The organism is Bacillus sp. 2205SS5-2 (assembly GCF_037024155.1).
Taxonomy (GTDB): domain Bacteria; phylum Bacillota; class Bacilli; order Bacillales; family Bacillaceae_K; genus Bacillus_CI.
The window spans coordinates 1-57671 of sequence record NZ_JAYKTS010000020.1 but is presented as its reverse complement, the minus strand read 5'-3'; the positions used below and the strand labels follow the sequence as shown (position 1 = coordinate 57671).

The following is a 57671-nucleotide window of genomic DNA, read 5'->3' as shown; positions in this document are numbered from 1 at the left end:
TTCGTTAATGTACGTTCATCTCCACCAAGAGGAGCACCATGAACACCAGAAGTACCAGCGCGATTAGGAGACCCAAAACCGATTACTGTTTTAACCTCAATAAGGGTAGGACGGTCTAAGTCAAGACGAGCTTCTTCAATCGCTTTAGAAATTTCATCTAGATCCGTGCCATTTTCAACACGTAAATATTGCCAACCGTATGCCTTAAAACGACCTTCAATACTTTCAGAGAATGAGCGATCTAGATCTCCATCTAATGAAATGTCATTTGAATCATACAGGACGATTAAACGACCAAGCTTTAAGTGAGCTGCTAATGATGAAGCTTCAGCTGACACTCCTTCCATTAGGTCACCATCGCCACAAATCGAATATGTATAATGGTCGACAAGGTTAAATTGATCTTTATTATAAACACCTGCTAGATGACGCTCAGCCATAGCCATCCCAACAGCCATTGCAATTCCTTGCCCAAGTGGTCCTGTTGTTGCTTCCACTCCTACAGTATGACCATATTCTGGGTGTCCAGGTGTTTTGCTTCCCCATTGGCGAAAGTTTTTGATTTCTTCCATTGGCAAGCCATAGCCAGACAAGTGCAGCATACTATATAAAAGCATAGATCCATGTCCCGCAGATAAAACGAAGCGGTCCCGATTAAACCATTCAGGATTTTTTGGATTATGATTCATAAATTCAGTCCATAAAGAATAGGCCATCGGCGCAGCGCCCATTGGCATTCCTGGGTGTCCTGAATTCGCTTTTTCAATTGCATCAATTGAAAGAGTTCTAATTGTATTTACAGCTAATAAATCCATTTGATCAAACATAAAAATTTACATCCTTTCTCGTCATAATTTGACTCATTCTTAATATTAATCGTCTTTTCAAGTTTATACAACAACAATGAATTCATTGTAACAATTTTGATGAATAATTCTTCACATTATTTGCATTAAGTGACCAAATCATCCGCTCGTTTATCAAATATTGCTTTCCCACATAAAAACAAACAAAAAACCAAGAATTGATTCTTGGTTTAATGCATTTTTTTCTTATCTAGTCGATCTTTTACTTTTTGCGGAGTGACGTCATTTCCATTGGGATCGATCACTCTTGTATTCTCTATGGTAGATTTCATTGAATTACGGAAATTTGATAAATATTCCTGCCTTAGATCTTGGCGCTCAATGGTTTCTTCAACTGATAATGTACCAGCTTTCGCTATTTTAGAAAGCTGATTTAATCGAGCGAGTTTATCCGGATTTAACATGATAAGCTCCCCTTTCTTGTTGTTTTAAACGTCTATCATTTGTATTGATATGTTACAAGATAGTGTTCAAAATAACAAGTATCATGCTTCTTCTCGTTTTTTCATAAACTCTTGATATCTTCTATGAACCGTAGCTTTCGATACATTGAAACCAAATCCTCTTAATGTTGCAGCAATTTCAGAGAATGTTAAATCATTTTTACGCAATCGGACAATTTCTTCAATCGGTACTTCTTTTCGTTCTCTTCCTTCAATATTCCCTTTATTCTTTAAATTGTTTTCAGGTTTAAATCCGTTATCAACTGCTCTAATCATGCCACGCTTGATTTTCAGGTTATGAATTTTCCGTTGATGTTCCTCAACCATGCTCACAATTTGAAGAACCATTGAATCTGACTCTGATAATTGAAGCTCTCCTTTATGAGAAATACTATAAAGCTTTATCTCCTCTTTCAATAAACAATGGATCAAAGCAATTTTTGCGTTTCCTCTACCGATTCTCGTTTCATCTTGAATTAAAATGGCTTCGATATTATGAACTTTTATTTCATCTAAAAGTTCAAAAATTCCTTCTCGGTCTAAATCATAGCCGCTTGCTTGATCTTTTATCACAGAATGAATATCGAATCCCCATTGACTGGCTAGTTTCGTTAATTCTTCTTCCTGTCGTTTTAGTGACGTTTCTTGGGTTTCCTTTTTCGTGCTAACGCGACAGTAAATGATGCATTTCATATTGAAATTATTCTCCTTTTAACGCATATTGTGGTGTATTAAGATCCATTTGTTTTATCTCTTCGAACTTAACAGGGATATAAATGGACTCACCAGCGATTAGGTCATAGTTCTTCATCTCATTTTGATCAGAAACCCATCGAATAAAATCACTCTTATTCATCCCATGAAGTTTTTGATATTGATCTGCTATCGTCCATAGCGAGTCGCCTTTTTCAACTGTAATATGTAAATAAGAACTTGTGTCAGTTTCTTCTAACTGGTTTAACATAACCAAACCTGAAATAAATGTCAAAATCATTAATAACACTACAAAATTATTATTTTTTAGGAAAGTAATCATCTTCATCGCTCCTATCGAATGTTTGTTCGTATTAATTACATTATAATAGGAACGAATGTTCGTTGTCAACTAAAACTAGAACTTATGTTTGTATCTAACAAAAAATAATGATATAATAAGTTTAAGAGATTGAAGAGATTTGAGGTGCAGATAATGACAAAACTATCAAAAAGGCAACAAGATATTCTTGAATTTATTAAGCAAGAAGTAAAAGTAAAAGGCTATCCACCTTCTGTAAGAGAAATCGGCGAAGCGGTAGGATTAGCATCTAGTTCTACTGTTCATGGACATTTAGCACGATTAGAAAGCAAAGGTTTGATCCGCAGGGACCCAACTAAACCCCGTGCAATCGAAATTTTAGATTTAGAGGTGGATCAAATCCCACGACAACGTGTTGTCAATGTACCAATGGTAGGTAAAGTTACCGCTGGTATTCCAATTACAGCGATTGAAAACGTTGAAGAGTACTTTCCTTTGCCCGAAAGGTTAGCTCCTGCAGATGAACCGGTCTTCATGCTTGAAATTATGGGAGACAGTATGATCGATGCTGGGATCTTAGACGGTGACTACGTGATTGTTCGTCAACAGCAAACAGCCAACAATGGAGAGATTGTCGTTGCGATGACTGATGAAGATGAAGCAACCTGTAAACGTTTTTTCAAAGAAACAAACTTTATCCGCTTACAACCTGAAAATCCTACGATGCAACCCATCATTCTCCAAAGTGTAAGTATACTAGGAAAAGTGATTGGTGTTTACCGTCAAGTTCATTAAACCTTGCATCTGCAAGGTTTTTTTCTTTTTCACTTGGGCTCTTTTTATACGAAAATGGGTTTTGATGCTGATTTTGGCACAAAAAAGCACCCTCCTAAACTGGCTAACCCATTTTTTTGAAAAGTAGACAGAATTCTTTTTTGTTGCTTTCTTTCTTTTTACCTGCACTTTCATAAAGTTTATAGTGAAAGTGTACACAGTCTTAACAATGCATAATTCCGCTAGAGGCACCGCCGGAAATGGTTGTCAACTTGTCTCTCTTTCAGGTGCTAAGATCATCTTAGTACCTACTTTATCATCGTTGACTGAAAGGATTAAGATTTAACCACTACACCCCCATTTCCATCTATTGCGGTGTCTGAGAAGGACATGGGGGTTTCGTATTCATTGTGGCTATTTCAGCTAATTTTAAATTAAATCCTTCATTTTGTTTTTTTATTCATCAAAATGAGTATCCCTTTTGCTCAGAATTTTGTAAGGATGTCCAAATAGATGTCCAGATTGTTGACGAAAGCAATGCTAGTCTAGTACTTGAAGAAGTTTACTATGAACAAGTTTATTTAATCGCTTTAATAAAAGTTTTTCACTTTATCGAACTTGTAGTGAATCCGTTAGCACAGCTAAAAAACTCTTATCAAGTCACACTTGGAATCGTAATGGAAATCCGATAGCTGCACCATCATTCACAGAAATGGTACATGACTCCAATTGGATTAACTTTGTTCAAAAAAGAAGACAAATTCAATTATTTCTATGATTTACTTCAGGTAGCGATTCGTTATTTTGATAGATACTGCTGACAATGTTACCAAGACTCAAGTAAGATAGGTTTGAGTTACTTGTGAGAAAGGAAAGTATGATCCTTCTGAATATGAATTGAAAGAAGTAAAACTTTGATTGTACATCCTCCCTTTAAGAGACAGATGGATAGTCTATTTCTTTCAACCTATGGACTTAATGCGAATGAAAATCTACGAGAAATAGGACCTTATATAAGCCTTTAATAATTTGTATACTTAAACGACCACCCGCTAAAGCAGGTGGATTTAGACATAAATGTCACCGACTAAAGTCGCAATTCAAGACTCAAGTCTTCTCAAAGTACCTAAGCTGAAGCATACTGAATTTGACTAAACTCACTCCTCAATCTTGAATATATCGTCTTTTCCATCACCAAACTGGTTGGCTATATAGTTTCGAATGATTTCTTCTGTTACCGTTCCAACTGTTGCGCAGAAATATCCTCTCGCCCATAGATGTTGTCCCCAAAATCTCTTCTTTAATTCAGGAAACTCATCCTGGAGGAGTCTTGATGATCGTCCTTTCAAGTACTGCATTATTTTACTTGGTGCTAGGCTTGGAGGACAAGATAGCAATAAGTGGATATGATCTTTCCCCACACTCCCTTGCAAAATCGTGATTCCTCTTGCTTCGCAGCCTTGCCTTATTAATTCTCTTGTTCTTTTGGCAATTGGTCCATGTAGAACTTTATATCTATATTTCGTAACCCATATAACATGATATTTTATATCAAATACCGCATGACTACTTTTTTGATAACCGTCTATACTCTCACCTCTATCGTAAGTATGGACATTTAAAGACAAGGCTAAAAGCGGATACCGTCTAAAGACGGTGGAGTTAGACCACGCATTTGTAAATTAAAAAATTGGAGCGGAAGGCACTCGACTCCTGCGGGATTAGCGGGACAGGTGAGACCCCACAGGCGCGTTCTTCCGCCGAGGAGGCTCACCGCCCGCCCCGCGGAAAGCGAGTGCCTGGAGCGGAAATCTATAACCTAGTTTGAAATTGAAAGTTCAACGATATTGCAAGTCAGTAAGAGAATCTTATATCAACTGAAACAGTGAGTCTTTCTGAGCTAACGGCATACTCATTTTCATCAATAATAGACGAAAAAATGCCCGGTGCAAAGCAATTTAACAGCTGATAGACTGGTTCGAATAGTAGCAATCTTAGCGAAAACAGACTTCTGTAAAAATCATTAGAGGTCCACTGTGTTCACCCAACGAATTGAAAATAATGCAAAAATACCCCCGAAGACAATCTTTGTCGCAAAATAAGATTTAGTGCGAAAGGCAACAATCATCAAAAATCAGCCTTCACTCACCAAAATTCACTTGCATATAGTGAGGTAAATAAAGGAGGCCATAAAAATGTTACATACTGTTAAATCTGGTGAAACGCTTTTTGCCATTTCAGAAGACTACCGAACTCCCCTTCAATCTATTCTTCAAGTCAACCCCGGTATCAACCCTGATCTTATTTATGTCGGTCAACAAATAACTATTCCAGGATATCCCTCTCCTGACACAATCCCCTACCAAATTAACATCAATCTAACTAACCGAACACTCACCCTTACTTATAACAATCAAACCCAAAAGGTCTATCCCGTTGGGGTAGGGAAAATGCTCAGTTCAACCCCGATTGGCAACTATATCATTATTAATAAAGCACCGAACCCAGGGGGTCCGTTTGGGACGATATGGATGAGTTTGTCGAAAAAGCACTACGGAATACACGGAACAAATAACCCTTCCTCCATTGGCAAATTTGTCTCCAAAGGCTGCGTTCGAATGTACAATGCGGACGTTGAAGAGCTCGCAAGCATTATTCCAATCGGTACAGCAGTGAAGATTCGCTCATAAATTTTCTCTAACATCGTCTAAACCTCTTTAACAAATTTGCATAATCTAATAAAAAGGGGGTGAAAATTATGAGCAATAATGATATACCTTTATGGAATGAAGTTCCATATGCTGGCGAAGATTTTTCTCCATCAAACCCAGAAGCTCCTTATACCTCTTCATGGCCAACTTTTTACATCAAACGTGAGGGCTCCAACTTCAGCACAAGAGATGGTGAAGCTATTCACTTTAATATTCTCTCTCCCGATCGCATACACTGGGAAACTGAATTAAAAAAAGTCAAAAGTACTCTCGCTAACTTAACCGAACGGGAAAAAACGATTGCCACTTACTGGTCACGAGGGCCTGCGACAAAACAATGGACACCCATAGCCGATAAATTGATCGACTCTTTTGGAGTTGAAGCCCCACGTGCAGCAAGGATTTTATCTATTCTATATGCTGGACTAAATGATGCATTTGTTGCGACTTGGTACTATAAATTTGAGTGGAATGTCGCTCGACCCAATCAATTAGATCCTACGCTTAAAACTTATATATGTACTCCTAGACACCCTTCCTATCCATCAGGTCATGCTGCTATCGCCGGTGCAGCAGAAGTTATTCTGGGCTATTTTTTTCCTAGCATGAGAAGAAGACTTCATGAATTAGCAGAAGAATGTGCTGCGTCCCGATTGTATGCAGGTGTACATTTCCCTGTAGATAATTCAGAGGGCTTGAAATTGGGCAGAGAAGTTGGTCAAATTGTGATAGAAGAAATTCGGAATAATCGGGATGAATCTCGAGGGATCATCGACATCCCCCTCTCGTCCAGACGCCCCGTTGACTTACTACCACCACCCTATGAACAATCCATTCCTTTTGATTTTGACAATGCCTGTGAGTCACTAACCACGACAAACTCTGCACCTCACTTTCGAAGAGGCTATAGAGGTACAAAACCGAAACTATTTTTTTAGCTATTGTTGCAAAAAAAGGAGAGCAGATATTATATCTGCTCTCCTTTTTCTCAACCTAAGATACTCATTAACGAGGATGATTTACTCATTCAGAATCTATAATCATCAGCCCACGATCAATTAGCTCTTTGTACTCGTCCTTCAAATCACGTATTGCCTCTAATTGGCTAAACAATTCAGCCTGTTTATTAGGTAGTAGATCATTTTTTAAAAGTAATTCTAGTATTTCAATTCGTAGTAACCAATCATCTGCAGATACTTCCGTTAATTCATCGATAAGATCCGGCAATACTTCTTCTAATTCAACAACATACTCCGCATTTTCCCGTAATTGACGTACTCTTGAATACATATTCTCGATTGGACTGGGTTGTAATTCTCTCACTTTAGAATTCAACTCCACTACTTCATCAGCAAAAAAGGCTTCTGAATCCGCTGCACCTGCAAATACTGATATTATTTCAGACCCAACTGCCATATCATACTGACCCCAAGATTCTTGAAATAGTACCTCTTCTTTATAATTAACCGTACAGTTTGTAAAAGAAATTAATTGAATGATTTCTTTATCTCTTACCATATCGACCGGAATTCCTTTTACGATAATTCCACTAGCAAAGTGAAGCTCACAAAATTGATTGAGTACAATACCAGCCCGGGATAGTTCATTGTCCGACCATTGTTCTAACGGTTTGACAAAGTCCCTTAACCCTCCAATTGGTGAACCAAATCCATCTGTATGGGTAGCTACACTGTGACCAAATAGCTCTACATTGTTAGAATTTAAAGAGGTCTTTCCATCTGTCTTCATGTAAATCGCTTCACCCTGAATGTTTTTCGTGATGGAAGAAAGTGTTCCTGTTACTTGCAGACCAGAACTATAGACAATCGTAGCTGTTCGAGCTGATTGAATAGCTTTTTCTAGACTTTTTGTTCCACCTTGTTTCCACGCCATCGTTTCAGAAAATTCCTTTACAGCATGTATTAATTCTGCAAAGTCTTCACTAACGAAAAGCTGGGGTTGAGGCTTTGTTATATCAAAAGAAGAAGAGATAACTTTTTGAAGTGCAAACGGTATTTTCTCCACTTGGTCTGTCAGACTATTTCTTCCTTCTGATACAGATGATAACAGTCCAGCGCCGTAAATTTTAGGATTAGTAATCGATCCTACTAAGCCATACTCAACAGTCCACCAGTATAATCGAGAAATTTCTTCTGCTTCTGATAATCCAGTAACTTGTGATTGCTTTTGTTCCATTACCCGTTTCGCATTTGAAATTTCTGTTGCTGAGGCAATACCGCTTTCAAGTAGATTAGAATAATCTCTTGTGGCCTCAAAAACCTCATGTTCTTCTTTTGTGGCTAGCGCTTTTGAACCGATTTCTCCAAATAGTTTTACGTATCGAGAAAACGTTTCATTATATAAAATCGGTGCATGTCCAGCCGCTTCATGAATAATATCTGGGGCAGGAGTATATTGAATATTTTCCAATTTTCGAATATCTGATGCAATCGGTAACAGTCCATGTGCTTGAAAATCAAAAAACACAACCCCAGGAATAAATCCATCGATATTGACTGCTCCCCACCCAATTTCAGAGAGTGTTTCATTCATTTCCTCATCAACATTAGGAATCTTATCTATTGAGATTACAGAAGACTCTAGTCCTTTGCTATATGCTTCGTGAGCAGTATTCTGCAAAAAATGTTTATTTTGACGCATCACAAATCTCCATACAGCTTGATCAATACTGCTGTATTGGTCATACTCTTGATTAACTACATATTTTTGTAAATGTTTCGGTATTTTTTGTGTTTTCATCATGTGTAATGACCTCCATTTTTTATATTAAAGATTGTTTCCGCATTGAATTTTGCTTTTCGCAACAATGTATATGAAAGGCTGTTTTCGCAAAGTTTGTGGCTTTTCGAATTAGCCCTCAATTCGTGATGAAGAATGATTTCGGGCATCTTTTCGCATCATTTTAATCCGAAAAGAGGTAAGAATAGAGTGTTTCCATCCTTTTTTGTATGCAACAGCAACAAAGTATTCGAAAAGAGCCATATGAAAGGAGCCTTCCACAAAAAGAGCTTCCCCATCCCCTAAATCAGGGACGAAGAAGCTCTCCGCGATACCACCCTACTTAACAAATCAATTTGATTTGTTCACTCATTCTAATTAGTCTTTTAATGATAGCTGTAATTCACGATCTATCCCGCCTGAATTTCCACCACATATTCAGTCTCTAGTTGCTGCCAAGATATTCGCTACTGCTTGCTATCAGACTCTTAATTATTCACTTTTAAACTTAGACGCTTAAACGCTTTTGCGTGTTGAAGTATATTAGTATATTAACTCCAAAACCTCTTTTTGTCAAATTAGTTTTCAAAAAGGTTCTTTCCAATTCTTTATTGCTCATGGCACAAAGAAAAAAAGGCTGTAAGGTTTTTTTCGATTGATTTTACTTTTCATTCAGTGTTGAAGAGTTTTTCATTAGGAAAGGCTATTTTCGCAAAGTTGGTTGCTTTCCGAACCAGTCTCTAAGTGGTGATATATATTTGTTCCTGACATCAACTCGTCTATTTTTGATGGAAGTCAACTTTGAAATTGGCGATTTAATCAAAAATCCGATGAAATATCCATAACCTATGCGAAAACAGCATTCAAATAGAAGGATAAACTAGTTAAGACCAATGAATAAATGCTAACAATATCAGCTTCTTTCACTTATCACTCTTTTATTACCCCATTCTTGAAAGCATACAACAATATTTAGATACGGACTAAAAAATTTTAGTAGAAATTCAACTTGGTATATTGTACGCTATAGCTACAAGCCAAAATATCCGGTTGGTGTCAATAAAAATCTGAGCGTTCAACACGCCCATTAAATTGGAGATTAATATGAACTCTGTACCAAAATTAGATCCCTTTCTATCAGCAGAGAAATTTATCATCACTTACTACTCTTCTTGTCAGGGAGCCATTCTGGCTGGTAGCGTAGTTAGAGGAGAACATACCAGCACTTCTGACCTAGACATAGTTATCTTTGATCAAAGTGTCCCATCTTCTTACCGAGAGTCACTCCATGCATTCGGGTGGCCCATCGAAGTATTTGTGCACAATCTAACATCTTATAAGCAATTTTTTCTTCTCGACCACAAAGCAGCGAGGCCTTCTATGCAAAAAATGATTTCAGAAGGACTCGTGATTAAGGATGAAGGAATTCTTGAAGGAATTAAACAAGAAGCAAATGCTCAGTTGGCACAAGGTCCAGATATCTGGACTGATCAAGAGATTCGTTTTAAACGCTATTTCATCACAGACACACTCGATGACTTTATCGGGGCAAGTGAACGTGGCGAACAATTGTTTATCGCCAATCATTTAGCTTCACTACTTCATGAATTTGTACTGAGAACTAACCGACGCTGGATTGGTTCATCTAAATGGATTATTCGAGCACTTAACTCATTTGATGAAAACTTTACTGAGGAGTTTGTAAAAGCATTCGACCACTTCTATAAGTCAGGAGATAAAAGCGCAGTCATTTCTTTAAGTGAGAAGATTTTAGATCCCTTTGGTGGCCTATTATTCGAAGGATTTTCTTTAGGGAAAGGCGAATAATTTCTCATTCACGAAAAGCGGAATTGGCTGTACAGGGACGGCAGGCATCTGGCAGAACACTACGTGAAGCCTGCTTCACGTAGTGGGCTGACAAATGCACGAGTCCCTAGCCACTGCAGCTGAATCACGAAAAGCGGAAGTGGCTGCCCTGCGGCGTCAGGCAAATGAAGAACTCGGAGGTGATGCCTGCATCACTGGAGGGTTATTCATTTAACCCCGAGCCGCAAGCCACTGTAGCTCGATCCGTCTATTTTTGATGAAAATCAACAGTGAAATGAAGGACTCAGTCAAAAATCAGATAAAATAGCCACATTGAATACAAAAAGAGCCTTTTCTTAAGAAGCCAATACTTTCTTTACTTTTTCTACTACTGCTTCAAAATATTCCAGCTCATGGGGCACGAATTCCTGTAAGGTCACGTCTTTTACTATCTCTACTTTCACACCGTTATTCAGTTCTTGAAATCCTTCCACCCTGACTGCCTCCACTTCACTTCGAATAAGCTGGTAAAACGAAGACAGGCCCACTTTCACAACCCCTGCAACTTCAGCTTTACCCACAGAGAATGCAACTTCCTCTTTAGGTAGAAGATAAAGAAAAACATTAGCAAGTTCATTGTCTACTAATTCATTATTCCTCACACTATACTTCATTACACCTAGCGAAACTAATTCAGAAAAGAGAAGATTCACTCCTAGCTCCTCTTTCACTTCACGAACCCCTTCTTCTACGCTTTCATTTTCCAGCAGATGACCTGCGGCGGTAATATCGAATAATGCTGGATAATCCTTTTTCTCCTTACTTCTGAGTTGAAAATATAAATAATCTTCCCGTTCTTCTCGTTTCAAAAACCAGCAATGAAAGGTTTCATGCCAATACCCCTGACGGTGGATTTCATCCCGTGTTTTCACACCGATTTTTATGTAGTTTTCATCAAAAATTGCTAGTTTTTCTGTTTCCATTTTATGTATACAATCCCTGATTTTTGTCGATTAGTGCTAGTTTAACATTTAACTCCTCTGGAATTTCAAGTAATTCGAAAACCGAATCAAGGACAAGCAATAAATAAAAAATAGATGTTTTGAAGGAATTCGGGATTTTTGTGGTCAATACGACTACTCCTAGAAAAAAGTGATCTTAACCACAAAAAGAAAACCCCTTAACATAAGTCGCGTCAAGGGGTTTCGCTATTAGAAAGTTGTCATATACTGTTCGCGTTCCCAAGGGTGTACTTGCGTGCGGAACATATCCCACTCGATATGCTTCGCTTCTAGGAAATGCTCTAGAATATGCTCACCTAGTGCACCAGTCATGACTTCATTGCTTTCTAAATTTTCAAGGGCGTTGAATAGTGAGGCCGGAAGATCAACGATGCCTTCTGCTTCACGTTCTTGTTTGTTCATCACGTAAATGTTGCGATCGATTGGTTTCGGTGGTGTCATTTTATTTTTGATGCCATCAAGTCCAGCACGAAGCATTACTGCCATGGCAAGGTACGGGTTTGCTGCCGGATCAACGCTACGGACTTCAACACGAGTACTTAAACCACGAGATGCAGGAATCCGAATTAATGGACTACGATTACGAGCTGACCATGCCACATAGCACGGCGCTTCGAATCCTGGAACTAAACGCTTATACGAATTGATCGTCGGGTTCGTTACAGCCGTAAAGCTAGAAGCATGTTTAATGATTCCTGCAATAAATTGACGTGCTGTATCGCTTAATTCTAAATCACTGTCTGTATCAAAGAATGTATTTACGCCATTTTTAAATAATGATAAGTTACAGTGCATTCCTGATCCGTTTACTCCAAAAAGTGGTTTAGGCATAAATGTTGCGTGTAAACCATGCTTACGTGCAATCGTTTTGACAACTAATTTAAACGTTTGGATATCATCACAAGCTTTGACTGCACTTGCATATTTAAAATCGATTTCATGTTGACCAGGAGCCACTTCATGGTGAGAAGCTTCAATTTCAAAGCCCATTTCCTCAAGTTCAAGTACGATATCACGACGACAATTTTCCCCTAGATCAGTTGGTGCTAAATCAAAGTATCCGCCATTATCATTTAGTTCTAATGTTGGCTCGCCTTTTTCATCTAATTTAAACAAGAAGAATTCTGGCTCAGGCCCAAGGTTAAAATCAGTAAATCCTAAGTCTTCCATCTCTTTCAAGATGCGTCGAAGGTTATTCCGTGGATCCCCTTCAAATGCCGTACCATCTGGGTTGTAGATGTCACAGATTAAACGTGCAACTTTCCCTTTTTCTGCAGTCCATGGGAACACTACCCATGTGTCTAGGTCAGGGAATAAGTACATATCAGACTCTTCAATACGAACAAATCCTTCAATAGAAGATCCGTCAAACATCATTTTATTATCAAGAGCTTTGTCTAGTTGAGTTACAGGAATTTCTACGTTTTTAATTGTCCCTAAAATATCGGTAAACTGTAGACGAATATACTTTACATTCTCTTCTTTTGCTAATCGTGTAATATCCTCACGTGTAAACTTTATCATTTGCTAAATTCCTCCTTAAAACTTTTTCTTAGTTTTATTAATGAAAACGCGACATATCCCCAGACCTGAGGTTTGAACGTTGGTAACGTCCAGCTTGTAAAAATTCATTTCGCAATATTTTTCGCAGTTCTTCGTCTGTCAGGTCACGTCTAGCATCTCCAGCTTCTTTTTCATCCTCTACTGTGGTAGGTGGTGTTGCATGTAAGGCGAATAATTTCTGAATTCCTACCATATTCATGCCTTGTTCTAATAATTCTTTTATTTCCAACAGCTTATCAATATCATTGAGAGAAAACAATCTTCGTTTCCCTTCAGTTCTGGCTGGAGAAATGAGCTGATGCTCTTCATAGTAACGAATCTGACGAGCAGTTAATTCCGTTAATTGCATCACGCTGCTAATTGGAAAAACAGGCATTGATCTACGAATATTACTTCCACTCATCATCATCCCTCCTTTTGTTTCTCCCTTATGAAATCATTATATGTAATGTCAGGAAAAATGTCAATATCATGTTAGTTTTTCTGACATAACCCCTCAAAAAAAATGGATAGCTATTGTTAAGCTATCCACTTATTTGTTTATTTACCCACTTCCAAAAAGACTAAACCTTTTTCTATTAATTCATTTACGGACAGGCAAATTGCTAATTTTACATGAGAATACGTTAATCCGCCTTGGACATACGCTACATAGGGTGGACGGATCGGTCCATCTGCTGATAATTCAATGCTTGCTCCTTGAATAAACGTTCCAGCAGCCATGATCACATCATCTTCGTACCCAGGCATATAGTTTGGATACGGAGTGAAATGCGAATTAATAGGTGAGGCAAATTGGATGGCTTGGCAAAATGCTATCATTTTATCTTTATCATCGAACTGTACTGACTGTATCAAGTCGGTCCGTCGAGCTTGCCAGCTAGGGTTTGTATTCAAACCCAGTTCTTCCAACATAGCTGCTGTAAAAATAGCCCCTTTCAAGGCCTGTGCCACAACATGCGGCGCCTGAAAAAAACCTTGATACATCTCCTGTAAACTATAAAGGGATGCTCCAGCTTCGGCTCCGATACCAGGAGAAGTCATCCGGTAGGAACATGCTTCTACCCATTTTTTCTTCCCAACAATATAGCCACCCGTTTTAGCTAATCCACCACCTGGGTTTTTGATTAATGAACCCGCTATCAGATCTGCACCAACATGACAAGGTTCTTGTTCTTCCACAAACTCCCCATAGCAATTGTCCACAAACACCACAACATCGGGATGCACATCTTTAACAAAAAGAATCATTTCTTCTATTTCAGATACAGTAAACGACGGTCGGTTTGCGTACCCTTTCGATCGCTGAATACCTATCATTTTGGTTCTGGATGTAATCGCCTGTTTCACCGCTGCAAAATCCACTTTTCCTTCACCGGTTAACGAAACATCTTGATAACTAATCCCGAATTCCTTCAAAGAGCCGACGCCACTACCTCTGGACCCCACGATTTCTTCAAGGGTGTCATATGGCTTTCCAGTAATATATAATAATTCATCATTCGGCCGCAACACACCAAACAAAGCGATAGAAATTGCATGCGTGCCGGATATAATTTGCGGACGTACAAGTCCTGCTTCTCCACCAAAAACATCTGCGTAAATACTTTCAAGGGTGTCCCTTCCACTATCATCGTACCCATACCCCGTTGATGGGATAAAATGAGCATCACTTACTTTATGTTGTTGAAAGCTAGTTAGAACTCGAAATTGATTGTTTTCTGCTCGTCGGTCAGCCTCTAAGTGTTGAAAACTAATTTTCGTTTCGACTTCTTTTACTAAAGGTTCCAAAAGACGACCATGACTTAGTTGCTGAAACATGTTGTGACTCCTTTATTGATATTTTTCAATTTCTCCGGAAATCGGATGATTTTTTAAGGCATGACCTTTTGCTTCATAAAATCCATGTTCTTCATTGAAGGTTAACGAGGTAATAATCGTTTCTCCCTTTAATTGGGCAATGACTTTCCCAGCAGTCGATGGAATCTTGACGCTATATGGTTCCATCATACGGATCATATCTTGCTCGATCACTTGTTTTACGAATTGTTGGTCCTCCAAACTTAACGCACTAACGATGACATGTTCAAAGGAAGTATCAGGAACAAAAGTATCATCAAAGAGATCTTTCTTATTGTAAACCGTTAATTGTGGAATATTGTGCATGTCAAGATCTTCAAGTAGACCGTGAACCGTGTCTTCATGTAGGCGGTATTCCGAACTTGATCCATCCACGACATGTAATAGAAGGTCCGCTTCGCTAACCTCTTCCAGTGTAGAGCGGAAGGCCGCTATTAGGGTCGTTGGTAAATCTTGAATAAAGCCAACCGTATCCGTTAGTAACGCTTGGTATCCACTTGGAAGCCCAATTCGACGTGTCATCGGATCAAGCGTGGCGAATAATTGATTTTCTTCATATGCTTCTGCACTTGATAATCGGTTAAATAACGTTGATTTACCGGCATTTGTATATCCTACTAACGCTATTTGGAAGACTTTATTTTTCTTTCTTCTTTCTCGGTAACGTTCACGGTGACTAACAATAGTTTTCAACTGTCCCTTGATATCATCAAGACGTCGACGAATATGACGACGATCAGACTCTAATTTTGTTTCACCTGGTCCCCGCGTCCCGATACCGCCCCCTAACCGGGATAACGCAATACCTTGGCCACCTAAACGAGGTAATAAATATTGTAACTGTGCAAGCTCCACTTGTAGCTTACCTTCCTTGGAACGAGCGCGTTGAGCGAATATATCCAAAATTAATTGCGTTCGGTCAATAATTTTCGCGTTTACTTCTGCAGAAATATTTCTAATTTGGCTTGGAGAAAGCTCATCATTAAAGATAATCACGTCCGGATCTAACTCTTCTGCCAACAGTGACAACTCTTCTACTTTACCTTTACCGATATATGTAGAGGGATGCACTCGATCTCGTTTTTGTGTCAGTGTTGAAATCACAATACCTTGTGCCGTTTCCGCTAAAGCCTGTAGTTCATTCATTGAATAGAGAAAAGTTTCTTCTTCTTCATTAAGTTGACATCCAACTATGATTACTTTTTCAAGCATAATCTTCTCCACTGCACACACCCTCATTTCTAAAAATAAGTCTATATTTCATCTTATCAAATATCAGTAAGAATCTCTATGAGAAAAGTTTTTATATCTTTTTCAAAGAAGTGGTTGCAATCTCTATTTGACGTGTTAGAATCTTTATGGATATTTGTTGGATTACACATCAAAGGGGAAAACAAAATGACATGGGAAATGCTCAGTATTATCGGCACAATAGCCTTTGCTGTTTCAGGCGCCATCGTGGCGATGGAAGAGGAATATGATATATTAGGAGTCTACATTTTAGGAATTGTCACCGCTTTTGGAGGGGGTGCGATTCGGAATTTATTAATAGGGGTTCCCGTTTCAGCACTTTGGGAACAAGGATTTCTTTTTCAAATTGCACTTTTGTCCATTACTGCGGTCTTTTTATTTCCAAACAATCTGTTGAAACATTGGAAAAAATGGGGGAATTTTTTCGATGCTATCGGACTTTCTGCTTTTGCGATTCAGGGTGCCTTATATGCAACCGAAATGAATCATCCATTAAGCGCAGTTATTGTTGCTGCTGTATTAACAGGAAGTGGCGGTGGAATGGTACGAGATATGCTTGCAGGTCGTAAACCTCTTATTCTGCGCTCAGAAATTTACGCGGTCTGGGCAATTCTTTGTGGTTTTGCCATTGGATTGAATGCGATCAACTCACCAGTAGAGCTCTACACCTTATTTATATTAACAACGACATTACGTGTCTTGAGCTATTCCTATCATTGGAAGCTTCCGAACAGAAACCTACGTGCCTTTCAGTAAGAGAAGATGTTTCTTCTCTTTTTTTTGCACAGTCATCAGATTGACTTTTTCTAAATTCTCCTTAAGTATCATTCGCGATTATTAAACTTACTTTATGTTTTTGCTCATTCTCAAAAAAATAATCAGTTTAATATAGAGCCTCCCTTAAAGAAAATGGTAAAATAAGAGAAAAGGGAGGTTGGTACTATGACGAATCACGAAATTGATTACTATATTCACGGAAATGACATGCAGTTTGTTGAAGTGGAACTAGACCCAAAAGAGACCGTTATTGCTGAAGCAGGTAGTTTGATGATGATGGAAGAAGATATTGGCATGGAAACGATATTTGGCGATGGGTCTGGGAACGGTGGTAGCGGATTAGTCGGAAAATTAATGGGAGCTGGAAAACGTTTAGTCACTGGTGAAAGCTTATTTATGACCGCATTCACAAATAATGGCTATAATAAAAAAACGGTGTCCTTCGCTTCACCTTATCCTGGAAGCATCGTCCCACTCGATCTAAATAAACTAGGTGGGAAAATCGTCTGCCAAAAAGATGCATTTTTATGCGCAGCAAAAGGCGTATCAGTAGGAATTGATTTTCAGCGAAAATTAGGTGCTGGATTTTTTGGTGGCGAGGGTTTTATTATGCAGAAGCTAGAAGGAGACGGCATGGCTTTCGTACACGCTGGGGGCACATTACATAAAAAAGAGCTCCAAGCAGGCGAAAAATTGCTGGTAGATACAGGTTGCCTTGTGGCCATGACGAAAGACATCCACTACAATATCGAAATGGTCAAAGGAGTAAAAACTGCATTATTTGGTGGTGAAGGACTGTTTTTTGCTACTTTGCAAGGCCCGGGTACAGTCTGGATTCAATCTCTACCATTTAGTCGACTTGCAAGCCGAGTTTTCTCTGCAGCCCCGAGTAAAGGTGGTTCAAAAGGAGAAGGTAGCATTCTTAACGGTGCGTTTGATCTTCTTGGTGGAGATCGATAACCAGTTTATATAATTCAAGGCTATTCCACAATGCACATTTCGTAGCAACAGATTCTGTTAACTCGATAGATTTCAGGCCCTTTCACGTCTATTTTTGTTCATTTTTACTTAAAAGTGGATGATTTCATAAGGGATTAAGTTTAATAAAAAACAATATAAATGAAAAGAACCTCTTATTTCAAGGGGTTTTTTCTTTCCTATTGAAGGGACAATAATGTTTACAACGTTCTTTTCTGTACACCGAATTTAATCAAATTGTTTTGGCTCAGACTCTTTATGAGTACACCATCGGCGAATCAGCCCGATAACGCCTCGTGTGAATAAGAGATTAATTGTAACTGTGGTTAGCGTAGTAATCCACGTCCATTTTTTATAGGAAATAAGCTGGGTATTATTCTCAAACCATAGTTCACCAATCGTCATGGGGGTACTAAACATGAGAGCTTTCACTACAATTCCAGCTCTCTTAGAATGAAACGTCCATTGATTATGGAGAACAGCAATAATCGGGAATAAGAGACCGTCGAAGAGTAAACTGCTTCGGTATATTTTCGGAAAAAAACGAACTGGAAAGGTAAGAAAGTGTCTCCCAGTCACCAGAGACCCCTGCACTATGGACAAAAAAGCGTGAAAAAAGTAGACGAATAGCCAATCTTTAGCCGGTTTTTTTAAGGTAAAAGGCAATAATAGCAAACCAATAATTGTTAAAAGATATAAAATTCTCCTATCCTTCTTAACTTTCTTCATTCTCTCACTCCTCTATGAACACATTTGGTAGGTGCGTCTATCATCTTCTCTATAAAAAGCGTTCATACATTATGATTAGACATTATTTAAAAATATCATGCCCTAGTCAATTTCCTCTATACAAAAAGACAGCGTGATCGCTGTCTTTTTGTGATAAATGGATAATACCATTCTAAGTTAAAGTTAAATTTAGACCATATTCCCTTCCCAAGCCATCCTTCCGTTTCTCACCTCTTCTCCTTCTCTTACATCAATAATATTTATTGGTTCACTTTGAGATAATTTTGTTTGTAATTGTTGTGGGGTAATCATATTCATGAATATTTCCTCCTCTTAATGATTGTCCAATTTTTTGGGTGGTTTTCGTAAATAATGTGCCTCAACTAGTATGATATACCCTTATAGGTATTTTGTTAAATAAAAAAGAAGAAATCAATCGAAAAAACCCTAGTGCCTTTTTTTTTTTTGATAGGCTGTTTTTGCAAAGAATGCGGCTTTTCGAATTAACCCTCCTATTGTGATGAAGATTGACTTCGGGCATCTTTTCGCATCATTTTTAACCCGAAATGAGGAATGAAAAAAGTGGTTCCATCCTTTTAGTATGCTACAGCAACAAAGTATACGAAAAAAGCCAATAAAAAAACGATCTCAAGAGACCGATTTTTTTCATTGCTTCTCTTTGTCCTCCATGGGGAAAATCAAATCACAACTTTTAATGGTTAAGAGGTCACTTCTCGAAAATCGATTTTGCATTAAAAGCCGCATCGCTTGAGAACGAATGGATTTTTCAATAACGTTTCGAACATAACGCCCATTAGAAAAACTATGTGGGGTTAATGATGTTTTAGCATAATAAAGATGTTCTTTTAATTTCCGTTCAGCATCAGCTGTTAATGAATATTCTTTATCTGCTAACATTCTGTCGCCAATTTCAATGAGTTGCTCTACCGTATAATCCGGAAAATGAAAAACTAGTGGAAACCGGGATTGTAATCCAGGATTTAAAGTTAAAAATTGGTCCATTTCACGGGAATACCCTGCAAGTATTAAAATAAAATCATGCTGTTTATCTTCCATATGCTTCACTAATGTATCGATCGCCTCTTTGCCAAAATCCTTTTCTCCCCCACGTCCCAGCGAATACGCTTCATCGACGAATAAAATACCCCCCATTGACTTTTTAACAAGATCTCTTGTTTTTTGGGCGGTATGTCCGATATATTCCCCTACTAAGTCTGCTCGTTCCGCTTCAATGAGGTGGCCTTTGGACAGAACATTCATTTTCAGAAATAGTTTTCCAATTAACCGTGCTACTGTGGTTTTACCTGTTCCAGGATTCCCTTTAAACATCATGTGAAGCGCTTGCTTTCCACCCTTTAGACCTTCTAATTCCCTTTTTTTATTGACAAAAATCCATGCATAAATTTCTTTCACCATTTTTTTCATTTCAGCCATACCGACTAAGCTTTCTAGTTCTTTTTCAATCTCTTTTAATGCCATATGTTCTGCTGCAGTTGTATCATGGACAATGAGGTCATGTTTTACTTTTTCTTTCGTTTGTGGCTTTTCTTTCGCATTTAAAACAATATTTATTTGCCCTTTGTTTTTCATCCGAATCGGTTCTTTCATATCATTCACCTCACCGTTCCTACAGTTTATGCCCAGAAGTTGGGAGGGTGATGTTTTTAATTCAAAATCACCTATTCATTTCGACTATTTTGTGATTGTTTAAGCTACCTCACTTCAACCTTCTATTTTATGGATATGAACGATTGAACCCTTTTGTTCGTTTTGGTTCATCTATTATTCCACAAGGGAGGAATAACAAAAGTTTGAAGACTTTATTCGCTTTGTAAGAGGTTTGTCATAATTTGCGCTTTCCCAAGAAATAAAGGAAGCCCTTATTTTCACATGAATTGAAACCCTCTATTCGATATTTAAAGTCTAAAGCTACAGAAATTTCTCTTTTATTCATCTTATTCAAAGCATCATAAAACATACCATCATCTGGAGTTTCTTTATCCCCCTCCACATACAAAAGAAATTTTGCTTTAAATGCACCCTTTGATGAATTTTTATGTTGATTTCACTAAATAAAATGGAATCCCTTTTTCAATCACCTAACTAAACCATCTAATCCACCAAGGGTCATCAAATTGACCTGCTGAAATTTGATAAACGCGGTTAAATACGCCTATATGTTTCATTCCATATTCGTAGGCAACTATTGGTGTACAAGTCGAGATATCGGTTCTCCGAGTTGCTTTTCGCTAATCTGAATATAACCTTCCTTCTTTTGGGTGATAATTAACGCTAAATTGATAATAAGTGCCATAAAGCTAATAATAATTCGTTTTTTCTCATTGAGAGCCCGCCTAAATAGATGTCTTGTTTCCACATAACAATTAGAAAGATGGAACCTACCCTAAGTATTGGTCATTACAAATACATGGGATGAGTATAAATATTCTTTAGTCTTGTGCTTGCTACATTCATTATTTCATTCATCCGACAAGCAATTAAAAATCAATCATGTAAAAGTAGTTATTCTGGTACTTGGTAGTCACACCATTAAAACGGTCGATTCATATTTTTAATCAAGAGTAGGATTTTTGAATGTAATATTAGCACCCCTTTAGCGCGCTCACCAAAATTGATTTAGTCCAGTTTTTTTCCATTCCTTTTTCTATAGTCTGTGGTGAATAGGCTCTTCAGACAACTATAATAAGTACATTATCAAATGGTATTTGTCATTGTGTTTTAAAAGGCTACTAAATGCTTTGCTCCTAATTTCCACTCGCCGAATATTTGTTCTTATATTTTTTTCAGGCTATTTTCGCATGGGTTGTTGTTCTCGTACTAATCTGAACATCACGAGAAAGAAGGGTTTCAAATATCTTCATTCAACTTAAAAAACGGCAAAATGAAACGGAGGATTGTAAGGTTGAGAGATAGGTGATTGATGGGATAAAGTTATTGAGAATTCCGATTGAATTGAATACCATGTGAGATTTTTGTATTGTTTTTCGGGGAAATAGAATCACAGTTGGGCATGTCGATCAATAGCGCATTAACCATTCGAAAGTTTTGTACATCCACCGGAAAATACAAATCAAACTTACAAATTAAATAGTAGAATTCAAACACAAAAAGGAAACTCCACCCCTAACTGAGGTGAAGTTTCCTTCGAATATCTACGCTTGTTCCTCAAAATTCAACTGAACATTCCGTTGTGGAGCGAATGTGGATATCGCATGCTTGTACACGAGTTGTTGTTTCCCTTCAGACTCAAAAAGGACGGTAAAGTTATCAAACCCTTTCACCTGTCCGCGAATTTGGAAACCATTTAATAGGAATACTGTGACAAGCGTATTATCTTTTCTTAATTGATTCAAAAATTGGTCTTGAATGTTGATACCTTGCTTCATCTGCTTCTTCCTCCTCTTTTCTCTCTCTACGTATAAATTCGCTCTTTAGTGAAGCTTTCCTGCTACAAATTGAGAAATTCGTTCAATTTTTTCCAGTTCACTGAGCGAGGTTACATCAAACCAGTGGACATCCATTTTATTGCGAAACCACGTCAATTGACGCTTTGCATAACGCCTTGAATTTTGTTTTAGTAAGGAAACAGCTTCTTCTAAAGAGCACTTTCCGTCAAAATAATCATAGAGTTCTTTGTATCCGATGGCTTGAATTGACTGAACATTTCTTATACCTTCATCATATAGTTTCTTTACTTCCTGAAGAAGCCCTTGCTGCATCATAATGTCAACTCGCCGATTAATTCGTTCATATAGTTGATCTCTATCCATCGTCAATCCAATAATGGTTGCATCGTAAAGTAATTCATGTTGTTGTTCTGCTTGATATTCTGCCATCGTCTTACCCGTTAAATGAAAAATCTCTAACGCACGAATAACTCTTCTTGTGTTGTTGGGGTGAATTTTCTCAGCACTGATTGGGTCTATCCATTCTAACTCATGGAACAGCTGCTCAACCCCCTCTGCTGCAATTCGCTTTTCTAATTGTAAACGATACTCCTCATCCCCTTCTGCTTCAGTAAACTGATAATCATACAGAACCGATTGAATATATAAACCGGTTCCTCCAACGATCATTGGCAAAAACCCTCGTGCTTTTACTTCATTCATTTTTCCTCTTACTCTTTGCTGAAACTCAGCAGCGGAAAAGTCTTCCTCTGGGTTTTTAATATCAATTAAATGATGTGGAACTACCTGCATTTCTTGTGGAGAAATCTTCGCAGTCCCTATATCCATTCTCCGATAAATCTGCATAGAGTCCCCACTAATGATTTCTCCGCGAAATTTCTTTGCTAGTTGTAAACTCAACTCTGTTTTGCCAACCGCTGTTGGGCCAATTAATACGATGACGTTTTCCTTTTTCAACCTATTCACTGCTTTCTATGTAATCATCTTTATAACGTATCGTACCACAATTTACAAAACAGAATAAACATCTGAACAGTATAACCGCAGGATAAGAAAATATTCATATTTTCTATAAGAAATGCGCAAGGTGTCTGGTTATCGGCCACAGGCATAAGACCTAGACTGGACTGAGGTACTTTATACCTCAAGACAGGACTCCACTTATGGCCTGTAGCAGATTATCAAAACCATTTTTTAAATCCTCCATTCTAACTCTACAAAAAAAGCTAGACCCTATTCGTCCAGCTTTTTCATGACTATTTTGCAAACCCAAATAGCGTTTTTAAAAAGTGAAAGCTTAATCTCGTTTCCTCTTTTTGTTCAGGACGATTTCTTAGACGATCTTGCACCAAGGCAATAAATTTCTCCTCACGATCAGCCACACTTTCTGTAACCTGATCCCTTTCTTTCTGTAGTTCATCTTGATAAAATTCTCGTTCGAATTGGGATATTTCTCTAAGAGTATCAACTTTATGGGAAATAGAAGAAAATTCTGTTGTATTTACTCGGTTTTGTTTTGCTGCACTCGATGTCACTTCTTTATGCACGATGTTTCGAACCTTTGAAACAATATTTTCCTCCAATTTTTCTAAGTGAGGCTGCAAGGGATCTTTTTCTTCAGGTGTACGGCTAACGATTGTCGTTAACTGTTGGACCGATTCGTAAATATCCTCTAAATTTTTAGGTGAAACCCTCTCTGTTTTTTCTTGATCCCTGATTTTCCGTTGTGCTCTCGCTATGCGTTCTTCCTGCTCACGTTTTATTTTTTTCTCACGCTCAATTTCACTTTGAATGATTAATATGATTTCAGAATCGGAGGACTCTTGCTTTTTTAACTCACTAATTCTTCTAAGCAGGTGGAGGTTTTCAGGTGTGTATTGACGAGCATTGTTTTCATCTCTTCGAATGGTTAACAACGGAGTGAATGTAATTTCCCAAGACTTCAAAATATGAGGGGTGATTTTTAGAATTTTCGTGGCATTGGAGATGGTTACGATTTGATTTTTCAAATAAAACCCTCCCTATTCGTTCTTACCTTATACATTCGTCTACGACGTATCAGATGTCCTTCTCCATGACAAAGGTTCTAAAAACTAGTCAAATATTCTGTCAAACTCACTTTTTCTGAGCTGTTTCGTGAGTATCTACCCTTTCGACTACATTTGCTGGGAGGGGAAGTGGAAATTTGGCTTTTTGCCGATGAAGGAATGGTAGAAGGTTGTTGGAATTCATCTAAAAAAGGTTTTGAACCTAAATCACCAAAATTCTACCTATTAATTTATGAGTATAATTATGAAAAATTATAATAAATTTGTGGCTCTTCGCTATTTAGTGTTGACAAGACAATTTTCTAGGGTTCAATTGATGCTACCATTTTAGCTTAATGTCAGGATTCTACATATTGATTAAAACAAGCGAAAAACCAAACCGGACAAGGGAATGAGTTCAATTGCTCGCTCAGCATTCACCACCTGTTACAAGAATAATTGATTGAGTTCTGAAACCTACATAGTTGTTTGAACTAAATACTAAATAGCGAAGAAGCAACTTTGTTTAATTAATTTGTAAGAAATCTTCCAAGCAAATAAAATATTTGTTTATTCATCTACTTTAGAAGAAAACAACTGATACTTTAATAAATCCACTTGACCATGCAGCCCTACTTTAACACCCTCGCTTTCTAAATTCATCACCTGCTCATGATAGGCTTCCTCATCTTGTAAAGCAATTTGCCCTTTTGCATTAATGATTCGGTGCCAAGGGAGATGCTGTTTCTTGCTCATCGAATGTAGAATTCGGACAACTTGGCGTGCAGCCCGAGGACTGCCTGCAAATGCTGCAATCTGACCATAAGTCATCACCTTTCCTTCTGGAATTTCACGAATAATTTCAATCACTTTTTCTGTAAAAGGAGACAAACTCATTTATCCTTAAACCTCCATATCCTATTTCTGAAAAGCGGAAGTGGCTGCCCAGGGACGGCAGGCATCTGGCAGTACACGAAGTGAAGCCTGCTTCACGTAGTGGGCTGACAAATGCCCGAGTCCCTAGCCACTGCAGCTGGATCATGAAAAGCGGAAGTGGCTGCCCAGGGACGGTAGGCATCTGGCAGTACACGAAGTTAAATCAGATAAAATAGCCACAATGTATACGAAAAGAGCCTAATTAAACACCCAACCCATCCTGTTTATGTCACCGAGCTAAGGCTGGGCGTAACTATTCAATATTTACAACATAGTTTCTAAATTAATCGCTACAAATTTCCTTCCTCTTACTTAAGCTTCACACTATAATACCGCATCGCTGCTAGGTCTCCCACCACATCAAAATGACCTTTATCGATTAATTTCCGCAATCGATATTCGAGAAATAAATCGCTTATGAATTGATTCTCAATGTTTCCGAGGACTTCCCCAATTAACCTACCTGATTTCATGTATTCATCACCACGTTTATCTGTCAAAACTCTTGCTTTTTCAAAAATCAATGAATCGAAATAAGTCTCATCTACTGATACAATTTGATCGTTTTTCCAAATGCGGAGAGCCGTATCCTCTCTACTCAGTTCAATCCATTCGTTTAGAAATTTTTCTTTTTCTGAAGCCATTAACGGTACTATATCTTGACTTTTGTTATACATCAAATTGAAATGATCAGGAGAGATTGATGCACTAGTGAGGAAATAATGACTTCCCGGTTTGGCCAAGAATTCATGAAATAAATGATTCGTATTTATCAACTTCACTTCATTTTTTCGACCTTTGAGCAAATATATGATAAACCTCACTCCAATTTGCTCATGGGAATTATTAGAAGTCCAGATCGTGATGGGAACCTCTTCAGGGATGGAGTCGATTTCTTCCATCATCTGAAAATAACGCCTCAGGAAATCCTCGTATTCGTCCCGAATGACATTCTCTTTTATCCAACGAAACCGTTTCACGAATCCTTTTGTTTCATGGAGGTTTTCAATTGGTCCCTCCGCAAAATAATCCGAAATAGCGAGGACCCTCTCGTCACGAATTCCCTCAGTAGAGAATAAGTGCTTCAGCGCACCTCCAGCAGAATCCCCGAACAATATATGATATCGGGTGTAGATTCCTTTAGTAGGGTCTTTTCTGGCTGAAACATCTGAAATGAGCTTTTTGATTTTCACTAGTCTTTCTATCCCATCTGCTGACTGCATTTTATCCGTTTCGATAGTATCCACTGTAATCATCGCTTGAAATAATAAGCTTTTACTATCCGATTCGCTCATAGATAAGATTTGTTCGCGTAGCCCTTCTAATTCATGCATTTAGAAACCTCCTCAAGTTTTAACACACTGAAATGAATAGTTAATATGTAAGTAACTAGCTTCAAGAACAGGAGTCCCATTAATTTCATAGCATCCCTCTACTAAGAGGTTAACCTCTTTTGAATGAAAGATAGACAAAATTCCAATTAAAAATGAACCTACTAAAAACCCAAGAGAAAGAATCAATAATAGTTGTTGTGCACTTGTAAATGATTTTCGCCTCATTTAGAGTCACCTCAATTTAATTACTAAACTATTTTCGCAAAAATTGTTGCTTTTGACACCAGTATATTATCCAAGATATAGCTTTGTTTCGTGCATCATTTCGACAACTTTTAATGGAAATCAACAGTGAAAAGGGATGATTTAATCAAAAATTTGATGCGATAGCCTCAATGTATACGAGAAGAGCCCTTCACCAACATCATTCAAGATCAAATTGATATTTGTTTATAACAACCATTTAGTAGTCCATTTTCAAAAAGCCTCAACCTTTATGAAAGGCTGTTTTCGCAAAGTTTGTTGTTTTTCGAATTAGTCTCTATTTCATGATAAAAAATGATATCGGGCATCTTTTCGTATTTTTCTTTAGTTGAAATGAGGAAAGAAAAGTGTGTTTCTATCCCTTTTTATATGCTAGAGCCACAAAGAATACGAAAAGAGCCTTACAAAATCAACTTTTTATCCATTTCATAATACCTATATATCGCCTGTAGGATACAAAATATGGCTAGTTAATGACAATTTGAAATTGACTCGCCTACATAAAATCAAAATAATAGCGAATGACATGAAAGAAAATAGGGGCTGTATACGTTAAGCTGTCTACACTCGTTAAATAACTTTCTTTTAACTGCAAAAATTTTTCCTGATCGCCAATTAATAAATCACGCTTTAAAACCGAGATTGTTAAACTTCCGAGAAAGGCACTCACACTGATAATAACACCAGACAGAATGCCAAATTTCATATCAAGCGGCGTTAAGTAGGGATACAGTAAAGTTGACAAAGCGGTTGTCGTTAAGATCGATAGCGTGAATCCTTCCCAAGTTATATTTGGGTGCGCAGACGGAACAACCTTTTTTTCACCTATAAAAATGGATACTAAAAATTGAACAACATCATTGGCTTGGGTGAGCACGACTAAAAATAGAACAAGATTTGCACCGTATTGTTCGTTCGCGACTTGATAGTAAGCTAAATGGCTTAACCCGAAAACCATCAGCATTAGCCCCCATTGAGTTGAACTAACGGAACGTAAAAAGCCTGCGGTACCATTACCTAAGATTCTCGGTAATGGGAGAAATAAGAACACATAGACTGGAATAAACACGATAAACATGCCATACCAACCAATGCTGATCCAGTAAAATTGAAGAGGTATCGCTAAATAAGCCCACCAAAAAAGCTGGCGTTCTGCTTTTCTTGTTTTCATCATTGAAAAATACTCCTTGAGCGAAAAGAAGCAAAGAAATAGTAGGGAAATTAAGGCTATTGTCGAATTAAATAAAGTAGCAATAGAAAAAACGACCAGCATCCCCCACCATGTTTTAACGCGTGCATTTAATGCAGAGAAATCTTCTCTTTTTTTAAACGATTTTACTACATAAAATGATAGATGAACAATAGCAAGTGCGAAGGCCATCATCGATAATGTTACATATGTTTGGACCATCCTACTCCCCCTACAGACACTATGAATCTAGTTCATAGTATGATGGAAATCAATTCAACATTCAACATAAATTGACAAAAATGAGGGCTGAAAGATGACGAAGAAAATCTATATTCTACTGACAGATACTGGAACCTTTTTTACTAAATCTATTAAAAAATACACAAAAGCACCTTATAATCATGCTTCCATTTCCTTTGATTCTGATTTAATCGAACTATATAGTTTTGGACGAAAAAAACCGGATAATCCACTAGACGGTGGATTCGTAAAAGAAGATGTGTTTAACGGAACGTACAGTCTTTATCCAAACACGACATGTGTGATTTATGAGCTAACTGTCACAGAACGTCAAGTTGAAAAAATGAAACGCATCTTACATTTGTTTATCAAAAACAAACGCCGCTGGACATATAATCTTCTCGGCATCTTAGGAATCACACTAAAAGAACCGGTAGAAATCAGTACATCCTATTTTTGTTCCCAATTTGTGGCGGAAATCTTAAAGCGATCGGGGATCCAATTGTGGGATAAGCTACCTGCATTAGTGACTCCAGATGATTTCCGCGAGCAAAAAGATCTTCAATTAGTCTATGAAGGTAAACTATTTGATTATGAACCTATCCGACTCCGACGAGCAAAATAGTCTCTATCCTCTAGGACATATTTCTCTCTTTGAACAAATGACAAAATGCTGAAGCGACCTGAACGCTTCAGCATTTTAGATTTCCCTTAAGGAGTTAGCAGTAATTTTTCACCTTCCGCCTCCTCTAACGACGTTTTATGATACTCCCCTTCTGCCCAATCCTTAATACTGTTGTCATACCACTCGCTTTTGAAATGACCACTTTGACCGGGCCCGATAATATGCTCGGCTTCAGTCATAATTGCTGTATCATTCACATATCGCCAAGCGGCACCGTGCACAACCATTCCGGTTTCATCTGATTTAGCAGCCTGTACAGTCACATGACTTCCGCCAATTGGGAGCGGATCTTCTTTGTTAAAAATAAATTCTAATACCGGGGAACTTCCAGATAGAGGATGAGCAAAGTACAATTGATGATTCTCTCCCCATTTCCATTTTTGTGGATCTCCGCCAAATTCTGCTGCAATATTTTTCACTGCTTGTTGAAAGGCATCGGTTAGTACTTCATTATATCCACCAGCATCTTCAAACCAACGGACCTCTTCCCCAATGGATGCTTTTCGAATGAATTCATCGACAATACTCTGTTTTCCGTTAAAAAGTTTCAATGCCTCTTCTGGAATATCCTCTTGGAAAAGAACATCTCCTATCGCATACATCCACTCATGATAGAGTAGTGGTTGGGGTAAATTTTTATCATCTTGATAGTTCCAAGATGTGAATAACTTCAGTGCTTCTTTTTCTGTATTTGATAGTTTGGCAGAATCGACATCCTCAGTTAATATTGGAATAAACTCACCTGCATAAAGGTTTTTTTGATCCATTTGCAAATCTTTCATATCTTCTAAAGAATACACTTCTTTTTCTTCCAAAAATTCCTCTATACGCATATAGCGATACGGTTGAGCCCAGTGGTTGCTAATATGATAGGGATACTCTTCCCCAACCACTTTATTATTAGCGGTCGCAATATAACCTTCAACAGGATTGATCACTGTCGGCAATTCGTCATATGGAACAAAGCCTTCCCACTCGTATTCATCTGTCCACCCTGGTACGGGTAGTAAGCCATCACCTTGTTTTCTCATCGGCAGCTTACCGTTCGCTTTATACGCAATGGTACCGTCTTCTGATGCAAACATGAAGTTCTGCATAGGCGCATGAAAATCTTCTAATGCCGTCTCAAATTCCTCCCAGTTATTGGCTTCATTGATTTGGAGAAATGCTTGTAGCTCTGGTGTGGCGTCTAAAGCGGTCCAGCGCAGTGCAAGCGCCGTTTCATTACTTTCTTGATGAGCAAACTCTGAAATGACCGGACCATGACGGGTGATTGTTACTTCATAGTCAACCGTTTTACCGTCCTTCACTTTAATCGGTTCAGAAATAATTGTTGCTTTCTCGTACGAATCATTATATAAAAACTCATCTTTATCATCAGGGTTTCTTTTTTCAATATACAAATCTTGCACATCAGGCCCTGTATTCGTCACGCCCCAGCTAATCGAATCATTGTGACCAACAATAATGCCAGGTATGCCTGCAAAAATCACACCACTTACATTCATCTCTTCTGTTTCAAGATGCATTTGATACCAAATAGACGGGGTACCTAGCCCTAAATGAGGATCGTTAGCGAGAAGTGGTTTTCCACTTTCCGATTTCTCTCCACTGACCACCCAATTGTTACTACCGTTATCCTCAGGCGGAATAATTGCTTTGGCAAAGGCACTTACTATATCCAAATCGATATCCTCATAAGAAGCGATAATGGTCGGAGCATTTTCCGGATAACTCGGAAATAATTCCTTGGCTTTTTCTTCTGAAAAATTGGCAAGAGCCCAATAACGAAACGCCTGACTCTGCCAATGACCGCCCAGATCAAAGGCCATATATTTCCCAATTGTCAAAGAATCAATGGGGGTCCATAACTCTGGTTCATATCCTAGTAAAGTAAATTCAAGTGGTAGCTTATTTTCGTCAATGCTCTCCTCTATGTAAGCATTAACTCCTTGAGCAAACCAATCTAGCGTTTGAATCGACTCTTCACCATAAATGGCAAGGGAGGCTTCCGCCGCTCGACGAAGACCAAGTGTTCGGAAAAATTTATCAGTATCTATTGTCGCTTCACCTACGACTTCACTTAATCTTCCAGATGCCTGCCTTCTTGCTAAGTCCATTTGAAATAATCGATCTTGTGCTTGCACATACCCTTGGGCCATGTATAAATCTTGTAATGAAGTTGCCTTCAAATGAGGGACACCCTCTCCGTCCCTTAAAACTGCTACCTCACTTCCAAGTCCCTTCAACGTTACAGATCCCTCCGTTTGAGGAAGAGATCGAGATGTGAAAACGGTTACAAAAATAGCGATTACTAAGATTAATACTAGAATGATTCCCACTATCCAAGCTAATCCTTTTTTCCATTTCTTTCTTTGCTTTTTGATTGGTTCTCGTTGTAAGGTTTGAGCAGCTTCCATTAAAAAACCCCCTTTTAGCTTTAATTAGCTATAAAGGGGGGAAATCCTTTATTTATTCGATTGATTTAACCTATTTTCGATCCAGTAAACAATATCTTGAAAAACCTCTTCTCGATTAATTTCATTTAGCATTTCGTGACGACCGTCTGAATAAAAACGTGAAACAATATCATATTCACTATACCGTTGCATTTGATTGATGACCTTTTGCACGCCCTTAGTTCCTCGACCAACAGGATCTTGATCCCCACTAATAAATAAGAAGGGAACGTCTCTCGGTATCTTTTTTACTTCATTCTCATCATGAATTCTACTCAATCCTGTTAGAAGATCAATAAACATTCCCGCTGACGAAACTCTTCCACAATAAGGATCAACGATATAATCTTGGACAGCTTCTTCGTCTCGTGATAGCCAGTCAAACGGGGTGTTCGCAGGTGAAAAATTTTGATTGAATTTCCCAAACGAAAGCTTATCTAACAGCGAACTTGCAGTTTTCATCCCCTTTTTCTTCCCAATTCTATTTGCAATGAGCTTTCCAGCACGACCCATAAACGGGGAATAATCACCGGTACCAGACAAGATCACTCCTTGTAACGGTTCTGAATAGCGTTGAATATACCGCCTCACAATAAATGAGCCCATACTATGACCAAATAAAAAGAGTGGAACCCCGTGATATTGACTGCGAACAAACGCATTAACTTCGTGAAGGTCATCCACGACACGTTCAAAGCCTTCTTCATCAGAAAAATAGCCAACACTGCCGTTTTTTTCTGCCGTTCTCCCGTGGCCTCGATGATCATGACCGATAACAAAAATTCCCCGTTTCACTAAATACTCGGAAAACTCTTGATAGCGCATAATATGTTCCGCCATGCCATGGGCAAGCTGAATTACTGCTTTCGGTTGACGGTCTTCCTCTTTCCATTCGACCGTAAAAAGCTCATTCCCATCTCCCGTACGTAAATACCCTACACTCTCATTCATCGGCTCTCCCCCTTTTCCTTCATTCTACCGCAGGTTCAACCGCATCGACCAGTTCTTTATTTAATTCAGCTTCATATTCTTTATATTGGTCGGTCGTCCAAGCCAATAATTCATTCATCACGTTCATGACAGGCTCTTTCCACTGCCTCACCCAATCAATATCGAAAAATAAAGCTCCTGTCCGGCGAATAAAGAAGTCAGCAGGGGTATAGGCCATTTCATTTTGTACGGCGTAGACAACTTGAGCGTAAATAGCCGGAGGTAGCGTCTTGTCTCCATCCCTTTTTTCATATGTCTTTACAAGATCATAAATATGTTGAACATTTTTCCCGTACATTCTTGTTAATTTCCGACCGACCTCAGACGATAATCCAACACTCACCGCTTCTTTTGCTTTATGTTGAATAAACCGATCAAACCCTTTAGAACCTCCCACATCACCACCTGAAATAGGAAGGTCTTTTGTCTTCGATGAAGAAAAGGACGAGCCTTCACTTTGCTGTAATCGGTCTACGACTAAATCGACAACCTGTTGAGCCATTTTCCGGTAACCAGTAAGCTTACCTCCAGCGATGGTGATTAAACCACTATCATGCTCCCACACTTCGTCTTTTCGTGAAATTTCTGAAGGATCTTTCCCTTCTTCATAAATCAGCGGTCGAATTCCTGCCCAACTCGATTCAACATCTTCTTCAGAAAGATCCATACTCGGAAACATATAAGCAATGCTTTCTAAAATATACGCACGGTCGCTTTCCGTCATTTTCGGATGAGCTTTATTGTAATCAAAAAACGTATCAGTCGTTCCCACATAGGTTTTTCCATCACGAGGTATGGCAAAAACCATTCGTCCATCTGGCGTATCGAAATACACGGCTTGTTGCAAAGGGAATTTTTCTGAGCTAAAGACGAGGTGAACCCCTTTTGTTAACCGGAGTTTTTTATTGTTGCGACTTGTGTCTTTATCCCGCATCTCATCCACCCATGGTCCAGTGGCATTGACCACTTTCGTACCACTAATGGTCAATGAGTCTCCAGAGATCATATCTTTCCCTTCTACCCCAACAACCCTTTCTTTTTCATAGAGAAACTTCTCCGCTTTTACATAATTAATCACCTTTGCACCAAAAGCTTCGGCCGCTTTCATCACCTCGATCGTCAACCGAGCATCATCCGTGCGATATTCCACATAATACCCCCCCCCTTTTAATGATTCTTGTTTAATCAATGGTTCAAGTTGGAGGGTGGTCTTTTTAGATAGCATTCTTCTTCGCTCCGATTTTTTGACTCCGGCTAAAAAATCATATACCTTTAATCCAATCGATGTTGAAAACCGGCCAAAAGTACCTCCTTTATGAAATGGAAGTAGCATCCATTCTGGTGTAGTGACATGAGGGCCATTTTCGTAAACGATCGATCGTTCTTTCCCCACATCTGCGACCATTTTGATTTCGAATTGCTTCAAGTATCGCAATCCCCCGTGTACAAGTTTCGTTGATCGACTGGATGTACCAGCAGCAAAATCTTGCATTTCGAGTAAAGCTACTTTCATCCCTCTAGAAGCGGCGTCTAGTGCAATACCAGCTCCTGTGATGCCTCCACCGACGATGATTAGGTCATATTTATCCTGTTGTAGTTCTTCGATAATTGCTTTACGATTCGAACTTGAAAATGCCATTTAGTGTATCCCCCTTATTTTTCCCTTTTCTGTATATATACACAAAAAGAGACCATAACTAACATGATGGACGTGTTTCCATCGTGTCGTAAGGTCTCTCCATTTCTCTACCAGTCTATTAACTTGTTTTTAGTATAACATGATTTCAATCTATTTAAAAGCACGTGCGGCTTCGACGGCTTTTTTCCAACCAGTATATAACTCTTGTTGTTTCTCCTCTTCCATACTCGGTCTAAACCGGCTCTCAACTCTCCATTGAGCAGAAATTTCCGCCTGGTCCTTCCAAAAGCCAACAGCAAGACCGGCTAGGTAAGCTGCTCCTAATGCCGTCGTTTCATTCACAACCGGTCGCTCCACTGGGACCCGAACCATTTCACTAAGAAATTGCATGAGAAAATTATTTTTGACTACTCCACCGTCTACTCGAAGCGTCTGCAGAGAGATCTTTGAATCAAGCTCCATTGCATCTAATACATCTTTTGTTTGATACGCCAGTGATTCAAGAGTGGCACGAATAAAATGTTCCTTCGAAGTCCCGCGCGTTAAACCAAACACCGCCCCGCGAACATCACTATCCCAGTAGGGTGTTCCTAAGCCAACAAAGGCCGGAACAACGTAGACACCGTCCGTTGAATCGACTCGCTCAGCATACAACTCGCTATCCTTTGCTTCGTTAATCATCCGCAGACCATCACGCAACCATTGAAGAGCTGAACCGGCAACAAAAACACTACCTTCAAGGGCATAAGTCACCTTTCCATTAATTCCCCAAGCAATTGTTGTTAACAAACCGTGCTGAGAAATAACCGCTTTTTCTCCTGTATTTTTCAACATAAAACAGCCTGTTCCAAATGTATTTTTCGCCATGCCTTCTTCATAGCAAGCCTGGCCAAATAATGCCGCCTGCTGATCGCCTGCCGCTCCTGCAATTGAGATTTCTTGACCAAAGAAGTGATACGGAACCGTTTCCGCATATATTTCGGATGAAGCTCTTACCTCCGGAAGCATCGAGTGAGGAATGTCCAGAATAGCTAGTAACTCTTCGTCCCAACATAATTCATGAATATTATACAAAAGCGTTCTAGAAGCATTAGAGTAATCTGTAACATGCGCTTTTCCACCAGAAAGCTTCCAGATTAACCAAGTATCAATCGTACCAAATAATAGTTCACCTTTTTCCGCCCTTACTCTCGCTCCGTCTACAGAGTCCAGAATCCACTTTACCTTTGTTCCTGAAAAATATGGATCAATTAGTAGACCTGTTTTACTGCGGAACAGCTGCTCATGACCTGCTTCCTTTAAATTCCCACAAATATCCCCTGTTTGTCTCGATTGCCAAACAATTGCATTATAAATCGGACTACCCGTATCTTTATCCCACACCACAGCTGTCTCTCGCTGATTCGTAATGCCAATTCCAGCAATTTGTTCCGGTTTAATACTTGATTCTGTTAAAACGGTCGCAATCACAGCTAAAATCGAACCCCAAATTTCGTTCGCATTATGTTCTACCCAGCCCGGATGTGGAAAAAGCTGAGTGAATTCCTTCTGAGCAGAATGAACGACCTCACCATTATGATTAAAAATTATGGCTCGAGAACTCGTGGTTCCTTGGTCCAGTGATAAAATATACTTCTCCACTTTTAATTCCCCCTCCAATAGAAGTTAACATTCTCATTTTAACCCCATTCAATTGCCTTCGTATACTTTCCAGAGTTCAGGATTCGAGGTGGTTATCGCAACAGCACCTGCATCGATAGCCGCTTCGACCTCATCCTTTGTTTGAATTAACCCACCCGCAAAAATCGGTTTTCCAGTTTGCTGATGTAGATGAGTAATGATTTTCGGCACAACACCAGGCAGAACTTCGATAAAATCAGGATCATTGCTTTTGATTAATTCTACACTTCGGTTTAAGGCACTTGAATCAATAATAAACGTCCTCTGTGTCGCGAGTACTCCCTTTTTCCTAGCTCGTTTAATCACACTACTTTTCGTGGAAATGATTCCATAAGGTCTAAGTTCCTGACAGACAAAATCCGTTGCATATTCATCACTCCGTAAGCCCTGTATCAAATCAATATGTAGAAACATCTTGCGGTTTTGCTCTTTTGCATACTGAAATGCACCCTTCAACAACCCAATATGCAAATCGAGAAAAATCCCATATTGATAAGACGTTTCCAACATCTTATCAAAGTCTTTCATACTACGAATCGCTGGTAAGATGGTTTGATTATGAAAGCTCATTTTATCACCTAATTTTTCCTTTATACCTTAAAAATAATTGATTTAAAGATAGATAGCAAGGAGTTTTAGAAGATGCAGAAAAGTGGAGGTTTGAAAATCGGCATTTAAACAGCAAGTATCCCCTCTTAAAAAGGGCTCTGTTATAAAGAAAGGTTAATAATTGAATCAGAATCAGACGTCGTAGCGATACAATAAGGCTAAACCTATTCCGTTGCTCGAATGTACCAGGTTATTCGATATAATATTAATTTGAAAGACTATAAACATAAAACAGGACATTCTCGCATTATGAGAATCTCCAATTCTGATTTCATAATTGAACCCATTTCCTGAAGACTTTAATTCGAGATAATTTAAAGTGTGATTCTCAGCTAAAGCCCCGATACTTGAATAAGTAAATTGTGTTGTTAATTAAATATCCAATTACGAACTATATCTAAGGATTTATTAGAAATAAAAGAACCATGTAAGATTAAATCTGCGCGTCATTTTGCAGGTTCAACAAACTCGTTACGGCCTTGCCTCACTAAATCAAGATATTCTGACGAGATATCTATCGTCAATGGCTTGTTCGTTAATATCACTTTTTAACTTCTCTCAAATCTCTCATCTAATAGGCAATCAACAAATATTATCAAATCTATTTTTTCTCAAAAATTCTCAATACACAAAACCATTATTTCTAAACTATAACAACATCATGAGTTTCCGTTGATAAAAAATGATTAATATCTGTATTTAATCTGTCCATATCCACAGAAGTTGGTTGGCTATAATCAGCATATTCCTTCTCATTAATAAGGAGCATTTACTTTCGGTTTAACCTCTCAAAAATAAATCATCAGTAAATATTGTTAGAACTGTTACTACGTCTAAGTTCTTTGCCAAATTACTACAAAAGGTGGTTTTGCCACTTCCAAAGCCGCCTGCTATTCCAATTACAATATAACGCTCTCTTTCTTTCATTATAGTCTCCTTTTTGAATGAACCTGCCCGTTAATGGGATATTAAAAAAGCCGGAGATCAGTTGTGCGTTCTTAAGCTATCTTCACCGTTAGCTTAAGTGAGAAATCTCACAATAACCCCTTATACTTAACAAAAAATGGTGTTAACAACGAACCAACAATGAGTATGAATATCCCTATTACAAGAGTTAGAATGATATTTTCGAAAGGGGATAGGACATTCATAAAAATCAGCGAAGGTACAATTGTACATAATACAAAAGATAATCTCCCAGTTTTGGTTATTCTGTGTTCCGTTCCACAGTTATTACACTCAATAGGTTTGTATTTCCATACAAACGATTTATAGATTTTACTCCAGCTAAATTCAATTTTACATTTATCGCATTTCTGCAAAATAAAACACCCCCGATATTAGAGTTACTTTAATAATGTACGCACTGTATTAAAGCCCCCGATAGTTTAATAGGACTTTATATCTCAGTAGCCTCCTACATTGTTTCCTTTTCTTCTAACTCCAGCCATCAAGCATTTTCATCTTTCTCCTAACTAAACATTTCACTTATTCTTTAATATAGGCTGTTTTCGCAAAGTTTGTTACTTTTCGTATCAGTCTATTATCTATGATTTAACTTAGCTTCGGGCATAATTTACTAAAAGCGGAAGTGGCTGCCCTGAGGCGACAGGCAAATGACAGCCCACTACGTAAAGCTCGCTTCACGTAGCGGGCTGTCATTTGACCCGATCCTCAAAGCTACAGCAGCTGGATCCCCGTCTGTTTTTGATGGAATTCAACAACGAAATGGAAGATTTAATCAAAAATATGATGAAATAGCCACAATGTATAAGAAAAACTCGATGGCAGCGCTCACGTCTCGCCGCCACCGCCTATCATAAAAAAAGTAATTTCAACCCCAATAATGGTATAAACCCGATATGCTTGGAGCGAACTTACTAATTTGGCGATACCTAAATATGCCTTTTTTCATACAAAGAGCCAATACAAAAAAAGAATAGAATTTTTCTAAAATATCTCTAAAATACATCCACATTCTTATTGAACTTAACTGTCCAATGATTGAATCAAGGAAAAGCTGAAACAGCTGTCCGTATCTCTGCATTCGCCACTTATAATGAAAAATCAATTACTAATATTTCATATTCTAATTATCAAATAACGTTTTCTCTGCTAGTCTAATGTTTTTCTTTAAATATTCTGGTAATTCCTTATGAGCAAGAATCTCTGAAGTAGTCATCCAAATTACATCATCTACTTCTTCAGTGCTTTTTGCGTAAGGTTCACCCAATTTATGATGGCATAGAAAAACTATATCAATTACATTTATGCCTGAATCAGTAACAAAAGAAGAGCTATTTACATATTTGATCCCTGTAACTTCGCTGCCTACTTCTTCATAAATTTCTCGCTTCAAAGTCCTTTCTAAAACATCGGATGAAACCCCTTCAATTTCACACTTGCCGCCAACTAGTGAAAGAGAGCCTCCTGCGTGTTCCTCCTTTTCGCTTCTCAGAATTAAAAGCCATTTACCATCGTGGTGAATAGCACCTTCTACATTTACTACAAACATAAAACAATCCCCCCAATAAGATACAGTCCATCATCAGTAATACTGCGCCACAATTTATTTTCAATTATTTCGAAATATTGCAATTAACTCAATTATTATTTTCATAAAAATGGAAGCCTATCTTTTTACAAATGTGCCCCCTTCATTTGAATAAGGAGAGTTTTATAAATCTATTTCCATCCGCCTCATTTTTGTCTTTAAATTCATTGTTTCATAAAATTTTATAGCATTTTCGTTAAACTCCCACACGCCTAATTCTAATGAATCTGCTTCTATGCTCTTTGCGAACTCCAATATTTTCCCAAAGAATATTTTTCCCCACCCTTTTCCTCTGTACTTAATATCGACACCAAAATCGTCCATAAAAACAACCTTCTTTGGAGTTAGAATCGGCCTTTCCTTTGAGTTTTTTATTGTAATTATTGTATAAGCGATTGTTTGGTCTTCTTCTAATAAGAATATCTTTGTATTTTCTCCATCTATTAAATTGTTGAAATACTCCTTGTCTAACGTGATATCAGCCATCTTATAATGGTCTGGTCTTTCCGTTGTATGAATTTCGTGCACTTGTTTTTGTATTTGATGAATTACATCATAATCATTCTTGGTGGCTTCTCTAATGTGCATAGCCAATATATTCTCCCCCTAATGGTTGCCGTATTAATTTTAGTGTTCGTTCTCATATTAAATGGCTGTTTTCACAAAGATTATGGCTTTTCGAATAAAAAGGAATCCCTTGACTTGTATGATTTCGTGCTCTTTTCCTAATGAAAAATTCTTCATTTCTAGATAAAAAAGAAGAAATCAATCGAAAAAAAACTACTGCCTGTTTTTTCTTTGTGTCAAGAGCAACAATGTATACGAAAAGAGCCTATTAAATAGCAGCTGTATTTGATTATTACGCCCCTTTAAGAATTAGACGAAAACCAACATGATTAATTTCCCAACCTTTCGTTACCCTGCCGTTTAACTTAAAACAAATTATTTCAAATGTTCAATATTTACACAACCCCTAATTCGACAAACTAGCCCATTTGCTGAATAGTTTTTTGTGACCTGTTCAATTAAGCAACTGAAATAGGAGTTTTATAATGCTTCATATTTTTCTCGCAAAGAATAGCAATCTCCTAAGTTTCGTGTACATTGGATAGGAAAAGCATTGTTTATTCTTACTTCAATTACTGTCTATCGAACGAAGATCTAGAAACTGAAACCATGTAAGATACAACTTTTAATAATTGCTACTCTAGTTTTTAACATAGTCAAAATAAAGTAACAACAAGTTCCAATGAGATCATCTAAAACGATCGTAGACGCAACACTAGCTTTGTTGAAAGCAAAAATAAGCCTAGAAAATTCCAAGCTTATTCCTCCTGCTTTATTTCATCCAAACAGAGTTCATACCCATTGTAAGCTCCAAAGTTGTCATGACCTCACTTGTAAACCCAACAAGGAAGCGAAGCCTATTGCTTGCTCACGTGAAACTAGACAACCGTCTAAACTCTCTCGATCAACATGCAGTATGTCAAACCGACAAGTACTAAGATCAATCCCATTCAGTGAAACTTCAGTGAAATTCACCCCATCTAAATCACTCGAAACAAAACGAACCTTTTTCATATAACACCCATAAAAATTTGCTTGCTGTAACGAGGTTTGATCAAATAACACATGCTTACACTTAGCCTCAACAAAGTCAGTCATATTCCCAATGCATTGATCAAACAACACATTTCCCAGCGTAGCCTCAGATACATTCATTCCGACAATCTTACAATTTTTAAATTGTACACGATGAATCATTCCCTCCGAGAAGTTAGTATTCGACAAATCGCAATCTTCAAATACCACATCGGTCATGTCAATTCGGTTAAAAAAACCATTGACTAGTTTCACCTTTTTAAAGGTAACTTTCGATAATACTAATTTTTCTACTTCCGCAAAATCGATGGTTGTGTTCGAAATAAGGCAATTTGCTAAGTAAGGATCTTCATCTTCATAAATATCTTGGAAGTTAGCTTCTTTTTGATGGACTGGTATTTTTGGTGATTCTATTTTGGACATCTTAACACCCTTTACTATGTTTTCAACGCTCTCCTATCACCTTACCATACATCAGAAAGAATTGAATTATTCTATGAAAAGCAGTAGACTTTTGAGCCCATTTATCATAAAAATGTTTTGGTAAAGTTTATTGCTTTTTCAATTCAGTCCAATAACGATGATATAGTTTTGTTTCGGTCTATTTATAATGGAAATAAACAGAAAATGAAGGATTCTATCTAAAATCAAATGGAAGAGCAACCATCTATACAAATAGAACTCTAATTAATCGTAGTTCCTCTTGGTCGTATCCTTCATATTCACTTCATCTAATCCATTTTTCCTTTTGCAGTATATGAAAGGCGTATGTATCACGCTAGAAACACACGAAAATAAAAAGTAGCTTCCTACTCCTCTACTAGCACATTTAAAATATCATTTTTTCATTATAGGAGGAAACTAAATAACGAACAAAGGACAAAAAATTATGGAAGAGGGCTGTTTTCACAAAGTTTGTTACTTTCCATACAAGACTCTAAAATGTGACATAGCTTTATTCCGGAGAATCTTATCTTCAATTTCCAATGGATATCAACTGTAAAATGGAGGGTCCAATCTAAAATTTGATGGAATAGCAATAATGTATACAAAAAGAGATTGAATCACTAATCAAATGGAGGAAAGATCGTCCTAATTGGAAACAAAGCAGGCAGATGTGGATTCATCTATCAGTATAAGGTCTGCAACATTTATATATTCGCTACAAAGACAGAGGTTTTGTTATTTTAGGCTTTCCTTGTAATCAATTTGATCATCAAGAACCTGCTTCCAATGAACATATTCAAGCTAATTATTTGTTAAATTATGTGGTCAATTTCCCATGATCCCAAAAAACGCATGTGAGTGACGCGAGAAGTCGTCAGCTGATTTGAAGCCACTACTGATCCTACCGATATGGAACAAAATATTGAAAAATTATTGAAAACGATTGAAGAATAAGATGTACAATCGGACCAGGATATGAACGATATCTTAGTCCTTTTTTAATTTTAGATGGCTATTGTATCTAGTAATATTGCGATTAATTATTAAACAAGAAAGACTATGTCGAAATAGTAGAATCCAACCTTTCCTCCTCCAACCATTCAAGGGTCTTGCTCTCTCTTGTAAACTGAAGAATCTGCTTTTTTATGTTTGGATATAGAATAATGTTTGATAATTCCTCAATCGCTATCCACTTGACCCCAATCTGATGTAGATCCGGCGTTTCTGACATTTTAGGCGCGGATCCCTTTATTCTCTTACACTCAAAAAAGAAACTAACCGAGTGAACCTCCCCGTATTTATTCTCATTTCTATGCGGTGCATATTCATAGGCAAACGCCAATGAACCTACTGAAACATCAATTCCAGCTTCTTCCTTCACTTCCCTAATCGCTGCATCTACCACCGTTTCACTACGTTCTACTCCACCTGAGGGCAAATTATAATGCAGTCCATTCTCGTCGTTAAACTCAACCAAAAGAATTTGACTATTTTCAATAATTACCGCGCCTGCTCTTACCCTAATCGGATAGCTCATTTCTCATTCTCCTTCATAAGTCATCTTCAAAAATTCAAATGTACTCCCATTCGTATGTTGCATAAATGTTTCCGTATCTTTAAATCCTAACTTTCTATACACTTTTATCGCTCGTTGATTAAATGTTGCAACTGAAAGGATTATTTTTTTGGGGGTAAATGTAGCTTGAACAAAATCAATTCCTGCTTTCAAAAAAGCTAAACCCTTTCCACTTCCTGTCAAATCCGGTCTCATTCCTAAGCCGATTTCATAGGTATCCTTCGTAGCGTTTTGAACACTAAAAAATCCAATTATTTCATTTCCCATTGAAACAGCATACATAGACTCCCCTCTTGTTTTAGCATTTAAAAATACTGCTAAATCTTCTGGATCTGCCTCCATATCATAAAAAGAATATTCTCCTTCATAATGCCAATGATACGCGATTATTTCGGCTTGTTTTTGCGTCATTAAGTCAAACCTGTAATTCACAACCAGTTCCCTCATAAAATCAAAAAAACAAAAATTTATGGGAAACCCATTTACTAATTATTTCAAAATTTCATATAACACGCAATTTCTTTTTAAAAAGGCTGTTTTCGCAAAGATTGTGGCTTTTCGTATCAGTTTATTATCTATGATATAGCTTTGTTTCGGGCATCATTTCGTCTGTTTTTGATAGAGATCAACAGTGAAAAGGAGGATTTAGTCAAAAATCAGATGAAATAGCCACAATGTATACGAAAAGAGCCTTTAAAAAAGGTTGTTTTCGCAAAGTTTGTGGCTTTTCGCACCAGTCTATAAACGGTGATGTCGCTTTGTTTCGGGCATCATTTCGTCTATTTTTAATGGAAATCAACAGTGAAATGAGCGATTTAATCTAAAATCAGATGAAATAGCCACATTGAATACGAAAAGAGCCTTAAAAAATGCCTCTACCACACTTTACCTAACATAAACAAACCCCTTCAAAATAAAGGATATTATCGGAAAGATTATGGCTTTTAGAATAGGAATAAAACCCATGACATGTATAATTTCGAGTTCTTTTCTTACCGAAAAATTGTAGATTTCTAAATAAAAATCAGAAATAAAACGAAAGACCTTTCTGCCAGTTATTTCTATGGGCAGAGAAACAAATTTCACGCTAGGAGCCTAATAAAAAGACTAACTAGGAGCCTTTTTATTTTACAAACGATTTATATCCTGTATACGTAGCAAGAAAATATCCTCCATAAATAATCACTATGACCCCAGCTGTTAGCAGTGATGGAATGAATACATTATCTGCACCGATTAGCAAAAGGGTATCATTCACTACTTTTATACCAAAGATTGAATGAATAACGGCCAATGAAAGTGGCATCATGAAATAAATGAATACTTGCCTGAAAATCGATTTATTTATACCACGTTGTGTTACACCAATTTTCTTTAACATTTCGTATCGTTTTATATTTTCACTCGCTTCTGAAAGCTGTTGTAATGCTAAAATAGCAGCACTTGAAATTAGAAATATTATTCCTAGATAGACACTAATATAGATTCCTATCGTCGAGGTGCCGGTTGCTTCTTCATAGGCACGTTTGCTGGTTAGCCCAAACAAATAATAGTCAAGATTTTCTGCACTATTATTTGTTTTTAATAACTGGTAAATTTCTTCATCCGCTTTTTCGCTGTCGCCCTGATACTGGATGTTCATAATCGTTTCCAATACAGGTTTATCCTTAATTGCATCGTCTGGTAGAACGGCGATCATCGTATGTGATGCAAAATTATTTGTTCGAATAGAAAGAAATTGATACCCTTTTGGAGCAAGCGAATATTCTTGATCCCCAATAACCATTCTTTCCTCTTGATCAGTAAATCGCTGAATCAGCGGTTCATATTCGGCACGGTTTGTAATAAGCAAGACTTCATCCTGACTCAAGTTGATAGGCTTTTTCTGTTGCAATTGTAAAATTCCTTCATAGTCCGATCGACTAATAACGGTTAAATGCGGACTATAGTGCTGTGAAAACAGTTGTTTTGATTCCCCATCTGTGAAATCTTTAAGATAAGATTCTACGGTTGCTCCTGTGTCATATTCATCAAAAATGACATACTCTCCATACTTCTTCAGGTTAAATTGGTCAAACACACCGTCCCAGCCATTTGGATATTCTTCATTTCCATAAAAAATAAAACTAGCATCATAAGGTGTAATTAATTCTAAATCCTTTTCCATGGTATTTTTAATACTAAACCCTGTGGACAAGACGCCTATTGTGAAAAAAAGCATCAAACAAATTATCGTCATCGACACAAAAGTAGAATTCACCTTACTGTTGAGTTGTCGTAATACGAACATATTTATATCCTTATAGTAGACTTTCTTATTTCTTCTTAACATATTCAATAAAAAGCCTGATAGTGAAAAGTAGAAAAGAAAGGTACCAACTGTTCCTAACCCGACGCTGGTCCAAAGAATCGCTGTGCTTTCAAAGAGTCCGTAATCATTTCTTGTTGACTACTAGAAAGATCCATCATTGCTTGCTGAGCGGGCAATGAATTAAAGCTATAAAAAAGACTAATCGCGAAAGTAATGGTCAAAAAATAAATCGCGTAGTCTTTAAAACTACGTTTGACATTTCGAAATGATAATTTAAAATACATCATCTGCATCACCTCCAAGCAAGGTAACCACTTCCATAATGCGCTTGAAAAATTCTCTTCTTGATTCATTCCCTTTTACCAATTCATTGAAAATTTGTCCATCTTTGATGAAAAGGATTCGATTAGCATAGCTCGCTGTAAATGAATCATGTGTTACCATTAAAATAGTGGTCTCTAATTCGTGATTCAGCTTTTCAAATGATTCAAGTAATAAACGAGAGGATTTCGAATCTAGTGCACCTGTTGGCTCATCCGCTAATACCAGAGAGGGGTTGGTTGCAATGGCTCGTGCAGAAGCAACTCGCTGCTTTTGTCCGCCAGACATCTCATAGGGAAACTTATTTAATACGGGCGTAATTTCAAGTTTTTCTGCAATCTCTTGGACCCTAGAGTCGATCGTAGCAGGATTAGTTCCTTGAATGGTTAAGGTAAGGGCAATATTTTCAAACGCTGTTAAAGTGTGTCCAACAGATTAAAATCTTGAAAAATAAATCCTAACTCATCGCGGCGAAACTTCTCAAGTTGATTTCGTTTAAATGATGTAACTTCTTGTCCATTTATCGTAATACTTCCAGTCGTTACCTTATCAATGGTTGAAACACAGTTGAGCAACGTCGTCTTTCCACTTCCAGAGGGACCCATAATGCCAACGAAATCACCTTTTTTCACTTCAAACGATAAATCATCAATGGCTTTTGTGACATTTCCTTTATTTCCAAAATACTTTTCCATATTTTCTACTTTTAGTATAGATGTCATAATATCTCTCCTTTAAATTGTCTATACCTTATTGTAAAATCATTTGTTGAAAACACCTATTTCATTCGATGACATGAATCTTACAGTTTGAAAGATTTCATACAAAGTGGTGTTTTCGTGAGGCTGTTTTCGCAAAGTTTGTTGCTTTTCGCACCAGTCTATAAACCGTTATATCTCTTTGTTTCGGGCTCTTTTCGTCTATTATTATTGGAAATCAACAGTAAAATGGTCGATTAAATCAAAAATCAGATGAAATAGCTAAAATGTATACGAATAGAGCATTTCATGAAGAATGTGATTTTTTGCAGTAGTCTATATTTCATTGATGAGATTGGGTTCTGGGCATTTTTTCTTATACTTTTGGATGAACGCCATCCCTAACTCTAGAGAACCAGCAAGAGATAGATTAAATAGCAACTTTTATGTATACGAAAAAAAGATTTCCTAACGAATAATAGCTCTTTGTAGCAGTTTATCAACTACTAAATAGATAGATTCCTGTGCATCTAATCATATTTCCCGCTCAAAATCACTGTCACATTGATTACAATTCCCTCAGGAGTTTATTTTTTTCATATCACCTTTGTAAGAAAAGGACGTATGTTTTTTAGGTTGGTCTGTCTATGTAAAAGCATTTGCATTTTTGGTAGCACACCACGAAAGAAGCATATTAGCAGCTACCCTTAAATACTCTTACGGAATAAATTTTTTCTGATTATTAATTCGTGCTCCCGTAGTAACGCAAATGACTGGAAATATGACTATTCCAATGCTGATCATTATTACCAGGCAAATAATAATATCCGATTTCTTCTCCAGACTAGAAAAAAACGCACTTCAACAGAAATACGTCTTACTTATAAATACTATGCTCTTAAAGTACTTTCTCCATTGATATTCTCGTCATTGAATATCCTAACTTCTTATATAATCGATACGAACCTTCATTTCTTCCAAATACACTTAATCCTATTGACTTTATACCATCTTCTTTAAGCATGTCCTGAAGTTTCTCTAGCGTCTTACTTCCATACCCTTTACCTCGCCTAGACTCTTCTATTAAAATATGATTCAAATGCGCTTGTTTAATTTCTGGAATAATACTATACCAAAGAATCCCTACTTTTTCATTTAGATTAACGTCTTCTACATTGTACAAATATTGACCTTCAGAAGATAACCCGTCCTTTAACATGTCATTCACCATCATTTCAGACTCTTCCAAACCTTGCTCCATAGTTAAGTTGAAGTTTTCAGTAATTCCTTGAGCGTAGTCAGGAATCAGGAAATCCAAATACTTATCAAATTCTTCTTGCTGGACTTTACTAAATTGTATCATTTTCTCTCTCCATTCTATCTTGCCAAGTCAATTAGTTTAACCTTATCCGTTGAAATGTCTTAAGTTAAGGGTGTTTTCACAAAGCTGTTTTCGTAAAGTTTGTTGCTTTGCGAACAGTGTATAAACGTTGATATCGCTTTGTTTCATGCACCATTTACGAAAAGCGGAAGTGGCTGCCCTGCGGCGTCAGGCAAATGAAGAACTCGGAGGTGATGCCTGCATCGCTGGAGGGTTATTCATTTGACCCCGAGCCGCAAGCCACTGCAGCTGAATCATGAAATAATGAAATGAACTACTCTTGAGCTATTGTCCCTTGATGAAACACCATTTTCCATTGATTCTGTACCTTTTTCCATAGTGAACTACGTAGTGTGTGCTGATGCTTGGTCGCGTTGTATACTTTATAGGTCGCCAGCACAATTTCTTCTGACATCGGGTGAATAGTAAATTCACTGAGCGACATATCAACTGTTGGAATACCCGCTTTTGAAATGGGCTCATTTTGATAAAGTACTTTTCCTGAGCTCCCGATTTCAAAGAAATTAGGTGCTAGTAGTTTTTGTAATTCTAGTTGAGAGCTGCGAACTTCAGGTTGAAGTAGCTTCTCTTCTAATCGACGTAGCTGTTCCTTTAAGGAAGACTTTTCATTCACTTGCATCACCCACTTCTCAATTTGTCCGTTTCTTAATTATTCCGGTGCACTAGGTAGAGGTAATCTTTTCTCTAAGAAATATTGCTCGTGCCCTTTGGGATGATCCTCTACTACTCCGATAACCTTAAATCCTAGATCTTTATAAAATTTAGGTGCTTGAAAACTAAAAGTATCAACAAGCATCAAGCGACATTTTCGCTTAATAGCGAAATTTTCTAACTCTAACATAAGCGATTGACCTAGACCTTTATTCCTGTACTCTTCTGATACCCAGAGAAAATCAATATGAAGATGATGCCAAAACAACGTTGCCGTCACTCCACCAATTAACTTCTCATCAGCGTCTCTTAAAACAAAACTCACATCCTCTAAAGCCGTTTTCACCTCATCCGATAAACTTTTCAGATTATGCTCAATCACTTTTTTCTTAATAAACTCTCGGTCTTGTTGGTTACATTGTTGCACAATTTTCATCAAATAGCCCCCCTAGTTTTTTTGTAGATAAATATTTTTTTCTGAGCAAGGTCATAGAGGTTAATTTTTTAGTACAACGGTTATATTGCATGGTTTTCACATCTTCTTCAAATGATTGAAAATTTATCGGAGAAAACCATTGCCCAAATGAAGTTTTTCGTGTAATCTTGTCCATGAGTTTGGTCCTTTTTAGTGGATTTGGACGGGTTACCACCTGACTTTATCCATTATAAAGGACTTTTTCTTTGCATAAAATAATAAAATTGAACATTGTGAGTATTTTAAATATTCACATTAAATTAATGCAACACTAGTGAACTCACTTAGTATATCAATTAGCTATTCTATTAAAATCAAAAATTGCTTTTCAATTCTCCCTTCTATTTTGAGAGAATTAACACCACTGTTTAGAAAGGCATTTTATATTTTTAAGGCATAACTCACAGCAGCTTCAGCATGAATTTGTGTTGTGTCAAATAATGAAATGCCTGTATCCTCTTGCTGAATTAACAAGCCAATCTCCGTGCATCCTAAGATGATTCCTTCAGCCCCGTTCTCCATTAAACGGTGAATCACTTGTTGAAAAAACCTTTTGGAAGTAAGCTGTATCTTCCCTAAACATAATTCATGATAAATCACTTGGTTTATTAGCTCACGTTCGGCTTGATTCGGGATGATGACCTTAATTCCATTTGAGTTGATCCGAGCTGTATAAAAATCTTGTTCCATCGTATATTGAGTTCCAAGTAGTCCAACTGTTTTGATCTTTGAATGGGTGATTGTTTTTGAGGTTGCATCAGCAATATGCACTATAGGAATGGAGATAGCTTCTTCAATTAAATGAATGACTTTATGCATTGTGTTCGTGCAAAGGACGATAAAGTCCGCTCCCGCCTTTTCTAATCTCAAAGCAACTTTTGCGAGAACAATTCCTGCTTGTTCCCAGTCTCCTCTTGATTGGAGTTGTTCGATTTCTGCAAAATCCACACTGAATAAAATACACTTAGCTGAATGCAAACCTCCTAATCTACGTTTCACTTCTTGATTGATAACCTTATAATATTCCGTCGCGGATTCCCAGCTCATCCCACCAATCAAGCCAATTGTTTTCATAGATTTATTTTCCTCCTTTTTATCTCCCAAAATCATCTTAAACACCGCTTATATTCATCTTACGGGTGAAGAGTTAAACGCTTTTTTAGTCGCCAGACATAGATCCAAGTCCTAACAATAAACGAGCCAAATACGAATATTAACAAAAAAAACATGATGAAATTGACGACATTTAAAGTTGAAGAAGTGCCTTTTATCATTCCTTCAAGAAAGAGGAAGACATTGAACGAGCACATTAATGAAATTGGAAGAAATAAAATAGTATAGGCGACCGCTACTTTTTTAGCATGTTTCATTTGAGTCGTATTATCACTATAGATTTGAGGTTTCTCCTCTCCTTCCTCATAGGGTTTGCTCCAGATCGTCCATTTTTGTAAAGCTGAATAAGAACTAAACGTAAGGGTCCAACCAAAATCTCGGTGAATATTAAAATAGCTTTCATTCGAAATGTTTTGATAATCTGCACAATAACTAATATAGCGTGGTTTCCCTTTTTTAAATATGAAGGCTGTGCCCGTTTTGCTCACACGATATAGATTTAGCCCTTTTTTCTCCATGCTTTCAAGCCATAATTCCAGTTTATCGGGCGAATACATCCAGCCAATTTTTCTTATCAGAACGAGTTCGCCACTCCGCTTCATTTGTTTTTCTGTTTTCTTATCGAACTTTTTTCCAATAGTAGAATGAAAATGAGAATCGCTTGATTTCATTTGACTCAATTGTTTATTATTTTTATTAATTTTAATAATGGAATAAATAGATAGAATGAATACAGCAATAGCCAATCCTAACGCAAAATAAGTGATCACCCATAAAGGGCTCTCTACTACTTTGACTGAACCCTCCTGTGTTTTTCCAATACCCCAAATCAATAAATTGGTTACCAATATTCCTCCTAAATAGATAGAAACGCCGCTAAAGATGTACATATTCATTCGATTCCTCTTAATTACACCTTCACGAACCGATGAAGTTTTGATTTTTTCAGTGGGTTGTTCATTCGCAAGGAAAAGCCAATTTCCGCTCTGAACTAACTTTATCCAGCCCTCTTCTTGAAGTGACGAAGATAAAGAAACTCCCTTCACTTTTTCGTAACTGATTCGATAGGTAATCGATTTACGCTCGCTTGGGCGAAAATAAAAGCTCCTCGTCCATCGGTTCAACATAACAAAATGAAATCCCCTAGCTGCCATTTCCGAAAGCCAGGCTTCTGTTTTTTGAACATCATAGCTCCATAAAGGTTTCACTACTTTTTTCATCTGAAGTCCTCCTGGTATGTAATCGCATTTTGATGTAGCTCGTTTATTCTCTTAATCTCTGCTAATATTATTCTTTTTCCTAATTCTGTCACTTCGTAGACTGTTTTTCGCTCTTCGTCTGCAAAGACCGTAATGACACCGTCTTTCTGCATTTTTGTGAGCGTTCCATAGACCGTGCCTGATCCTAATCGAAGTCGAGCGTCCGATATTTCTTCTACATGCTTCACAATCCCGTAGCCATGACGTGGCTTCGATAATGATAGTAATATGTAAAAGGCCGTTTCAGTCATTGGGATATACTTTTTTTCAATCTTTTCACTTTCCATCATCACACCTCTTTTAGTAAGGCTATTTTCGCAAAGTTTGTGGCTTTTCCTATCAGTTCTTCATTTATGATATCGCTTTGCTTCGGGCATTATTTCGTTTTTTTGATGGAAATCATCTTGAAATGGATAATTTAGTCAAAAATCAGATAAAATACCCTCCAACTATACGAGATGAGCCTTAAGTAATTCAATCTTCCTTTCACTCTATGTTACAACGTAATACATCACACCATGACTATATCACAACGTGACATATTAAACAAGTAATATTATCCATATTTTTTAAGTTTAGTTTAATAGTTGCTCTCTATACTTGTTCATTATTCCACCCGTGTCTAAGTAACAATTAAAAGACCCTAACTCTCATTGAATCGAATGAGAAATAGGGCCTTGCTTCACGATACCGTTAAATAAAAATAAAACATTTAAATTAGGATGTACTCAAATTATTAGGATGTTTTCGCAAAGATTGTGGCTTTTCGTATCAGTTAATCATCTGTGATATAGCTTTGTTTCGGGCATCATTTACGAAATGCGGAAGTGGCTGCCCAGGGACGGCAGGCATCTGGCCGTACACGCAGTGAAGCCTGCTTCACGTAGTGGACTGACAAATGCCCGAGTCCCTAGCCACTGCAGCTGGATCACGAAATGCGGAAGTGGCTGCCCTGCGGCGTCAGGCAAATGAAGAACTCGGAGGTGATGCCTGCATCGCTGGAGGGTTATTCATTTGACCCCGAGCCGCAAGCCACTGCAGCTGGATCGAGAAAAGCGGAAGTGGCTGCCCAGGGACGGCAGGCATCTGGTAGAACACGCAGTGAAGCCTGATTCACGTAGTGGACTGACAAATGCCCGAGTCCCTAGCCACTGCAGCTGGATCACGAAATGCGGAAGTGGCTGTCCTGCGGCGTCAGGCAAATGAAGAACTCGGAGGTGATGCCTGCATCGCTGGAGGGTTATTCATTTGACCCCGAGCCGCAAGCCACTGCAGCTGAATCCGCCAATTTTTGATTTAAATCAACAATGAAATGGAGGATTTAGTCAAAAATCAAATGATATAGCCACAATGTATACGAAAAGAGCCAATTATTAAGAAACGCACACCAAAACGGACATTCATAACCCAACTATTTTTTAAACATGGTCATCTTCAATACCACTTTCATAAAGTCATCAAAGGAAGAAAAATGTTGATTCCACAGGTTATAACGCCTACGGATCGCTTCCACTAACCAAAACGGTATCGACTTCCCTTCAATAACGGAATAGTGGTCTTCGTACGCTTTCTTTAAATGCTCCCAGCGAAAATCATTTCCAGGATTCACATATTCTGAAACATCAACAATTTTGGCTCGACCATCTTGTAAAAGAATATTTTTCAAGTGAATATCACGAGGATTAAGCCCCTTTTCTTGAACATACTCTCTGGCCTCCTCAACGTCACGAATCACTTGTTCTGGTATATTAATGCCCCGGAGTAAGCAATCAAAAAGCGTTATCCCTTCCTCGTAGCTTAATACGAGATAATTATGGCTGGAAGCGAAGCAGGTTGAGAAATACGGGGAATGACCTAACAACTGATAGACCTTTTCTTCCGCTTTAATTTTCATAACTTTATCTTTTGCAAATAATTTAAATGCATACTCTGGAGCATAAAGAGATTGAAACACGGCTGCATCCGTCCCTACACCTATACATTTTAGATCGTCTAGAACACCAGTTATGGTGACCGGTTCATTATTGAGATTTGAAGAAACCGCTATTTGAGAAAGTGAAGAAGTCGCTCCTTCCCATTTATTCCTCATGTCATTCTCCCTTCGTTAACGCCAATTCTCTATCTTAAGTGAGCTCGGTTTTTCCATATGGCTTTTTTCGCAAAGATTGTGGCTTTTCGAATAGGAATATATCCCCTGATTTGTATGACTTCGTGCTCTTTTCCTCATGAAAACTTCCCCATTACTAGATAAAAAGTAAGAAATCAGTCAAAAAAAACTTACTGCCTGTTCTTTCTTTGTTCCAATAGCAACAAAGTATACGATAAGAGCCTTCCTTATTAACTAACAAATTCGTTATTGAAATGAAAAGTCATTCATTCCAATCAAACTAAATTTCATTGTTACCCTTAGCATATCACTAAAATGTTAAAAAAATGACTCCGCTTCCTTAGCCAATAAGCTAGAAAATCATCCAGTAATTCATCATAGCGTCAGTAAATTTATTAAGGTCTCAGATATTTCCCAAAAATTCAAGACCATATAAAAAAACCTACATTTTATCCTGTAGGCCTTCTCATATTCTAAAATTCCATTTCAACAGCTTGTTCTACTACCTCTGCTGGGACGATAATTTCTGAAATGTTGTTATGATCTTTGACGGTCATTTTCACTGAAGAATCCATCATCATCTCTTCCCCATCAATCGACATAATCATTTTTGTCTCTGTATCCATCTGTGTAGTGAAGAATGTTTCTTTATTTATTAACACGACCATCTTGATGGCTTCTATTGATATATTCTCTTGCATGTCTGCTGCTTGTCCTTGCAATTCATCTGGTAAAACGTTTAGTCCCTGCTCAAGCATTTCATTCGCCTTTTCCCCTTCTAGATCCAATGTAAGAATATAAGACGATTCATCTTGTTCGAATGTAAAGGAATCTAAGTACGGTTCTAATTGTTCCATTTGATTTTTTGGCAAGGAATCCTTCATCATCATCGATTCGAATTGATCCATAAACTCTGCTGGAAACTTACTCCACTGGTTTTGAACGCTTTCTTTCATGTATATGCCGTTTTCAGTAATATACATTTCAGTTTCAAATCCTGAGAACTCTGCTGGTATATCCTCTGCACCTGATAAGTTCATAATCGACGTAATTTTGCCTGAAAGTGGCTCCATGACCATATCCGCTTTTGAAGAGGTTTCCATAGTCACAACCTCATTGGTCATTGAGTTCGTCATCGCTTGATTAGCTGTCATATCCATATGCAAGCTTTCAAGTGATGTTTCCGCTTCCTTTGTTTTATTAAACACTTCGACAAGTGTTAATTTACTCTCGTTTTCCACCTTTTCAGTCGGTGTTGCCGTGGCAGAGCACGCACCTAATGACAAAGTTAGTGCTGCGACAAGTATTGATTTTGAAAATTTCCCCATCTTCATTCACTCCCTATGATTTATACTCTCTTTACGTCCCTGTGACAAAAAAGTTTCAGCTAGATCAAAATCTAAATTTAGTTTACTATAAATGGTAGACTTAGAGAGCAATATTCGTAAAAAATCATAAAAAATTCGTAAAATGCGTTGATTTTAGCTTATTGGCGTGTTTCATACTATCGCAACTAAAAAGATGTGAACGATTAACTCGCCTGGCGAAGATAATCGTTCACAGAAAGGCTGTTTCGCTAAGATTTTGGCTTTTCAAATAGGAATCTATCTCCTGATTTAAATGACTTCGTGCTCTTTTCCTCATGAACACTTCTCTATTTCTAGTTAAAAAGTGAGAAATCAGCCAAAAAAACTTACTGTCTGTTTTTTCTTTGTGCCAATAGCAACAAAATATTATCAACAAGACTTAAATATGAGAAATTAAGATTCTTTATATTCTGCACCAAATTATCAAATCTATCTCGATTACTCGATTTCAGATACTCTAAAAAAGGGCTATAGTTACGGTTTATCGACTTTAGATACGGAAAATCATAGATTATTTTTATAATTTTTTGATCTAATACTTTAGTTAAAGGAAAAATCTCACTTTTCATAAAATCCAAATTTTCCTTATCATCGCTATCAATTTTGAGATGAAGGTATGCTTTATTCACCTCTTGATTGATAGTTTCTTTTAAATAAAAGAAACTAAGGATAACCGTTTCGAGGTCATTGTTAGATTAAAACAAAGTTTAATTGTTTTGAAGAAAGTCGTACCGTTTATAAAAAAGTTGCGATGTTTTGAAAAAAGTTTAACCTTTTTAGATGGTGAACATTTAAGCAAACTTCGCTCTATGAAGATATATGAAAGCTTTTGATCCAACTTTTTTATAAAAATTGTACACTAATTCACAATAAAAGAAGCCATTTTGATGAATCTTTTTTCAAATTGGCTTCTTTTTATTAGCGATATTATTAAGGTTTATCAGTTGTTTTGATCAAACTTTATTCCAAACCAACACCTGCTTAAAACATAAAGTGAGACATCCAGTACGGAGAAATCTGTAACTTATTTTTGAAAATTAGTCATCGCAAAGTGGCACTCCAAGCAATACGTTTAGAATGTCAAATGTTTCTGGACCAATTACTAAATCTGCAACTGCTTCTTCTCTTTTAACCCTAACGAAAAATACTTGAGCGTCTCCACAAATCAATTTCCCAACACATAACACTTCAAGGGATGCGTTCATAGCTACACCTCCTTTTTATTAAGATACAATAGTCTATTAAATAAAAACTAATATGCTTGTACACATGACCTGATTTTGGTAATTAATAGAGGCTCTTTTCGTATATATTTGGCTATTTCATCATACTTTTGATTAAATCTTTCATTTCACTGTTGAATTCCATCAAAAATAGACGAAATGATGCCCGAAACTAAGCTAAATCATAGATGATAGACTGATACGATAAGCAACAAACTTTGCGAAAACAGCCTTAATATAAGAAAACAGCCTGCCATCACTTTGGCAGACTGCAAAAAAGCGGTTGTCAAATATTCACGATAAAAATGATTATACTTTTCGGCGACGACCGCGTAAATAGTATATGCTCAAAAGAAAATCTAGTATATGACTACATATTTTTGTTAAATATGGTAGAATATCATTTTATGACTAATAAATTATTATCGATTTGGGGGAGAAATTCATGAAAAAATTTAATGTCATTGTTACTAGCTTTCTATTGTTTATGATGGGTTTTACGACAAATCACTCTGTACTTGCCAATGAACCAGCACCATTAATTACAACTATCTAGAACCTTTGTATTGGTGGTTCTGAATGCGGTGGTAGTAATGCTGCTTATTTTGTAGCTTTCGATGAAGGATAATACGTTGGTAAAGTATCTGTTTTTGCACCCGATTTTATTGGTGATGTACACCAAGCAAAGCTTATACTTTATGTAGATGGTCAAAAAGAAGATTCACTGGATGTAAAAAAAGATGGTAGTACCTTAGAGTATGTTGTGAAAGATGAGGCAACTACTATAACGCTTCTTACTGTTCATCAAGTTGGCGACTTAAAAGGTTAGGAAACGAGAATTGATAGTGTTAATGTCTATGGAAGATAGGCAAATTTAAGAAGGACCTCCCTCAAGGTGTTTTTTTTAGGCTCTTCGCTATTTAGTGTTGACAAGTCAATCTTCTAGGGTTCAATTGATGCTACCATTTTAGCTTAATGTCAGGATTCTACATATTGATTAAAACAAGCGAAAAACCAAACCGGACAAGGGAATGAGTTCAATTGCTCGCTCAGCATTCACCACCTGTTACAAGAATAATTGATTGAGTTCCGAAACCTACATAGTTGTTTGAACTAAACACTAAATAGCGAAGAAGCTTTTTTTATGGCGTTAAAAAATAATTGCTATCACAATTACAACAGCAAAAACTGCCAGGATATCTTTATCTGTATCACTTAGTATCCTATCTTGGATTAGATAGATTTGTAGCTCCCCTTTTATAGTTTTATAAAAAAGATTGATCATTTGTAGTAAATTTGAGAAGAAAGTCGTTTAAAAAATGGAGTGAAACTGGTTTTTATGCTATCTTTAATTATTCCTTTGTTCATTAAAATAATTATCCCCTTAGCTTAGACAAGCTAGTGGTCCCTGTGGTTGCCCCTTATTTATCTAAGCGACTAAACCATTCTCCTTAAAATTTTCTACAATTAAATCGATAGCAAAATACATCTAAATAGGATTGGAGGTGTTTAGAGCCGAGTCCGTGAAAGGTTCCACCAATAAACGCTTTGGCATTTGAAAGAGTGGTATGCAGCCAGTTTAAATGGTCTGGACTTTCTTTTAGCATTATAAACTTGATATTCGTGCTTAAAACCAGCTCCTTCCAGCGCTCTATAGAATGATAGGCATCACTACTAATCATCGAGCCCGGTTCAATACCCTTCTTAGCAAAATCGATCAAGGTTTCCCCTTTTATTTCTGGGACTACTTTCATTTTCACAAACAGAGGATGTCCCTTTTTGTTTAAAGTTAACCTAACTATTACCCTGGTTTTATCCGTACCACGACCGCGCTTTCCACCCTCGAAAAGTGCACAAAAAAAGGCATAGTCTAGCTCTACAATACCAGCTATTGTGTATTCTGAGTCTCTTTTTTTTTCATGGCTTTTCTAATTTTATGTAGCATAAGTCAATCCGTTTTATAAGTTATTTCAAGCTCATCAGAAAGTCTTGTTGCCGATACGCCTCGTTAATCATGAGCCATTATATAGATGGCTAAGAACCACATGGTTAAGTCCGTTCGCGTTTTTTCCATAACAGTTTCACCGTTACAGTGGCTTGGTAACAGCATCTTTTGCATTCAAAGAACTTGTGTTTACGTGTTATTGTTTCAAAACACGAATCGTTATCGCATTTTTCGCAGCGATAACCATGTGCCCACCACTTCAATTTAAATAGGTGATCATGACAAGCTTCATGCGTGGAGAACTGTTTTTGGAATCCCACCAAACTCATTTGTTCATATCTAGCCATTTCATGCACCCTCTCAAGAATAATGTTAGTCAGTATAATACACTAACATTTGTTTCTTTAAACGAAATTTTGAGCAAAAGGGATACTCATTTTAATTACTCAACTTTCGCAGACTGAAATAGGCAGGTAATCCTTGATGTAGTTAGGCAAGCCTGCAATCCATTGTTGTAGTTGACTATTGATTAGTTTTTGTACCTTTTTGTTGCTCTTTTTCAATGCATATTCAAGAAGCTCG

The 57671-nt window shown here is 37.4% G+C and carries 56 protein-coding genes and 4 pseudogenes (1 of these 60 running past the window's edge); 12 read left to right on the top strand and 48 right to left on the bottom strand.

The genetic code is table 11. The features are described from left to right. The 4 genes from tkt to yneA form a co-directional block, all read right to left on the bottom strand. A protein-coding gene (gene tkt, locus U8D43_RS13865) for a transketolase (RefSeq protein ID WP_335871777.1) crosses the window boundary here: on the bottom strand, positions 1 to 827 show its beginning. Its footprint begins 1177 nt before the window's first position; only the first 827 of its 2004 coding nucleotides appear in the window; its start codon is at positions 825 to 827; its stop codon lies beyond the left edge, outside the window. A 209-nt stretch (positions 828 to 1036) separates the two neighbouring features. Next, complete coding sequence (locus U8D43_RS13860; RefSeq protein WP_335871776.1) at positions 1037 to 1270, bottom strand: DUF896 domain-containing protein; 234 nt, start codon at positions 1268 to 1270, stop codon at positions 1037 to 1039. Positions 1271 to 1351: 81 nt separating this feature from the next. Further along, positions 1352 to 2002, bottom strand: coding sequence for a YneB family resolvase-like protein (locus tag U8D43_RS13855; protein WP_335871775.1), 651 nt, complete (start codon positions 2000 to 2002; stop codon positions 1352 to 1354). Positions 2003 to 2009: 7 nt separating this feature from the next. After that, positions 2010 to 2345, bottom strand: coding sequence for a cell division suppressor protein YneA (yneA, locus tag U8D43_RS13850; RefSeq protein ID WP_335871774.1), 336 nt, complete (start codon positions 2343 to 2345; stop codon positions 2010 to 2012). 153 nt (positions 2346 to 2498) lie between these two features. Here yneA and lexA point away from each other — a divergent pair, with 153 nt between their 5' ends. Beyond that, complete coding sequence (lexA, locus tag U8D43_RS13845; RefSeq protein WP_335871773.1) at positions 2499 to 3119, top strand: transcriptional repressor LexA; 621 nt, start codon at positions 2499 to 2501, stop codon at positions 3117 to 3119. A 389-nt stretch (positions 3120 to 3508) separates the two neighbouring features. Next, complete coding sequence (locus tag U8D43_RS13840; RefSeq protein ID WP_335871772.1) at positions 3509 to 3790, top strand: hypothetical protein; 282 nt, start codon at positions 3509 to 3511, stop codon at positions 3788 to 3790. Positions 3791 to 4255: 465 nt separating this feature from the next. Here the strand turns inward: U8D43_RS13840 and tnpA are convergent, their stop codons facing one another. Next, positions 4256 to 4687, bottom strand: coding sequence for an IS200/IS605 family transposase (gene tnpA / locus U8D43_RS13835; protein WP_335871800.1), 432 nt, complete (start codon positions 4685 to 4687; stop codon positions 4256 to 4258). Positions 4688 to 5293: 606 nt separating this feature from the next. Between tnpA and U8D43_RS13830 the strand changes: the two genes are divergently transcribed. Both U8D43_RS13830 and U8D43_RS13825 read left to right on the top strand, forming a co-directional pair. After that, positions 5294 to 5788 (top strand): L,D-transpeptidase family protein, encoded by a 495-nt coding sequence (locus U8D43_RS13830; protein ID WP_335871771.1) that lies wholly within the window; start codon positions 5294 to 5296, stop codon positions 5786 to 5788. Positions 5789 to 5856: 68 nt separating this feature from the next. Continuing rightward, positions 5857 to 6747: a vanadium-dependent haloperoxidase gene (locus tag U8D43_RS13825; RefSeq protein WP_335871770.1), complete on the top strand. Its 891-nt coding sequence runs from the start codon at positions 5857 to 5859 to the stop codon at positions 6745 to 6747. Positions 6748 to 6832: 85 nt separating this feature from the next. On the opposite strand, the gene U8D43_RS13820 is transcribed toward U8D43_RS13825, so the two are convergent. Then, positions 6833 to 8572 carry an aromatic amino acid hydroxylase gene (locus tag U8D43_RS13820; RefSeq protein ID WP_335871769.1) on the bottom strand — a complete coding sequence of 580 codons (1740 nt, stop codon included), beginning with the start codon at positions 8570 to 8572 and terminating at the stop codon, positions 6833 to 6835. Between the two features lie 1080 nt (positions 8573 to 9652). Here U8D43_RS13820 and U8D43_RS13815 point away from each other — a divergent pair. Continuing rightward, positions 9653 to 10375, top strand: coding sequence for a nucleotidyltransferase domain-containing protein (locus U8D43_RS13815; protein WP_335871768.1), 723 nt, complete (start codon positions 9653 to 9655; stop codon positions 10373 to 10375). Positions 10376 to 10710: 335 nt separating this feature from the next. Here the strand turns inward: U8D43_RS13815 and U8D43_RS13810 are convergent, their stop codons facing one another. The 6 genes from U8D43_RS13810 to hflX form a co-directional block, all read right to left on the bottom strand. Further along, positions 10711 to 11337 (bottom strand): NUDIX hydrolase, encoded by a 627-nt coding sequence (locus tag U8D43_RS13810; protein ID WP_335871767.1) that lies wholly within the window; start codon positions 11335 to 11337, stop codon positions 10711 to 10713. A gap of 1 nt (position 11338) precedes the next feature. Further along, positions 11339 to 11485, bottom strand: a complete 147-nt coding sequence (locus U8D43_RS13805; RefSeq protein WP_335871766.1) for a hypothetical protein — start codon at positions 11483 to 11485, stop codon at positions 11339 to 11341. An 80-nt stretch (positions 11486 to 11565) separates the two neighbouring features. Then, positions 11566 to 12900: a type I glutamate--ammonia ligase gene (glnA, locus tag U8D43_RS13800; protein WP_335871765.1), complete on the bottom strand. Its 1335-nt coding sequence runs from the start codon at positions 12898 to 12900 to the stop codon at positions 11566 to 11568. Between the two features lie 37 nt (positions 12901 to 12937). Further along, positions 12938 to 13342, bottom strand: coding sequence for a MerR family transcriptional regulator (locus U8D43_RS13795; RefSeq protein WP_335871764.1), 405 nt, complete (start codon positions 13340 to 13342; stop codon positions 12938 to 12940). Positions 13343 to 13479: 137 nt separating this feature from the next. Continuing rightward, positions 13480 to 14760, bottom strand: coding sequence for a methionine gamma-lyase family protein (locus U8D43_RS13790; RefSeq protein ID WP_335871763.1), 1281 nt, complete (start codon positions 14758 to 14760; stop codon positions 13480 to 13482). 12 nt (positions 14761 to 14772) lie between these two features. Then, a complete protein-coding gene (gene hflX, locus U8D43_RS13785; protein WP_335871762.1) occupies positions 14773 to 16038 on the bottom strand; it encodes a GTPase HflX in 1266 nt (421 codons plus the stop codon). A 159-nt stretch (positions 16039 to 16197) separates the two neighbouring features. Here hflX and U8D43_RS13780 point away from each other — a divergent pair, with 159 nt between their 5' ends. Then, positions 16198 to 16806, top strand: coding sequence for a trimeric intracellular cation channel family protein (locus U8D43_RS13780; protein ID WP_335871761.1), 609 nt, complete (start codon positions 16198 to 16200; stop codon positions 16804 to 16806). A gap of 186 nt (positions 16807 to 16992) precedes the next feature. Further along, positions 16993 to 17787: a TIGR00266 family protein gene (locus U8D43_RS13775; protein WP_335871760.1), complete on the top strand. Its 795-nt coding sequence runs from the start codon at positions 16993 to 16995 to the stop codon at positions 17785 to 17787. A 246-nt stretch (positions 17788 to 18033) separates the two neighbouring features. Here U8D43_RS13775 and U8D43_RS13770 read toward each other — a convergent pair whose 3' ends face one another. The 6 genes from U8D43_RS13770 to U8D43_RS13745 all read right to left on the bottom strand — a co-directional run bounded on the left by U8D43_RS13770 (position 18034) and on the right by U8D43_RS13745 (position 23992). Beyond that, the gene (locus U8D43_RS13770; protein WP_335871759.1) at positions 18034 to 18534 is read right to left on the bottom strand and encodes a CBO0543 family protein; all 501 of its coding nucleotides are present in this window, start codon (positions 18532 to 18534) and stop codon (positions 18034 to 18036) included. A gap of 189 nt (positions 18535 to 18723) precedes the next feature. After that, the gene (locus U8D43_RS13765) at positions 18724 to 18852 is read right to left on the bottom strand and encodes a rhodanese-like domain-containing protein (protein WP_335871758.1); all 129 of its coding nucleotides are present in this window, start codon (positions 18850 to 18852) and stop codon (positions 18724 to 18726) included. A 348-nt stretch (positions 18853 to 19200) separates the two neighbouring features. Continuing rightward, positions 19201 to 20163: a stage V sporulation protein K gene (gene spoVK, locus U8D43_RS13760; RefSeq protein ID WP_335871757.1), complete on the bottom strand. Its 963-nt coding sequence runs from the start codon at positions 20161 to 20163 to the stop codon at positions 19201 to 19203. Between the two features lie 1565 nt (positions 20164 to 21728). Further along, positions 21729 to 21962, bottom strand: coding sequence for an RNA chaperone Hfq (hfq, locus tag U8D43_RS13755; protein ID WP_335871756.1), 234 nt, complete (start codon positions 21960 to 21962; stop codon positions 21729 to 21731). 45 nt (positions 21963 to 22007) lie between these two features. Then, on the bottom strand, positions 22008 to 22949 hold the full coding sequence (gene miaA, locus U8D43_RS13750; RefSeq protein ID WP_335871755.1) for a tRNA (adenosine(37)-N6)-dimethylallyltransferase MiaA: 942 nt from the start codon (positions 22947 to 22949) through the stop codon (positions 22008 to 22010). 290 nt (positions 22950 to 23239) lie between these two features. Beyond that, positions 23240 to 23992, bottom strand: a complete 753-nt coding sequence (locus U8D43_RS13745) for a MerR family transcriptional regulator (protein WP_335871754.1) — start codon at positions 23990 to 23992, stop codon at positions 23240 to 23242. A 168-nt stretch (positions 23993 to 24160) separates the two neighbouring features. Between U8D43_RS13745 and U8D43_RS13740 the strand changes: the two genes are divergently transcribed. Continuing rightward, positions 24161 to 24289, top strand: a complete 129-nt coding sequence (locus U8D43_RS13740; RefSeq protein WP_335871753.1) for a hypothetical protein — start codon at positions 24161 to 24163, stop codon at positions 24287 to 24289. Positions 24290 to 24580: 291 nt separating this feature from the next. Here the strand turns inward: U8D43_RS13740 and U8D43_RS13735 are convergent, their stop codons facing one another. The 4 genes from U8D43_RS13735 to U8D43_RS13720 form a co-directional block, all read right to left on the bottom strand. After that, entirely contained in the window at positions 24581 to 24907 is a 327-nt protein-coding gene (locus tag U8D43_RS13735; protein ID WP_335871752.1) for an MGMT family protein, read from the bottom strand. 347 nt (positions 24908 to 25254) lie between these two features. Beyond that, the gene (locus tag U8D43_RS13730; RefSeq protein ID WP_335871751.1) at positions 25255 to 26280 is read right to left on the bottom strand and encodes a DUF1835 domain-containing protein; all 1026 of its coding nucleotides are present in this window, start codon (positions 26278 to 26280) and stop codon (positions 25255 to 25257) included. A 12-nt stretch (positions 26281 to 26292) separates the two neighbouring features. Further along, positions 26293 to 26505, bottom strand: a complete 213-nt coding sequence (locus tag U8D43_RS13725) for a hypothetical protein (protein WP_335871750.1) — start codon at positions 26503 to 26505, stop codon at positions 26293 to 26295. Between the two features lie 535 nt (positions 26506 to 27040). After that, positions 27041 to 27955, bottom strand: a complete 915-nt coding sequence (locus tag U8D43_RS13720) for a phosphatidate cytidylyltransferase (protein WP_335871749.1) — start codon at positions 27953 to 27955, stop codon at positions 27041 to 27043. A 94-nt stretch (positions 27956 to 28049) separates the two neighbouring features. Between U8D43_RS13720 and U8D43_RS13715 the strand changes: the two genes are divergently transcribed. Further along, positions 28050 to 28601 carry a hypothetical protein gene (locus U8D43_RS13715; RefSeq protein ID WP_335871748.1) on the top strand — a complete coding sequence of 184 codons (552 nt, stop codon included), beginning with the start codon at positions 28050 to 28052 and terminating at the stop codon, positions 28599 to 28601. A gap of 86 nt (positions 28602 to 28687) precedes the next feature. Here the strand turns inward: U8D43_RS13715 and U8D43_RS13710 are convergent, their stop codons facing one another. The 7 genes from U8D43_RS13710 to U8D43_RS21045 form a co-directional block, all read right to left on the bottom strand. Beyond that, positions 28688 to 31081 carry a penicillin acylase family protein gene (locus U8D43_RS13710; RefSeq protein ID WP_335871747.1) on the bottom strand — a complete coding sequence of 798 codons (2394 nt, stop codon included), beginning with the start codon at positions 31079 to 31081 and terminating at the stop codon, positions 28688 to 28690. Positions 31082 to 31129: 48 nt separating this feature from the next. Beyond that, positions 31130 to 32071, bottom strand: a complete 942-nt coding sequence (locus U8D43_RS13705; protein ID WP_335871746.1) for an alpha/beta hydrolase — start codon at positions 32069 to 32071, stop codon at positions 31130 to 31132. A 19-nt stretch (positions 32072 to 32090) separates the two neighbouring features. Next, positions 32091 to 33749 (bottom strand): glycerol-3-phosphate dehydrogenase/oxidase, encoded by a 1659-nt coding sequence (locus U8D43_RS13700; protein ID WP_335871745.1) that lies wholly within the window; start codon positions 33747 to 33749, stop codon positions 32091 to 32093. Positions 33750 to 33899: 150 nt separating this feature from the next. Beyond that, on the bottom strand, positions 33900 to 35390 hold the full coding sequence (gene glpK / locus U8D43_RS13695; protein WP_335871744.1) for a glycerol kinase GlpK: 1491 nt from the start codon (positions 35388 to 35390) through the stop codon (positions 33900 to 33902). A gap of 48 nt (positions 35391 to 35438) precedes the next feature. After that, positions 35439 to 35999 (bottom strand): glycerol-3-phosphate responsive antiterminator, encoded by a 561-nt coding sequence (locus U8D43_RS13690; protein ID WP_335871743.1) that lies wholly within the window; start codon positions 35997 to 35999, stop codon positions 35439 to 35441. Between the two features lie 819 nt (positions 36000 to 36818). After that, entirely contained in the window at positions 36819 to 36965 is a 147-nt protein-coding gene (locus U8D43_RS13685; RefSeq protein ID WP_335871742.1) for a P-loop NTPase fold protein, read from the bottom strand. A 107-nt stretch (positions 36966 to 37072) separates the two neighbouring features. Then, positions 37073 to 37360 (bottom strand): TIGR04104 family putative zinc finger protein, encoded by a 288-nt coding sequence (locus tag U8D43_RS21045; RefSeq protein ID WP_442893611.1) that lies wholly within the window; start codon positions 37358 to 37360, stop codon positions 37073 to 37075. A 294-nt stretch (positions 37361 to 37654) separates the two neighbouring features. Here U8D43_RS21045 and U8D43_RS13680 point away from each other — a divergent pair, with 294 nt between their 5' ends. Beyond that, complete coding sequence (locus U8D43_RS13680; protein WP_335871741.1) at positions 37655 to 37861, top strand: hypothetical protein; 207 nt, start codon at positions 37655 to 37657, stop codon at positions 37859 to 37861. Between the two features lie 266 nt (positions 37862 to 38127). Here the strand turns inward: U8D43_RS13680 and U8D43_RS13675 are convergent, their stop codons facing one another. The 3 genes from U8D43_RS13675 to U8D43_RS13665 form a co-directional block, all read right to left on the bottom strand. Then, a complete protein-coding gene (locus tag U8D43_RS13675) occupies positions 38128 to 38553 on the bottom strand; it encodes an NUDIX domain-containing protein (protein ID WP_335871740.1) in 426 nt (141 codons plus the stop codon). 162 nt (positions 38554 to 38715) lie between these two features. Then, a complete protein-coding gene (locus U8D43_RS13670; RefSeq protein WP_335871799.1) occupies positions 38716 to 39180 on the bottom strand; it encodes a GNAT family N-acetyltransferase in 465 nt (154 codons plus the stop codon). A 798-nt stretch (positions 39181 to 39978) separates the two neighbouring features. Beyond that, entirely contained in the window at positions 39979 to 40617 is a 639-nt protein-coding gene (locus tag U8D43_RS13665) for a pentapeptide repeat-containing protein (RefSeq protein WP_335871739.1), read from the bottom strand. Between the two features lie 657 nt (positions 40618 to 41274). Between U8D43_RS13665 and U8D43_RS13660 the strand changes: the two are divergent. Beyond that, positions 41275 to 41477: pseudogene (locus tag U8D43_RS13660) on the top strand (glutathione peroxidase); the annotation flags it as partial. Positions 41478 to 41698: 221 nt separating this feature from the next. On the opposite strand, the gene U8D43_RS13655 reads toward U8D43_RS13660, so the two are convergent. The 12 genes and pseudogenes from U8D43_RS13655 to U8D43_RS13600 form a co-directional block, all read right to left on the bottom strand. Then, on the bottom strand, positions 41699 to 42178 hold the full coding sequence (locus U8D43_RS13655) for an NUDIX domain-containing protein (protein ID WP_335871738.1): 480 nt from the start codon (positions 42176 to 42178) through the stop codon (positions 41699 to 41701). Between the two features lie 3 nt (positions 42179 to 42181). Next, entirely contained in the window at positions 42182 to 42649 is a 468-nt protein-coding gene (locus U8D43_RS13650; RefSeq protein ID WP_335871737.1) for a GNAT family N-acetyltransferase, read from the bottom strand. Positions 42650 to 43340: 691 nt separating this feature from the next. Further along, positions 43341 to 44507, bottom strand: coding sequence for an ABC transporter permease (locus tag U8D43_RS13645; RefSeq protein WP_335871736.1), 1167 nt, complete (start codon positions 44505 to 44507; stop codon positions 43341 to 43343). Between the two features lie 95 nt (positions 44508 to 44602). Beyond that, positions 44603 to 44815: a hypothetical protein gene (locus U8D43_RS13640; protein WP_335871735.1), complete on the bottom strand. Its 213-nt coding sequence runs from the start codon at positions 44813 to 44815 to the stop codon at positions 44603 to 44605. Beyond that, positions 44802 to 45571: pseudogene (locus U8D43_RS13635) on the bottom strand (ABC transporter ATP-binding protein). Before U8D43_RS13635 ends, U8D43_RS13640 begins: the two are co-directional and overlap by 14 nt. Positions 45572 to 46445: 874 nt before the next feature. Continuing rightward, entirely contained in the window at positions 46446 to 46910 is a 465-nt protein-coding gene (locus tag U8D43_RS13630) for a GNAT family N-acetyltransferase (RefSeq protein ID WP_335871734.1), read from the bottom strand. Positions 46911 to 47202: 292 nt separating this feature from the next. Then, the gene (locus U8D43_RS13625; RefSeq protein ID WP_335871733.1) at positions 47203 to 47562 is read right to left on the bottom strand and encodes a nuclear transport factor 2 family protein; all 360 of its coding nucleotides are present in this window, start codon (positions 47560 to 47562) and stop codon (positions 47203 to 47205) included. 36 nt (positions 47563 to 47598) lie between these two features. Then, entirely contained in the window at positions 47599 to 48036 is a 438-nt protein-coding gene (locus U8D43_RS13620) for a GNAT family N-acetyltransferase (protein WP_335871732.1), read from the bottom strand. Positions 48037 to 48076: 40 nt separating this feature from the next. Next, a pseudogene (locus tag U8D43_RS13615) lies at positions 48077 to 48211 on the bottom strand (DUF4372 domain-containing protein); the annotation flags it as partial. A gap of 245 nt (positions 48212 to 48456) precedes the next feature. Beyond that, a complete protein-coding gene (locus U8D43_RS13610; protein WP_335871731.1) occupies positions 48457 to 49149 on the bottom strand; it encodes an aspartate/glutamate racemase family protein in 693 nt (230 codons plus the stop codon). 59 nt (positions 49150 to 49208) lie between these two features. Beyond that, on the bottom strand, positions 49209 to 50408 hold the full coding sequence (locus U8D43_RS13605) for a DUF2812 domain-containing protein (protein WP_335871730.1): 1200 nt from the start codon (positions 50406 to 50408) through the stop codon (positions 49209 to 49211). Beyond that, positions 50405 to 50734 carry a PadR family transcriptional regulator gene (locus U8D43_RS13600; protein ID WP_335871729.1) on the bottom strand — a complete coding sequence of 110 codons (330 nt, stop codon included), beginning with the start codon at positions 50732 to 50734 and terminating at the stop codon, positions 50405 to 50407. Before U8D43_RS13600 ends, U8D43_RS13605 begins: the two co-directional genes overlap by 4 nt. 681 nt (positions 50735 to 51415) lie before the next feature. Here U8D43_RS13600 and U8D43_RS13595 point away from each other — a divergent pair. Further along, positions 51416 to 51559, top strand: a complete 144-nt coding sequence (locus tag U8D43_RS13595; RefSeq protein ID WP_335871728.1) for a hypothetical protein — start codon at positions 51416 to 51418, stop codon at positions 51557 to 51559. A 299-nt stretch (positions 51560 to 51858) separates the two neighbouring features. Here the strand turns inward: U8D43_RS13595 and U8D43_RS13590 are convergent, their stop codons facing one another. From U8D43_RS13590 to U8D43_RS21040, 4 genes and pseudogenes are all read right to left on the bottom strand, one after another. Then, positions 51859 to 52536, bottom strand: a complete 678-nt coding sequence (locus tag U8D43_RS13590; protein ID WP_335871727.1) for a protein kinase family protein — start codon at positions 52534 to 52536, stop codon at positions 51859 to 51861. Between the two features lie 491 nt (positions 52537 to 53027). After that, positions 53028 to 53882 (bottom strand): DUF6612 family protein, encoded by an 855-nt coding sequence (locus tag U8D43_RS13585; RefSeq protein ID WP_335871726.1) that lies wholly within the window; start codon positions 53880 to 53882, stop codon positions 53028 to 53030. A 1076-nt stretch (positions 53883 to 54958) separates the two neighbouring features. After that, on the bottom strand, positions 54959 to 55126 hold the full coding sequence (locus tag U8D43_RS13580; RefSeq protein WP_335871725.1) for a hypothetical protein: 168 nt from the start codon (positions 55124 to 55126) through the stop codon (positions 54959 to 54961). A gap of 1478 nt (positions 55127 to 56604) precedes the next feature. Then, positions 56605 to 57048, bottom strand: a pseudogene (locus U8D43_RS21040) (IS1595 family transposase); the annotation flags it as partial. Positions 57049 to 57671 lie beyond the last annotated feature (623 nt).

Coding starts and splice junctions, on each gene's coding strand:
- U8D43_RS13770 (WP_335871759.1), bottom strand. CDS start 18,534: ATGAAGAAAGTTAAGAAGGATAGGAGAATTTTATATCTTTTAACAATT.
- U8D43_RS13580 (WP_335871725.1), bottom strand. CDS start 55,126: ATGAACGCATCCCTTGAAGTGTTATGTGTTGGGAAATTGATTTGTGGA.
- U8D43_RS13680 (WP_335871741.1), top strand. CDS start 37,655: ATGACAGCCCACTACGTAAAGCTCGCTTCACGTAGCGGGCTGTCATTT.
- U8D43_RS13830 (WP_335871771.1), top strand. CDS start 5,294: ATGTTACATACTGTTAAATCTGGTGAAACGCTTTTTGCCATTTCAGAA.
- U8D43_RS13720 (WP_335871749.1), bottom strand. CDS start 27,955: ATGGTCCAAACATATGTAACATTATCGATGATGGCCTTCGCACTTGCT.
- U8D43_RS13630 (WP_335871734.1), bottom strand. CDS start 46,910: ATGATACAATTTAGTAAAGTCCAGCAAGAAGAATTTGATAAGTATTTG.
- U8D43_RS13610 (WP_335871731.1), bottom strand. CDS start 49,149: ATGAAAACAATTGGCTTGATTGGTGGGATGAGCTGGGAATCCGCGACG.
- U8D43_RS13645 (WP_335871736.1), bottom strand. CDS start 44,507: ATGTTCGTATTACGACAACTCAACAGTAAGGTGAATTCTACTTTTGTG.
- U8D43_RS13655 (WP_335871738.1), bottom strand. CDS start 42,178: ATGAGCTATCCGATTAGGGTAAGAGCAGGCGCGGTAATTATTGAAAAT.
- U8D43_RS13765 (WP_335871758.1), bottom strand. CDS start 18,852: ATGAATATGATTACCCCACAACAATTACAAACAAAATTATCTCAAAGT.
- U8D43_RS13685 (WP_335871742.1), bottom strand. CDS start 36,965: ATGAAAGAAAGAGAGCGTTATATTGTAATTGGAATAGCAGGCGGCTTT.
- U8D43_RS13590 (WP_335871727.1), bottom strand. CDS start 52,536: ATGAGGAATAAATGGGAAGGAGCGACTTCTTCACTTTCTCAAATAGCG.
- U8D43_RS13730 (WP_335871751.1), bottom strand. CDS start 26,280: ATGCATGAATTAGAAGGGCTACGCGAACAAATCTTATCTATGAGCGAA.
- U8D43_RS13605 (WP_335871730.1), bottom strand. CDS start 50,408: ATGAAAAAAGTAGTGAAACCTTTATGGAGCTATGATGTTCAAAAAACA.
- U8D43_RS13715 (WP_335871748.1), top strand. CDS start 28,050: ATGACGAAGAAAATCTATATTCTACTGACAGATACTGGAACCTTTTTT.
- hflX (WP_335871762.1), bottom strand. CDS start 16,038: ATGAGGGTGTGTGCAGTGGAGAAGATTATGCTTGAAAAAGTAATCATA.
- U8D43_RS13690 (WP_335871743.1), bottom strand. CDS start 35,999: ATGAGCTTTCATAATCAAACCATCTTACCAGCGATTCGTAGTATGAAA.
- U8D43_RS13825 (WP_335871770.1), top strand. CDS start 5,857: ATGAGCAATAATGATATACCTTTATGGAATGAAGTTCCATATGCTGGC.
- glnA (WP_335871765.1), bottom strand. CDS start 12,900: ATGATAAAGTTTACACGTGAGGATATTACACGATTAGCAAAAGAAGAG.
- U8D43_RS13595 (WP_335871728.1), top strand. CDS start 51,416: ATGAAGAACTCGGAGGTGATGCCTGCATCGCTGGAGGGTTATTCATTT.
- U8D43_RS13665 (WP_335871739.1), bottom strand. CDS start 40,617: ATGTCCAAAATAGAATCACCAAAAATACCAGTCCATCAAAAAGAAGCT.
- U8D43_RS13860 (WP_335871776.1), bottom strand. CDS start 1,270: ATGTTAAATCCGGATAAACTCGCTCGATTAAATCAGCTTTCTAAAATA.
- U8D43_RS13705 (WP_335871746.1), bottom strand. CDS start 32,071: ATGAATGAGAGTGTAGGGTATTTACGTACGGGAGATGGGAATGAGCTT.
- U8D43_RS13700 (WP_335871745.1), bottom strand. CDS start 33,749: ATGGCATTTTCAAGTTCGAATCGTAAAGCAATTATCGAAGAACTACAA.
- U8D43_RS13815 (WP_335871768.1), top strand. CDS start 9,653: ATGAACTCTGTACCAAAATTAGATCCCTTTCTATCAGCAGAGAAATTT.
- yneA (WP_335871774.1), bottom strand. CDS start 2,345: ATGATTACTTTCCTAAAAAATAATAATTTTGTAGTGTTATTAATGATT.
- U8D43_RS13670 (WP_335871799.1), bottom strand. CDS start 39,180: ATGCACATTAGAGAAGCCACCAAGAATGATTATGATGTAATTCATCAA.
- hfq (WP_335871756.1), bottom strand. CDS start 21,962: ATGAAGCAAGGTATCAACATTCAAGACCAATTTTTGAATCAATTAAGA.
- lexA (WP_335871773.1), top strand. CDS start 2,499: ATGACAAAACTATCAAAAAGGCAACAAGATATTCTTGAATTTATTAAG.
- U8D43_RS13620 (WP_335871732.1), bottom strand. CDS start 48,036: ATGAAAATTGTGCAACAATGTAACCAACAAGACCGAGAGTTTATTAAG.
- U8D43_RS13585 (WP_335871726.1), bottom strand. CDS start 53,882: ATGGGGAAATTTTCAAAATCAATACTTGTCGCAGCACTAACTTTGTCA.
- U8D43_RS13855 (WP_335871775.1), bottom strand. CDS start 2,002: ATGAAATGCATCATTTACTGTCGCGTTAGCACGAAAAAGGAAACCCAA.
- U8D43_RS13600 (WP_335871729.1), bottom strand. CDS start 50,734: ATGGAAAGTGAAAAGATTGAAAAAAAGTATATCCCAATGACTGAAACG.
- U8D43_RS13725 (WP_335871750.1), bottom strand. CDS start 26,505: ATGAGGCGAAAATCATTTACAAGTGCACAACAACTATTATTGATTCTT.
- U8D43_RS13775 (WP_335871760.1), top strand. CDS start 16,993: ATGACGAATCACGAAATTGATTACTATATTCACGGAAATGACATGCAG.
- U8D43_RS13710 (WP_335871747.1), bottom strand. CDS start 31,081: ATGGAAGCTGCTCAAACCTTACAACGAGAACCAATCAAAAAGCAAAGA.
- U8D43_RS13810 (WP_335871767.1), bottom strand. CDS start 11,337: ATGGAAACAGAAAAACTAGCAATTTTTGATGAAAACTACATAAAAATC.
- U8D43_RS13780 (WP_335871761.1), top strand. CDS start 16,198: ATGACATGGGAAATGCTCAGTATTATCGGCACAATAGCCTTTGCTGTT.
- U8D43_RS13820 (WP_335871769.1), bottom strand. CDS start 8,572: ATGATGAAAACACAAAAAATACCGAAACATTTACAAAAATATGTAGTT.
- U8D43_RS13795 (WP_335871764.1), bottom strand. CDS start 13,342: ATGAGTGGAAGTAATATTCGTAGATCAATGCCTGTTTTTCCAATTAGC.
- U8D43_RS13735 (WP_335871752.1), bottom strand. CDS start 24,907: ATGAGTTTGTCTCCTTTTACAGAAAAAGTGATTGAAATTATTCGTGAA.
- U8D43_RS13790 (WP_335871763.1), bottom strand. CDS start 14,760: ATGTTTCAGCAACTAAGTCATGGTCGTCTTTTGGAACCTTTAGTAAAA.
- spoVK (WP_335871757.1), bottom strand. CDS start 20,163: ATGAAAGAACCGATTCGGATGAAAAACAAAGGGCAAATAAATATTGTT.
- U8D43_RS13675 (WP_335871740.1), bottom strand. CDS start 38,553: ATGTTTGTAGTAAATGTAGAAGGTGCTATTCACCACGATGGTAAATGG.
- U8D43_RS13640 (WP_335871735.1), bottom strand. CDS start 44,815: ATGATGTATTTTAAATTATCATTTCGAAATGTCAAACGTAGTTTTAAA.